We start from the raw sequence: 55,851 nt of genomic DNA, 5'->3' as shown, positions 1-55,851 counted from the left end.
ACGTGCAGAACGTCGCGGCGTTCACCAGCATCCCGAGCCCCAGCGTCACCAGCAGCCGCGCACTGCGCAGTGCCCGCAGCTCACCGCGCGCCCTCGGGGGCGCCGACACCGCTTCGGAGCGCGGTACGGACCACAGGATCGCGAACAGGGCCGGTACGGAGACGAGCGCCACCGCCCAGAACGCCGAACGCCACCCCCAGACCTGCCCCAGCAGCGCCCCGGCCGGAACCCCGGCGACGCACGCGAGCGTGACCCCGCCCAGCAACGCGGACGTGGCCCGCCCCTTGGCCCCGGGCGGCACCATCCCGGTCGCCGCCGCGAGCCCCACGGCCAGGAACCCGGCATTGGCCAGCGCCCCGAGCACCCGGGTGGCCAGCAGGACACCGAAGCTGGTGGTGACGGCACCGACGACATGGACGGCCATAAAGACCGTCAGAAACACCAGCAGCGCCCGCCGCGCGGGCCACCGCATACTGAGGACCGCCATCAGCGGCGCCCCCACGATCATCCCCACCGCGAACGCCGACGTCAGCGCGCCCGCAGCGGGGATGGACACATTCAGATCACTGGCGATGTCCGGCACCAGACCGGACAGCATGAACTCGGATGTCCCTTGGGCGAAGACCGCCAGTCCGAGCACATAGATGGCAAAAGGCATGAAGACTCCACACACCGGCATGAAAGACGGAGAGAACTGCGGAGACCGGTAAGCCCGGTGATGAAGGCGCCACCGAACGACCGGTGGCTAGAGCCTGGATGCCTCGGGACTGGACATGCGGTCACCCTAACAGCCGCGGAGCAGACGTCAGCTGGCCGACGGATAGTCCTCCGCCAGCGCCCGGTCCAGCTGCTCCGTACGGAACCCGCTGCGCACCGCCCACCCGTAGCTGCCCAGCGAGATCAGCACGACGGCCAGCAGGTCGTACGGATCGGAGAGCGGCGGCGCGGACAGCGGGCCGTAGGCGCCGTAGTACGAGATCGCCAGCACGGCCAGGAGCGTGACGAGCAGCCAGACCCCGGCGTCCAGATGCCGCCGACCCTGCGGAGTACTCGCGGTGCGCAGCGCGGCGACAAAAAGAGCAACAGCCGCCGTCATGGCCGCCATGTACCAGGGGAAGGGCCAGCTTCCCGGGCGCTGGGTCTCGGTGACGTTCATGAACCAGCCCCCGCGCACGGTGATGAGGATCCACGCCGCGAAGAAGGCACCGGAAAGGACCCATCCGGTACGGCGCCGGACCCAGCCGTGCAGCACCGAGGTGTAGCCCCCGTACACGGCGAGCCCGGCGAAGGCGATGGTGAGCAGCTGGACCAGCGAGGTGAATCCGGCGGCGTAGACGATGAACAGCCCGGCGGCGTAGCCGGTCGGCGCCCACAGCCCCACGGCGGGCAGCCGCCAGGTGCGGGGGATGGCGGGGGCGGTGCGGCGCAGGACGGGCACGATGGCGCTGCCCATGAGATAGCTGAGCACCAGTCCGGCGGAGACCACCGAGACGAGCTGGTACCAGCTGGGGAAGGGCAGCAGGAAGAGCCCGCTCACGATGAGCGCGGCGATCAGCGACACCCACGGAATGCCGTACTTGTTGACCTTGGACAGCGGCGTCGGCGCGTAGCCGTCGAGCCCGAAGGCGTACGAGGCACGGGCGGCGCTGCCGAGCGTGACCCACCCGTTCCCGGCCGGTGAGATGGCGGCGTCGATGAGCAGCACGGTGGCGAACGAGCCGAACCCGGCGGCGCCGAGCGCCGAGAACAGCGGGGAGGACGCCCAGTCGCTGCTGGTCAGGCCCGACCAGTCGCCGGGGGCCAGTCCGGCGTCCCGCCAGTCGAGGGCGCCGAGGAAGCCGATCTGCAAGCCCAGGTAGATGACCATGGGGATGAGGATCGATCCGATGACGGCGAGGGGGATGTCGCGGCGCGGGTTGCGCGCCTCGCCGCCGTAGTCGAGGACCTGCCGGGAGCCGAGGTAGCCGAAGGCGATGCCGCCGATCGCCAGGGCGTGCACGATGCCGCCGGGACCGGTGGGGACGAAGCCGCCGTGGGCGTGGAAGTTGCTGGACTTGAAAGCGGTGAACAGCAGGACGAAGGTGACGACGGGCACCAGGACCTTCCACAGCGTCACCCAGGTGTTGACCTTGGCCAGCAGCCGTACGCCGAAGAAGTTGAGTACGAAGAACAGCACCAGCAGGGCCATCCCGCCCAGGATCCCGTTCGGCCAGTCGAGGACGGTCGCGCCGCTGTCGACCCGGACCAGGCCGAGGTGGGAGTAGCGGCCCCCGAGGTAGGTCAGGACGGCCTGGGCCTCGACGGCGGGCAGACAGACGGTGCCGATCCAGTAGCCCCAGCCCGTCACCCACCCCGCGAACGCGCCGTGCGAGAGGGCCGGGTAGCGGACGATGCCGCCGGAGCGCGGGAAGAGGGTGCCGAGTTCGATCCAGGTCAGCGAGACGATGATGAAGAGGACGGCGCCGATGATCCAGGACAGGACGGCGGCCGGACCGGCGACGGAAGCGGAGGAGAGGACGGCGAACAGCCAGCCGGAGCCGATCTGGGTGCTGACGCCGAGCAGGGTCAGTTGCCACAGGCCGAGGCTTCGCTTCAGCTCTCTGTCGGGGTTTTTCGTCCCCTCGGAGGGGGCGGCTAGGGTGGTCATGAATCCTCCCAGGGGATTCAGCGGCCCGATCTCGCTGGCGTGAGTTCGCGGGCCGCACGGGCTGATACGCCCATGGGGCGGCCTCCCGGCCAGGAGGCCGTCCCGTTCGGACGAAATTGCGAAATCGTGGGGCTCAGCGGGTGCTGAACACCAGGTCGTGCCAGGGCTTGCGCCGCTCACCCGTGATCTCGGACATCACGTGCTTGACGTTGGTGTATTCCTCGAAGGAGTACGCGGACATGTCCTTGCCGAAGCCGGAAGCCTGATAGCCCCCGTGCGGCATCTCGCTGACGATCGGGATGTGGTCGTTGATCCACACACAGCCCGCCCGGATGTCGCGGGCGGCGCGCTGCGCCCGGAAGACACCGCCGGTCCAGGCCGAGGCGGCCAGCCCGTACGGGGTGTCGTTGGCCAGCCGGATGGCGTCCTCGTCGGTGTCGAACGGCAGGCAGACCAGCACCGGGCCGAAGACCTCCCGCTGGACGATCTCCGAGTCCTGCGCCGCCCCGGTGATCAGTGTCGGCTCGTAGTACGCGCCTTCGGCGGGCATGTCCCCGGGGACGCCTCCGCCGCGTACGACGGTGGCCCCGGCGTCCCTGGCCCGGTCCACCATCGCGGCCACGCGGTCGCGCTGCTGGAGAGAGATCAGCGAGCCCATGTCGGTGCCGGGGTCGTCCACCGGCCCCAGCCGTACCCCGTCCATGAGGTCCGCGACCCGCCGCACGAACGCCTCGTACAGCGGGCGCTGGACGTAGGCGCGGGTGGCGGCGGTGCAGTCCTGGCCGCTGTTGATGAGCGACCCGGCCACGGCGCCGCGCGCGGCGGACTCCAGATCGGCGTCGTCGAAGACCACGAACGGCGCCTTGCCGCCGAGTTCGAGGTGGACGCGTTTGACGTCACCGGCCGCCGTCGCGGCGACCTGGCGGCCCACGGCGGTGGAGCCGGTGAAGGAGACCATGGCGACGCCGGGGTGGCTGACGAGCGCGTGACCGGCGGTGGCGCCGCTGCCGGTGACGATGTTGATGACCCCGTCGGGGATCCCGGCCCGCTGCGCGGCCTCGGCGAACATCACCGAGGTCTGCGGGGTCAGTTCGGACGGTTTCAGTACGACGGTGTTGCCCGCCGCGACGGCCGGGAGCACCTTCCACGCCGCCATCTGGAGCGGGTAGTTCCAGGGCGCGATGGAGCCCACGACGCCGAGGGGTTCGCGCCGGATGGCGGACGTGTGGTCGCCGGAGTACTCACCGGCGGCCTTCCCCTCCAGGTTGCGGGCGGCCCCGGCGAAGAAGCGGACGTTGTCGATGACCCCGGGTATGTCGAAGCCCCGGGCCAGCTTGATCGGCTTCCCGCCGATGCGGGACTCGGTCGCGGCCAGCTCCTCGGCGCGCTCCTGGAGGATGTCCGCCCAGCGCAGCATGGCTTCGGAGCGCTCGCCGGGGGTGGTGCGCGACCAGTCGCCGAAGGCCTGGGCGGCGGCGGTGACGGCTTCGTGGACGTCGTCGGGGGAGGCCATGGTGTCGGTGGCCAGGACCTCGCCGGTGGCGGGGTTGGTGACCGTCAGCTGCTCCCGGGATCCGCCACCGCGCCGCTTGCCCGCGATGAACTGCTGTCCCGCGCTCTCCATCAGTGCTCCAGCCATCAGTGCTCCAGATCTACGAGTTCGGATACGGCATGCTCCGGCGCCTCGCGGCCCCACAGGTCGCCCAGCACATAGCCGTGCGGGAAGGGATCGCTCTCGTCCAGGACGTACTGGCCGAACCCCGTGATCCAGCCGCGCCCGCTGATGGCCGGGAGCACCGCCTCGTACGGGCCGACCCGGGCAGTGCCGCGCAGCGTGCCGGTGAAGGTGGTGCCGAGCATGCTCTCGTGCACGAAGGGGGTGTCCAGCGGCAGATCGCCCCGGGCGTGCAGGGCGGCCATCCGGCCGCACGTCCCGGTGCCGCACGGCGAGCGGTCCAGCGAACCGGTCCAGGTGGCCGGATCGGCGAGGTCCACCTCTCCGTTGGGCAGGACGACCGCGTTGCGGCCCGAGACGCCGGGGGTGGACGAGGGCCCGTGGAGCATCACCAGGGACACCTGGCCGATCTCGGAGTGGACCGGGTGGCGCACCGGGAACTCCCGCTGTGCGGCGGCGCGCAGCACGGCACCGGCCCGGGTGATCGCCCTGGCCTGCCCGGGCTCCAGCGCGATCCCCAGATCGGCGGCCCTGGCCTGGACGAAGAACTGCCCGCCGAAGACGATGTCGACCGGCACCCGGCCGTACTCGGGCATCTCCAGCGGTTGGTCCACGGCCACCGCGAAGGCGGGCACGTTCTCGAACGTGACCCGGGTGACCTTGCCCCGCGCCACCTCGGCCCGGACCGTGACCAGCCCGACGGCGGTGTCCACGACGAGTTCGGTCACCGGTTCGCGCACCGGCAGCGCCCCGGTCTCCAGCAGCGCCGTCACCGCGCAGATGAGGTTGCTGCCCGACATGGGCCGGAAGCCGCCCTGTTCCAGGACGACCAGCCCGAAGTCGGCGGCGGGCTCGGCCGGGGGCAGGACGAGGACGCCGCACAGGCCCGGGTAGCCACGGGGTTCGCGCAGCAGGAGTCGGCGCAGCGGGTCGAGGTGGTCCCGGCAGTACCGGAGCCGTTCCGCCATGGTGGCGCCCTTGACACCCAGATGGCTGGCGATGAGGACGCGCCCCGGTTCGCCCTCGGCGTGGACGTCGATCGTATGGACGCGGCGCGGTCCCATCAGGCCGCCGCCACGCTCTCCTCGGTGACGCTCACGCCCGCCGCGACCAGCAGCGCCCGCAGTTCCTCGCGGTATCGGGGGGCCAGCGGCAGCACCGGCAGCCGGGTCGGGCCCGCGCTCTGCCCGACGAGGTCGAGGCCGGTCTTGATGGCGCAGGCGTAGTTGTGGGACTCCAGGAACTGGCAGATCGGGAAGATCTTCGCCCAGAGTTCGCGCCCGGCCAGCAGGTCACCGCGCACCGCGAGGGCGTCGTACAGATCGGCGCACAGCCGGGGAATCACGCTGGCCGTGCCCCACACCCCGGCCTGGGCGCCTCCGGCGAGGGCGGCGAACGTCAGGGTGTCCCAGCCGTTGAGCGCGGTGATGTCCTGGGCGTGGTGCTGCCGTACGGCGGTGAAGCGGGGGAAGTCCCCGCCGGTGTCCTTGAACGAGGTCACCCCGGTCTCGCGGGCCAGCTGCGCGAACTGCTCGGGGCTGAGGTCGACACCGGTGGCCGCCGGGATGTTGTAGTACATGACGGGGATGTTGATCGCCTCCGACACCGCGCCGTAGTACGCCACCAACTCGTCCCAGGACGGGGTGTCGTAGAACGGCGGCACCACCATGACGGCGGCCGCGCCCGCCTGTTCGGCGTGGGTGCTCAGCTCCACGGTCTCGGCGGTGCTGAGCGCCCCGGTCCCGGCGACGACCGGGACGCGCCCCGCAGCGGCCTCGACGTACAGCTCGGTGACCCGCTTGCGCTCGGCGGTGGTCAGGGTGGTGAACTCGCCGGTGCTGCCGCCGGGGACGAGACCGGCGATGCCACCGGAGATCATGTGCTCGGCCTGGCGCCGGACCCCCTCGGCGTCCACCGCCGAGCCGTCGGACGTCAGCGGTGTGACGACGGCGGCCAGGATGCCGGTGAACTGCGTACTCATAAAACACTCCTTACGTCTGGGTATTACGTCTGGGGCTGTTGCCGGTCCCGCATGATGCGGACGAGTTCTTCCGCACTCGACCGGATGTGCAGGTCTACTTCGGCGCGGATGCGGTCGGTGTCGCCGGATTCGATGACCTCGACCATCCGCCGGTGCAGTTCGAGATCGCGCTGCGGATCGTCCCGGGTGAGCTGGTCGACCGTCATCGCCATGCGGATCTGGGCGCCGACCAGCGGCCAGATCTTGGTCAGCATGGCGTTGCCCGACGCCAGCCACAGCGTGCGGTGGAACTCCAGGTGGGTGAGGTCGGACGCCACCGCGTCCGCCCGCCGCACCGCCGTCTCGTGGTCGTCCAGCGCCCGCCTCAGCGCCGCCACCCCCTCGCCGCCCGGGTCCTCGGCCAGCCGCAGCGCGGCCATGGTCTCCAGCGAGACGCGGACGTCGGCGAGGTCGAGGAGGACCGCCGGGCTGGTCTCGGCGACCCGGATCCCCTTGTACGGCTCCTGCACCATGGCGCCCTCGTGGATGAGGATGTGCAGCGCCTCCCGCAGGGTCGGGCGGCTCACGTTCAGCAGGGCGGCGAGTTCCACTTCCTTGACGCGCTGTCCCGGCACCAGCTCTCCGGCCAGCAGCGCACGGCGGATCGCCTCGACGACTTCCTCCCTGCGGGTGCCGCCGCTGACGGGCCGCAACGCCCGCATCTCGCGCGCCGCTTCGGGAGCCGCTTCGGAAGCCGTGGGACGTGCGTCCGGCTGAGCCATGAATACCCCTACCTCTGCTGTACCTCTGCGCTGATGGCGGACGGTCCGCCTTGGCCCGCCCATCCTCACCCTGGTCGGCCGGGGGCGGGCGGTCACGCCCGGGTGAAACGGCCGGGCGAGACGGTTTCCGCGACGGAGGGAACGCGCTGCCGGGTGATGGCCTCGGTGATGATCTCGGCGGTCGCGGGGGCCAGGGTGAGCCCCAGCATCCCGTGGCCCGAGGCGACATAGACGTTGGGCAACGGATCGAGGCGGCCGATAATCGGCAGCCCGTCCGGGGTCATGGGCCGCAGCCCCGCCCAGGGCGCCGCCTCTCCGGCCGGGTCGCCCCAGCCGGTGAACGCCTCGGCGGCGGCCCGCTTGATGGCGGCGACACGACGTACGTTGATCTTCTCGTCCAGCCCGCCGAACTCCATCGTTCCGGCCAGCCGCAGCATCCCGTTCAGCGGTGTGACCGCGACCCGGGCGTCCTCCAGCGTGAGCGACGTACGCAGCTGAACCGGCGCGGGGGAGTAGTCGACGCTGTAGCCCTTGCCCGGCCGGATGGGTAGCGGAACGCCCAGCTCGCGCGAGATACGGCCACTCCACACCCCCGCCGCCACCAGCAGCGTGTCGCCGGTGATCTCGCCCTGATCGGTCAGCACGCCCGTCACCCGGCCGTTGCTCTGCGAGACGCGCCGCACCGGAGTGTGCGCGTGGATCACCACACCCAGCTCCTGGCAGCGCTTGACCAGCCCACGGGTGAGCGAGTCCGGCTGCACCTGGCGGTCGTCGGGGAAGAACAGACCGTGGCGGATCCGGTGGTTCAGCGCGGGCTCCCGCGCCCGGACGTCGTCCCCGTGCAGCCGCTCCGGAACCATGCCGAAGCGCTCGAACACGTCGAGCGCGCCGAGCTGTTCCTCGTACCGCTTCCGGGTCTCGAAGGCCAGCAGCACACCGGCCCGGTGCATCTCGAAGCCGATGCCGTCCTCGGTCCAGCCGTCCAGCAGGTCCAAGGTGCCCTCGGCCAGCCGGAGATGGGTCTCCAGGCCGTGGCGGAAGTCCCGGTCGGTGCAGTGTGCGGCCATCCGCAGCATGAACTTCACGAAGCCCGGTGCCAGCGAGGGCTTCACATACAGCGGACTGTCCGGCTTCAGCATCCACCGCAGCGACTGGAGGATCACCCCCGGCGCGGGCACCGGGCCGCTCTCCGCCAGGGCGATCTTGGCCGCGTTGCCGTGCGAGGCCGCCGACCCCGCTTCCCGGGCCTCGACGACCACCACCTCGCACCCGTTCTTGGCCAGCCGGTACGCACTGGCCAGACCGACGATGCCCGCTCCGATCACGATGACGCGCATGGAGTCGTGTACCTCCCGACAGGGGCTGCTCCGGATGTAGATTGTCAAACAATCTGCATCGAGCACGCTAGGTCCGGCACTCGGGGCCGTCAATGAGTCGGGAACGAAAAAAGGGGCCCGCCGCTGACGGCGAGCCCCTGACCTGCGTATCTCTGCTACACCACGGAGAAGATCCGCCCCGTGTTGGCGCCTTCGATGGAGCGGACGTACGCCTGCGTCACCTGAGCGAGGTCCACGGCCGGGATCCCCGGGAAGAAGTCCCCGTACTTCGGCAGGGACTCCGTGAACACCGACGGACTGACGGCGTTGATCCGCTGCGGCGCGATCTCGATGGCCGCCGCGCGGACGAACGCCTCGACCGCGCCGTTCGCCATCGCCGCCGCGCTGCTCGTCGGGATGGGATCGTCCCCCAGAATCCCCGTGATCAGCGTGAACGAACCCCGCTCCGCGATCCGCGACACCCCCTGCCGCACCAGCTCGATCTGGCTCAGCACCTTGCCGTGGAAGGCGGACAGATAGTCCGTGGGCGCTATCTCGGCGACCGACTTGAACGGCACGTCCCCAGCGGTCCCGGCCACCGCGTCCACCGCCCCGGCCTGTACGTACATCTCGGCGACCTGGGCGGGCTCCGCGATGTCGTACCGCAGATCGCCGCCGGTCCGCCCCACGGTGACGACCTCGTGGCCACGGGCGGTCAGCGTCTCGTGAACGGCCGTACCGAGCGCGCCGGTGGCCCCAATCAGCAGAATCCTCATGCCGATGACGCTATTCGGGTCCCATACGGCCAGGGAAATACCTTCTGGTCCGCACCTATGCTCCAGGGTTATGAATGTCGAGCTGCGCCATCTGCGGGCCCTGACCGCCATCGGGGACGAGGGTACGATCACCGACGCCGCCGCTTCGTTGCACATCAGCCAGCCCGCGCTGTCCCGCACCCTCAACCAACTGGAGAGCCGCCTCGGCACCACGCTGGTCGAACGCACCACGCGCCACCTCGCCCTCACCGAACCCGGCAGGCGGCTCTACGAACACGCCCACCGCATCCTCAGCCAAGTCGACACCGCCCTCACCGAAGCCCAGGCCGGACCGCGCCCGCTCCGCGTCGGCTTCGCATGGGCCGCCCTCGGCCGCCACACGGTCCCGCTGCTGCGCGGCTGGCGCGACGCCCACCCGGACACCCCGCTGCAGGTCCACCGCCGGGACGACCCGGAGGCCGCGCTGCGGCGAGGCGAGGTCGACGTGGCGTTCCTACGCACCGAACCCCCGGCCGACAGCGGCCTGCGGGCCCTGCCCCTCTACCGCGAACGCCGCCTGGCCGCCGTCCCGGACGGCGACGCCCTCACCCGCCTCCCCGCCGTACGGCTGGGCCACCTCGCCACCCGCCCGGTTGCTTTGTGCGCCACGGCCGCCACCACGACGGATGACCTCTGGCCGCGCGGCCAGCGCCCACGGACCTTCGAGGTGGCGAACGTTGACGAATGGCTGACCGCCATCGCGACCGGTGAAGCGGTGGGCGTCACCGCCGAGGGCACGGAACACAGCCACCCGCACCCGGGCGTTGTGTACCTCCCGGTGGCCGACGCCCCGCCGCTCACCGTCTACTTGGTCCGGCCCGTTGTCGCCACGCACGCCGCCGTCGACGCGCTCTACGACTATGTGCGCGCCGTGTGCGTGACGAACGCGGACCACGCGGTGGGGGAGAAGGCGAGCTGAGGGCCCTGTTTGTCCTTGGAGTCCCGGACGTGGACGGTGTTCTCCGGGCAGGCGGCGACCTCGACGCACTCGTCGCCGTCGCTTCCGCTGTACGTGGACTTGTGCCAGGAGAGGGCGACCTCTACGCAACTGTCGCCGTCTGCAGTGGAGTAGCTGCTCTTGAACCAGGCAAGGTCGGTGCTCATAGCGCTCCTCGGATCTGCCTCAGCAGGCTCACGGAGTCTTCAGGGGTAAGAGCCTGTGAGCGCAGTTTGGCATACCGCATTTGAAAAACGCTGACCTCTTTCGGGTCAGTGATCAACTGACCGGTCCGCTGGCCTTCCACGTAGCCGAACCACTGGTTGTCAGCGGTCTCCAGAAGCTGCAAGGGGCCTTCGAGCGCCGCATGCGCCTCCTGTACGCGCGGGATGATCTGGATCTCGACGTTGCGTAGCTCAGCGCACTCCAGCAAGTGGTCGATGAGCGCTTTGGTGACCTCGGTGCCGCCCGTGTTCCGGTCCAGCAGTGCCTGCTCGATGATGAAGCTGAACGCGGTGTTCGGCCTGTCCCAGAGGAGGCGCTGACGATCCTGGCGTGCGGCGAGCCGCGTCACGATCTCATCGTCCGTCAGTGGTGGAACGGCGCTATGAAACATCGCTTGGGCGTACGGATCGTTCTGCAGTAGACCCGGAATCAACCGGCACTCGTACGTGCACAGGCTGATCGCCTTCTCCTCCAGCGCGGCCCACTGGTCGAACCACGCCGCCAACCCCGGCTTCCGCACCAGGCACTTCGCCGCCGCCCTCAGGACCCCGAACGCGTCGAGCACCTCCTCCGCCCGCTCCACGTACTCCCGTTGCGGGTAGCGCCGCCCCTGCTCGATCGAGGCCAGGGTCTGGACCGAGTACCGGAGCAACGGCGCAAGTTGCTCCTGGGTGTAGCCCGCACGTTCTCGGAAGACCTTGACGACCGCCCCGAATGTCTTGAGGCTGTCCGAGGTCTCCGATGCGTTGCTGTTGCTACCCGTGTTGCCCGCCATCGCGGCCACCTCCGGTGGTGCCATCCGTACTGAACCTGACTATCGGCCCAACTCAGCCATGGTCACGGTCCGTTACTCGTACAGTCCACCACGCGCACTCGTACAGTGACCCAGCGTACGAGAAGCCGATCTGGTCCGGTCATACGCCGAGCCGGAACGGTGACGCCATGTCAATCCCAGCGCACCCACGAACGACTTCCGACCAGTTCACCCACCGCTTCAGTTCGACCCGCCGTGGCGCCCGCCTCGCCCGGCTGCTGGTGCTTCAGCAACTCGACCATTGGGGCTTCCCGTACCGCAGCGAGCCGTCCGATCTCGTCGCCGCGATCGTGGCCGAACTCGCCGCCAACGCCGTCACTCACGGCCGCGTCCCCGGCCGGGACTTCGAGGTAGGGCTCGCCCGCACCGCCACCACGCTCCGCGTCGAGGTCGCGGACACCCGTACCGAGGGACGGCCGCCGGTCGATGACACCCCGGCCGCACCACCGCCCGACTCCGAGACCGGCCGTGGCCTGCTGCTGGTCGCGGGCCTCGCCGCGCGCTGGGGCGTGGCGGAACGTCAGGGTCCGGGCAAGATGGTCTGGGCCGAGATCGACCTCACCGCCGGGCGAACTTGATCGGATAGGACACCGTGGAGCGCGGCACCGGCTTCTTGGTGCCCTTCTTCGCGTCGTCCTTCTGGAAGTGGACGGGATACCGCCCGGTCTGACGCGGCTTGGGTGACTTGTCGTTGCTGTTGTCGACATCGCTGTCGCCCTGGCCGTTGATCCACAGGACCCCCACCACGACCACACCGAGCACGATCATCTGGTTCTTCCTGTCCGCCACCGACTCCCCTTCGGTCCGCAGAACCCCGCCACCCCCAACGATCACTCCGCTGATCTGGGGTTTTTTCGCTGGTTGGCCATGAAGCGCGCCTTCTTCTGACGATTCCCGCAGGTGTTCATGTCACACCACTTGCGGGTGCGGCTTTGGCTGGTGTCGAAGAAGGCGGCTTGACAGGTCGGGGAGGCGCACAAGGCCAGCTTTCCGTCTCGTTCGCCCGCGATGACGCTGATCGCGTCGGCGGCGATCACGCCGAGGGCGTCTTCCACGCGGGAAGCCGCGCTGAGCGCCCATCGCCGCTTGCCCTCGGGCGTCAAGACCGCTGCCGCCCGGCCCTGGGCGCTGCGGTCATTGATGACGTGGACGGCGGACGCGGGGAGAGCGTCGTGGATGGCGGCCGCTGTCGCGGCGGCGTGGATCGACTCCCTCAGCTCCCGGGCGAGGTCGAGCTGGGCATCGGTGCAGGAGTCCACGGCGAGGTCGTACACCGCCAGCCAGTCGGCGAGTCGCTGCGGTGTGGGGATGCGCTCTACGGAGTCGCCATGACGCTCCGAGAGGGTTCCGGTGAAGCTGGTCGCCAGCACGCTGCCGAGGCGGAAGTCAGGGAATCCAGCACGCATGGAACCACCTTAGACGGTTGCGGCGTGGCTCGGGGTGCTGCTAGAACCGTCTTAGCCGGTTCCGTGATGCACCAGGAGGTCTCATGTCCCGTCTGACCAGCGAAGTGCAAGCATTCGAAGCCCACGCGACGGACGCTGACCTTGACGATCTGCGTGCGCGATTGGCCGCGGCGCGGCTGCCGGAGGCCGAGACGGTCTATCGCGCCGCGCCCGACCCTCGCCGATGGGAACAGGGCGTTCCGCTCGCCGACCTCGCCGATGTCGTGGACTACTGGCGCACCGGATACGACTGGCGGTCGTTCGAAGAGCGCCTGAATCAGATCGGCCAGTTCCGCACGACCATCGATGGTCTGGGAATCCACTTCCTGCACCGCCGCTCCGCGCGCGCGGATGCCACGCCGCTGCTCGTGACGCACGGCTGGCCGGGCAGCATCGCCGAGTTCATCGACGTAATAGACGAGCTGGCGGACCCGAAAGACGCGGACGCGCCAGCGTTCCACGTGGTGACCCCGTCACTACCCGGCTTCGGCTACAGCGACAAACCGGCCACCACCGGGTGGGGGACCGAAAAGATCGCGGCCGCGTGGGTGGAGCTGATGGGCAGGCTCGGCTACGGCCAGTTCGTGGCCCAGGGCGGCGACTGGGGCGGGAACATCACCACGGTTCTCGGCGGCCGGTTCCCGGATCACGTTCTCGGCATCCACACCACGTTCGCGGAGGGCCCGCCCGGGTTGACGACGGACGGGCTGACGGCGGTCGAGCGCCAGTGGGCCGAGGGCACCCACGACTTCTGGCACCACCGCGCGGCGTACGCGAAGCAGCAGGCGACCCGGCCGCAGACCATCGGCTACTCGCTCGTCGACTCACCGGTCGGGCTTCTGGCCTGGATCCTCGACAAGTTCGCCGAGTGGTCGGACACCGAAGACAGCCCGTTCGAGACGATCTCCCGAGACCGCGTTCTCGACAACGTCACCCTGTACTGGCTGACCCGGACCGGCGCGTCGGCGGCCCGCATCTACTACGAGAGCCACGCCTCACTGGACCCCGAACTCCGGGTCGACGTCCCGTCGGCGATCACCATGTACCCCCGCGACATCGAGAAGTGCCCGCGCCCCTGGGCGCAGGAGCGGTACCGGCAGATCGTCCGATGGAGGTCGCCCGAGAGCGGCGGACACTTCCCGTCGCTGGAGGTCCCCGAGTACTTCGTCAACGACGTACAAGAGGGCCTGGCGGCGGTGCTGGCCGCCAATCGGTGACGAGGGAGCGGAGGCTCAGGCTCAGCTCTTGCGCTTGAACTCGTTCGTGGGAATGTCGACCGTGCTGCCGTCCGCCAAGCGCAGTGTGACGGTCTCGCCGTAGGCGTAGTCGTCACGGGACGCATAGGTGTCGCCCTTGGGGCGGGTCAGCAGGGTGCACTGGCCGAGGAAGGGGTCGATGATCAGGTAGCTCGGGACGCCGAATCGTGCGTACTGCCGCACCTTGACCTCGCTCGCGGAGACGATCTCGATAGCGGCCAGAACGTCCTCGTACGAGTAGGGCTCGGCGGCGCCCTCTTCCAGGATCGTCACATCCGGCACTCGCGGGGGCTCCCCGGGGAACTGGATCAGCACGTCGGACAGCAGGCGGGACTTGTCGATCCCGGCTGTCATCGCGGCCATCTGGATGTCGAGGATGGTCCAGCTCTGGACGTCGCTGCGTGGCGTCATGACGATGCGGCCGCCCACCACCTCCACCTTGAAGCCCTCGAACCGTGCCGCCGCGCGCTCAGCTGTCCAGCTGAGGATGTCATCGTGAACGCTCACAAACCGCACCGTAGCGCCGCCCGCTGACAGCCGCCGGGGGTCGCGTTGACGAAACATACGGGCCAGTGCATACTTATGCCAGTCAGTGCATGGACCGTAAGGAGAAACCCGTGACCGAGCGCGTCGTACTCGCCTATTCGGGCGGCCTGGACACCTCCGTCGCCATCGGCTGGATCGCCGAGGAGACGGGCGCCGAGGTCATCGCCGTCGCCGTGGATGTCGGCCAGGGCGGTGAGGACCTGGACGTCATCCGTAAGCGCGCGCTCGCCTGTGGGGCGGTCGAGGCGGAGGTCGCGGACGCCAAGGATGAGTTCGCCGATGAGTACTGCCTCCCGGCGATCAAGGCGAACGCGCTGTACATGGACCGCTACCCGCTGGTCTCGGCGCTCTCCCGGCCTACCATCGTGAAGCACCTCGTCGCCGCCGCCCGCAAGCACGGCGCCACGACCGTCGCCCACGGCTGCACCGGCAAGGGCAACGACCAGGTGCGGTTCGAGGCCGGGATCTCCTCCCTCGCGCCCGACCTGAAGTGCATCGCCCCGGTCCGGGACTACGCGATGACGCGGGACAAGGCCATCGCCTTCTGCGAGGCGAAGAGCCTGCCGATCGCGACCACCAAGAAGTCGCCGTACTCGATCGACCAGAACGTCTTCGGGCGGGCCGTCGAGACCGGCTTCCTGGAGGACATCTGGAACGCGCCGATCGAGGACGTGTACGAGTACACCTCGAACCCGGCCACCCAGCGGGACGCCGATGAGGTCATCATCAGCTTCAAGGCGGGCGTCCCGGTGGCCATCGACGGCCAGCCCGTGACCGTCCTGCAGGCCATCCAGCAGCTCAACGAGCGGGCCGGGGCGCAGGGCATCGGGCGGATCGACATGGTCGAGGACCGGCTCGTCGGCATCAAGTCGCGGGAGATCTACGAGGCCCCCGGCGCCATCGCGCTGATCACCGCGCACCAGGAGCTGGAGAGCGTCACCGTCGAGCGCGAGCTGGCCCGCTACAAGCGGCAGGTCGAGCAGCGGTGGAGCGAGCTGGTCTACGACGGTCTGTGGTTCTCGCCGCTCAAGCGCGCCCTGGACGGCTTCATCGCCGAGGCGAACGAGCACGTCACCGGTGAGATCCGGATGACCCTGCACGGCGGTCGGCCGGTCGTCACCGGCCGGAAGTCGGAGCAGTCGCTGTACGACTTCAACCTCGCGACGTACGACACGGGCGACACGTTCGACCAGTCGCTGTCCAAGGGCTTCATCGAGCTGTTCGGGATGTCCAGCAAGATCGCGGCGAAGCGCGACCTGGAGCAGTAACCTCCGCAGTTAGACGTCATACGCCGCCTTCCCGCCATACGGTGGGGAGGCGGTCGTACACCCACAGCCTTCACCCACAGCTTTCACCCGCAGCCTTGAGGAGCAACAGCGTGAGCAACGGCAACAGCGGCGACGTCCGGCTCTGGGGCGGCCGCTTCGCCGACGGGCCCGCCGAGGCACTGGAGAAGCTCAGCGCCTCCGTGCACTTCGACTGGCGCCTGGCGCCGTACGACATCGCCGGTTCCCGTGCCCACGCCCGGGTGCTCCACGCGGCCGATCTGCTGACCGCCGACGAGCTGGAGCGGATGCTCGCCGGGCTCGACCGGCTGGAGGCCGACGTCGCCTCCGGCGACTTCACCGGCACCATCGCCGACGAGGACGTGCACACCGCGCTGGAGCGCGGGCTGCTGGAGCGGCTCGGCCCCGACCTCGGCGGCAAGCTGCGGGCCGGGCGGTCCCGGAACGACCAGATCGCCACCCTCTTCCGGATGTACCTGCGCGACCACGCCCGGATCCTCGGCGGTCTGATCGCCGACCTCCAGGAGGCCCTGGTCGGGCTCGCCGAGGCGCACCCGGACGTCGCGATGCCCGGCCGCACCCACCTCCAGCACGCACAGCCGGTGCTCTTCGCCCACCACGTCCTCGCCCACGTCCAGGCGATGTCGCGGAACGCGGAGCGGCTGCGGCAGTGGGACGAGCGGACGGCCGTCTCGCCGTACGGGTCGGGCGCGCTGGCCGGGTCCTCGCTGGGCCTCGACCCGCAGGCCGTCGCCGCCGACCTGGGCTTCGAGCACGGCTCGGTCGCCAACTCGCTCGATGGGACGGCGGCGCGCGACTTCGCCGCCGAGTTCGGCTTCATCACCGCGATGATCGGCATCGATCTGTCGCGGATCGCGGAGGAGATCATCATCTGGAACACGAAGGAGTTCTCCTTCGTGACCCTCCACGACGCCTTCTCCACCGGCTCGTCGATCATGCCGCAGAAGAAGAACCCGGACATCGCGGAGCTGGCGCGCGGCAAGTCGGGCCGTCTCATCGGCAACCTGACCGGGCTGCTCGCCACGCTCAAGGCCCTGCCGCTCGCGTACAACCGCGACCTGCAGGAGGACAAGGAGCCGGTCTTCGACTCCTGCGACCAGCTGGAGGTCCTGCTTCCGGCCTTCACCGGGATGATGGCGACGCTGACGGTCAACCGGGAGCGGATGGAGGAGCTGGCCCCGGCCGGGTTCTCGCTGGCGACCGACATCGCGGAGTGGCTGGTCCGGCAGGGCGTGCCGTTCCGGGTGGCGCACGAGGTCGCGGGCGCGTGCGTGAAGGAGTGCGAGCTGACGGGGATCGAGCTGGATCAGCTCACCGATGAGCAGTTCGCGAAGATCTCTCCGCATCTGACGCCCGAGGTGCGGGGTGTGCTGAACGTGCCGGGCGCGCTGGCCTCGCGCAGCGGGCGCGGCGGTACGGCGCCCTCTGCTGTGGCCGCTCAGCTGGCCGAGGTCAAGACGGACCTCGCGGCGCAGCGGGCGTGGGCGGACGCGAAGCGCTGATGTCCGCCGCCTCTCTCGCAGACGCTGCCGCCGCCACGCCGGTGTCCCGGATCGGGCTCGGCCTGGCGGCGGTCGGCCGCCCCGGCTACATCAACCTGGGCCGGGACCGGGACCTTCCGGCGGACCGCACGGTCGAGGCCATGCGGCTCCGCTCGCACGAGCTGCTGGACGCCGCGTACGCGGCGGGGGTGCGCTACCTGGACGCGGCGCGTTCGTATGGGCTGGCCGAGGAGTTCCTGGCCGACTGGCTGCGCGCCAGGCCCGATGCGGCACGCGAGGTCGCGATCGGCAGTAAGTGGGGCTACACGTACGTGGCCGATTGGCGTATGGACGCCGACGCGCACGAGGTCAAGGACCACTCTGTCGCCACGTACGACCGCCAGCGGGCGGAAACCCGTGCCCTCCTCGGAGACCACCTGAACCTCTACCAGATCCACTCCGTCACCCCCGAGTCCCCTGCCCTCACCGACCCCGCCCTCCACGCCCGACTGGCGTCGCTGGCGGCGGAGGGCGTGACGGTCGGCATCTCCACCAGCGGTCCAGCGCAGGCTGACGCGATTCGCGCGGCGCTGGAGGTGGAGGCGGATGGCCGTCCGCTGTTCCGTACGGTGCAGAGCACGTACAACGTGCTGGAGCCGTCGGCGGGGGCGGCGCTGGAGGAGGCGCATGCGGCGGGGCGGACGGTGATCGTCAAGGAGGCGATGGCGAATGGCCGCCTGGCGGATAGTGCGGCGCTGAGGCAGGCCGCCTCGCAGACGGGCACGACCCCGGACGCGATCGCCCTAGCAGCGGTCCTACAACACCCCTGGGTGACGGTGGCCCTGTCGGGCGCGGCGACGCTGCCCCAGCTGACGTCGAACCTGTCCGCGACAGGCGTCCCCCTCCCACCCCTCCCAGACCTGGCGGAACCCCCAGAAACCTACTGGCGAACGCGCGCGTCTCTCCCCTGGTCCTGAGCAGTCCCACTCCGCCCCGGGCCCCGGCCTGCGGCCGGGGTGTGCTGCCCCCTGGTGCTTCGTCGCCGAGTGCGGGCCGGTGGTCGGGTTGTGCCCACCCGTTCCTCCCCCAGCTACCGCTGGGAGGTGCCCCCCGGCGGAACGATTGCCCACAACCGTGTGCGCCACCACCCAGCCCCTCCGGCGTTTGAGGGGCGGGGGTGCAGGGGGCGGAGCCCCCGCCGGGGGCCGGGGGCTTGCCCCCGGTTCGGGAAGGGGCGGGGTGGGGATAGGGCCGCCGCAGGCGTTACGCGTTGTCCGCCGCCAGCGAATCCAGGAAGCGCCCCACCGCCCACGCGTACTCCTTCGGCGCGTCATCGTGAATCCAATGCCCACACCCCGCGAACTCCCGCAACGTCGTACGCGGCCGCCGCCGAGCCATCTCCCGCGCATGCCCCTGCGGCAGCAGCGAAGAGTGCTCGCCGTGCATCAGCAGCGCAGGGCACGCCGACCCCAGCCACTCCGCCCAGAAATCGCCCCGCATGGCCTCCTGCGAGGCCATCATGTGCGCGGGTTCGAACAGCAGGCGCCACCCACCCGTCGCCCGATCCCGCTCCGCGCTGTCGAGGAAGTACGACGCGTCGTGGATGCCACGGGACTCGATCTGGGCGCGCAGCCCCTCCCGGTCGGCGGCCCAGGTCGGCCAGCCGGAGACGTCGAGCACCGGGTGGGCGACCACCGGACGGTCCGTCACCGCGCCGATGTCCTCGACGACGAGGGCGCTCACCAGCTCCGGATGCCGCGCGGCGAGCGCGTACGCGGCGACGGCGCCCGTCGAGTGGGCGACGACCGGCACCGGACCCGGGTGGCGCAGCTCGTCCAGCAGGGCGGCGGCGTCGGCGACGTACTCGTCCAGGGTGAAGGGCCCGCCGCCCCCGGTCAGCCCGTGCCCCCGCTGGTCGAGCGCTATCACCCGGTACGCGGGGGCCAGGGCGGCGGCCAGCGGCGCGTACATCCGGCCGCGGCCGAAGTGCCCGTGCAGGGCGAGGACCGGGGTGCCCGGTCCGCCGAAGTCGGTGAGGGCGAACCGACGACCGCGGAGGGACACGAAGTCGGGGGAGGGCACGGTCATTGTCGTCACCCGCGGCACGGTAGTGGCCGTCCCGGGCGCGAGACCAGTGCATCGGGGCGCCCTACCGACGGTGACAGGCCAATGACCGGAACAACGCGAAGAAGGGCAGAAACTGACACTTCGATGTCAGCTTCCGCCCACCTCAAACGCCCCGCCCGCTTCAGGCCGCCGCCTTCGCCTTCGTCGCGTAGATGTCCACGTACTCCTGCCCGGACAGCCGCATGACCTCGCTCATGACCTCGTCGGTCACCGCTCGCAGCACGTACCGGTCGCGGTCCATGCCCTCGTAGCGGGTGAACTCCAGCGGTTCACCGAACCGCACCACCACCCGCCCGGGCCGCGGCAGCCCCTTGCCGCCCGGCTGGAGCCGGTCGGTGCCGATCATCGCGAACGGCACCACCGGCGCGCCGGTCATCAGGGTGAGCCGGGCGATACCGGTGCGGCCACGGTAGAGGCGGCCGTCGGGGGAGCGGGTGCCCTCGGGGTAGATGCCGAAGACCCGGCCCTCCTCCAGCACCCGGCGCCCGGTCATCAGCGCGGCGACGCCGCCGTGCCCGCCGTCCCGGTCGACCGGGATCATGCCGACGCCGGTGAAGAACCAGGCCATCAGACGGCCCTTGAGGCCCTTGCCGGTCACGTACTCGTCCTTGCCGATGAAGAAGACCTGACGGTCACAGACGAGCGGCAGGACGAACGAGTCGATGAATGTGAGGTGGTTCCCGGCGAGGATCACCGGACCGGAGCCGGGAATGCGCTCCACGCCCTCGACCCGTGGACGGAACATCAGGCGCATCAGCGGACCGAGTACTGCCTTCAGGAACACGAAACGGGACAACGGGCCCTCCGGTCGGGGTCAAGGTCGGGGGCGTTCCGCCGTACGGTCCGTCAACCCGGTACCGCACAGAAACGCCGATGAGGACGATACTCGCCGGTCATGTCACCCCGCACACCGGGTTCACCCACCTGATACGCAGTGTTGACACCCGTTTCCCACGCGTTTCGCCGCAGGTCTCCCGTAGGAAAGGCCTACCCACCTACCATCAGCCCGTTCTCTGACAGGAATTGACGGTGCTGGACACCAGAGCGAGGAGTGCTCATGGAGCGCGAACAGCGCGAGCAAAAGCCCGGGCGGCGCGCCCTGCTGGGGGCCGCGGCCCTCGGCGCGGGAGCGGTGGCCCTGGGTGGCGCGGGCACGGCCGCCGCCGCGGAGGCGGGTGCCGGGGGGAAGCCCGGGCCGGTGCGCGGGCTGCCGGTGCCGACGGTGATCGGCCACCGTGGCGCCTCGGGCTACCGCCCCGAGCACACGCTCGGCTCGTACCAGCTCGCGCTGGACATGGGCGCGGACATCGTGGAGCAGGACCTCGTCCCCACCAAGGACGGGCATCTGGTGTGCCGTCACGAGAACGACATCACGGCCACCACCGACGTCTCCGCCCACCCGGAGTTCGCCGACCGCAAGACCACCAAGACGGTCGACGGCACCAAGCTGACCGGCTGGTTCACCGAAGACTTCACGCTCGCCGAGCTGAAGACGCTGCGCGCCAAGGAGCGCATCCCCGGCACCCGCCAGCGCAACACGCTCTACGACGGCCGCTGGGAGGTGCCCACCTTCGAAGAGGTGCTCCAGTGGGCCGAGCGCGAGGGCCGCAAGCGGGGCCGCAAGGTCTGGCTGTACGTCGAGACCAAGCACCCCACGTACTTCCGGGGGCTCGGCCTCGGGCTGGAGGAGCGGGTCGCCAAGCTGCTCCGCAAGTACGGACGCCACAAGAAGGACGCGGCGCTCTTCCTCCAGTCCTTCGAGCCGAGCAGCATCCAGCGGCTGCGCAAGCTGGTCGACACGCCGTCGGTCGTGCTGCTGTCGACCATGACCAGCCGCCCGTGGGACTTCGTCGAGGCGAACGACCCGCGCACGGTCGCGGACCTCGTCAAGCCCGAGGGCCTGAAGTGGATCGCGAGCTACGCCCAGGGCATCGGCCCCGACCTGTCGGTGATCATCCCGCGCACGCCCGACGGCAAGCTCGGCACGCCGACGAATGTGGTCAAGGACGCGCACGCGGCCGGGCTCATCCTGCACCCGTACACCATGCGCAACGAGAACACGTTCCTGCCGGTGGACTTCCGGCGCGGTAGCGACGTGAACGCGTACGGGGACGCCTTCGGCGTCTTCAAGGCGTACTTCGAGACCGGCATCGACGGGATCTTCTCCGACAACCCGGACACCGCGCTGCTCGCGGCGGCGGACTTCCGCAAGTAGGAGTGGAGCGGCGGGCCGGGGAACGTCAATCCACGGCCCGCCGCCTCCCCGGACGGGTGACAGACCCGCGCCCCGGCAACCAGGTGCCGAGCGCGCCACGTCCCGCCCGGCATGGACCTTGTGGAGCAACTGCGTCCGCTGCTCGCCGCCGAGGCGGCGGCCGAGGCGTACGGCGCGGGGGTCGAGCCCGCCGAGCTGGAGCAGGCCGTCTGGCTGCGGCTGCTGGAGCGCACCCGGGACAGCGGCCCGCCGCCCCAGCCCGCACGCTGGCTGCGCCGCGCGGTCCGCGCCGAGGTGCGCGGGGCCCGGCGGCGGGCACGCCGTGAGGTCCCGTACGACCCGGTCGGCGACGGCCCGCCCAGCGGCCCCGAACCCCGCCCCGCCGAGGACGCCGCGCTGACCGCCGTAAAGGGGCGCGCGCTGCGCGATGCGGTGCGCCGGTTACCGGGGCGCTGTCCGAGGGTGCTCGGGGTGATGCTGTCCCGGCCTGACCTGACATATCGCCAGATCGCAGGTGAGTTGGGTATCTCACAGGGCAGTCTGGGCCCGGTACGTTCCCGATGTCTGGGTTGCCTGCGCAGAATGCTCACGGCGGAGGTTGCGGCTCCTGAACCGTGGGGAAAGGAGCGTTAGACAATCGGCGCCCGGGAGGCGGCCACAACCAGGTGGCGCCTCCTCACCAGGCAATGAACCCCGGTCGCACCTACCCTCAGGCGGCCGGCGGACCGAGAAAAAGGGGAGGCATGCGCACATGGGCATGAGCGTGACCATCTCCGCGGCGACCGCGGACGACGCCGAGCAGATCCTCAAGCTGCAGTACCTGTGCTATCAGGGCGAGGCCGAGCTGTACGGCGACTACTCCATCGAGCCGCTGACGCAGACGCTCGACGACCTGCGCGCCGAACTGGGCAAGGGCTGTGTGCTGGTCGCCCGGCTCGGCGAGGAGGTCGTCGGCTCGGTCCGGGCCGCCGCCGTGGACGACACGGGCACGGCGGCCATCGGCAAGCTCATCGTCCACCCGCGGATGCAGCGCCACGGGCTCGGCGGCCGCCTGCTCGCGGCGATCGAGGCCCAGCTGGCCGAGGAGCGGGCCGCCAAGCGCTACCGCCTGGCCACCGGGCACCGCAGTGACGGCAACCTCCGGCTGTACCGCAAGTACGGCTACGCGCAGGTCGGCACGCAGGAGGTCAACCGCCGTCTGAGCCTGGTCACCCTGGAGAAGGACGCCACCGCCACGGCTTTCGCCGCCAGCGCGTAACGCCTGCGGCGAGCGCGGCACATCGGACGGGCTGGGCCCCCAACGGGCCCAGCCCGTCCGCCGTCCGTCGGGCCATCCCCCACCCCGCCCCTTCCCGAAACCGGGGGCGACGCCCCCGGCCCCCCGGCAGCTCCGCTGCACCCTCGCGCCCCGCGGCGGGGGCGGGGCCGCTCTGCTGCGGCTGGGTTTCGCTGCCGGGTGCGCCCCGGTGGCCGGGTTGTGCCCACCCGTTCCTCCCCCAGCTACCGCTGGGAGGTGCCCCCTCCGCGGAACGATTGCCCACAACCATCCCAGCCCTCGGGCCTTCCCCCAGGTCCCCGCGCCGGGGTTGTGCACTCCCGGCTCCTCCGGTGCTTGGGCTCCGGGTTTGGGGCGGTGATGCCCCACCTCTAGCCCCTCCGGCGTTTGAGGAGCACCTCTAGCCCCTCCGGCGATTGAGGAGCGGGGGTGCAGGGGGCGGAGCCCCCGCCATGGGGGCCGGGGGCTTGCCCCCGGTTTCGGGAAGGGGCGGGGTGGGGAAAGCTACGCGGCTCGGCGCGCGCGGCGGAGCCAGATCAGGCCCGTCACCGGGAGGAAGATCGGGATGAACAGGTAGCCCATGCCGTAGTCCGACCACACCGTCTGGTCGGGAAAGGCGGACGGGTCGGCCAGGGTCCAGGTGCCTACCGTGAGCACACCCAGCAGCTCCGCCCCACAGCACACCATCGCCGCCTTCCGCGCCCCCTCCCCACCCCGCACCAGCGAGACCGTGATGAAGGCGTACACCACGGCGGAGACCGCCGAGAGGACGTAGGCCAGCGGCGCCTCGTCGAACTGGGCGATCAGCTGGTAGATCGAGCGCGACGCCGCGGCCACCGTGAACACCCCGTAGAGCATCACCAGCAGGCGGCCGGGCCCCTGCCCGAGCCCGCCGCGTGACGAGGTTTCCGTCGTCTCAGCAGTTTCGGCCGACTCAGCCACCCACGCCTCCCCAGATGTCGTACAGCCGTACCTCCAGCACCGCCAGCACCACCGCCGCCGCCGCGACCGTCGCCGAGCCCCAGCGGGTCCGCTCCGCCAGCGACATGAACGCCGCGACGGGCACGGCGCACGCCGAGCCGACCAGATACGCGATGAAGATCGCCACGCCCTGATCAGGATCCGCGCCCTGTGCGAGCCGCACGATCCCGATGATCAGCTGGACGATCGCCAGCAGGGACACCACGGCCATGCCGATGAAGTGCCAGTCCTTGGTGGGCTGGTCACGGTAGGCGGCGAAGCCGCACCACGCGGCGAGCGCGAGGGCGGTCGCGCCCAGCACGGCGGTCAGCGCGTCGATCAACGGAACCTCCGCCAGCGAAACCGCCGCGCGGTGCGGTCCCGCACACAGGGGGTGACAAGCATGGGACGACTGTAATCGGCCCGAATGACCGCGTTGCGATCGGCCCCGTACGCTGCGCCCCATGAAGATCACCGCTGACGCGCTGCTGTTCGACAACGACGGAACCCTCGTCTCCTCCATGGAGTCCGTGGTCCGCTGCTGGACCCGCTGGGCCGAGGAGTACGGGGTGACGGAGGAGTTCGCCCGGGTCGAGCTGCACGGCCGCCCGGCGGCCGACATCATCGGCGACCTGCTCCCCGCCGACCGCGTCGCGGAGGCCCGCCGCCGCATCGACGAGCTGGAGGTCGAGGACGTCCCGGGCGGGGTGCGGCTGCTGCCCGGCACCCTCGACCTGCTGTCCGGGTTGCCGCAGGACCGCTGGGCCGTGGTGACCTCCGCGGGCCGCGCGCTCGCCGAGGCCCGCCTCGCCGAGGCCGGGATACGCCCGGGGCTGCTGATCACCGCGGACGACATCACCCGTGGCAAGCCGGACCCCGAGCCCTTCCTGCTGGCCGCCGGGAAGCTGGGCGCGGACCCGGCACGCTGCGTGGTCTTCGAGGACGCCCCGGCCGGGCTCGCCGCCGCCCGCGCCGCCGGGATGCGGACGGTGGCGTTGACCACAACGACCAGCCGGGACGAGCTGGACGCCGACGTCGTGGTGCCGGACCTGTCGGCCGTGTCGGCGCGGGCCGTCGACGGGGGAGTGGAGATCGTCGCGGGGGAGTGACGGAAACACCCGTTGTCCACGGGCTGGTCATCTAAGTCCACAATACGGACATGCTTGATCGGCCCGTCAGGGTCTCTGGTTTACTGGCGGCCATGACCACGACGAGCTGCCGCACCCCTGCGACCGAGGCGACGATGACGCCCGGTGCTCGTTGTCGGTGTCGAATGTGTGACCGCTGAGGGCCCCTGCCCGAGCCTCCCGCCCCGAAGGGAGACCGGCTACGCCTTAACGTCCACGCGCCCGCGCGCGGACGTAGGCCTGCCCCGCGTCACCGGATCCCGAGCCCGCGCCCACACCGCGCACGCCCTCGGCCCGCCCACGCCGCTTCCGTAAGGAATGAACCGTGCCCGGCGGCACAACCGCCCTGCACTCAACAGTGACGGAAACCCTGTGATCACCACCACGGACCTGACAAAGGTCTACCGCTCACGAGGCCGCGAGGTTACCGCCCTCGACGGCGTCGATCTGCATGTCCGCGAGGGTGAGGTGTACGGCGTCGTCGGTCAGAGCGGCGCCGGTAAGTCCACCCTCATCCGCTGCGTCAACCTCCTGGAGCGCCCCTCGTCCGGCACGGTCACCGTGGCCGGTCAGGACCTCACGGCGCTCGCCGGACGGGGACAGCGCGCGGGGTCCGCGCTGCGCCAGGCGCGCAGCCGGATCGGCATGGTCTTCCAGCACTTCAACCTGCTCTCCTCACGCACCGTGCGCGACAACGTCGAGCTGCCGCTGGAGATCCTCGGCGTCTCCGGCAAGGAGCGCACCCGCAAGGCCCTGGAGCTGCTGGACCTCGTCGGCCTCGCCGACAAGGCCAAGGCGTACCCCGCGCAGCTCTCCGGCGGCCAGAAGCAGCGCGTCGGCATCGCCCGCGCGCTCGCGGGCGACCCGAAGGTGCTGCTGTCCGACGAGGCGACCTCCGCGCTCGACCCCGAGACCACCCGCTCGATCCTCCAGCTGCTGCGCGACCTCAACCGGCAGCTGGGCCTCACCGTGCTGCTGATCACGCATGAGATGGACGTCGTCAAGACGATCTGCGACTCGGCCGCACTGATGAGCGACGGGCGGATTGTGGAGTCCGGCACGGTCACAGAGCTGCTCGCCACCCCCGGCTCCCAGCTGGCCCAGGAGCTGTTCCCGGTCGGCGGGGTGCCCTCGGCCGAGGACCGCACGGTCGTGGACGTGACGTTCCAGGGCGAGGCCGCGGCCAAGCCGGTGATCTCGCAGCTCTCCCGTACGTACAACATCGACATCTCGATCCTCGGCGCCGCGATGGACACCGTCGGCGGAGCCCAGGTCGGCCGGATGCGCATCGAACTGCCCGGCCCGTTCGACGAGAACGTCGTACCGATCGGCTTCCTGCGGGAGCAGGGCCTCCAGGTCGACGTGGCCGATGTGGACGCGACGCAGACCGCCGTGCTCAAGGAGGGCGCCAAGTGACCTGGTCCGAGATGCAGCCCCTGTTGGAGCAGGCGTGTCTGGAGACGCTCTGGATGGTCGGCTGGTCGGCGGCCATCGCGATCGTCGGCGGCCTGCCGCTCGGCGTGCTGCTGGTGCTCACCGACCGGGGCGGCGTGCTGCCGAACGTGGTCGTGAACAAGGTCGTCGGGCAGGTCGTCAACATCGCCCGCTCGATGCCGTTCATCATCCTCATGGTCGCGCTGATCTCCTTCACCCGGATGATCGTGGGCACCACCATCGGCCCCGCCGCCGCGATCGTGCCGCTCGCGATCGGCGCCATCCCCTTCTACGCCCGGCTCGTGGAGACCTCGGTGCGCGAGGTCGACGGCGGGCTGGTGGAGGCCGTGCAGTCGATGGGCGGCTCCACCTGGACCGTCGTACGCAAGGTCCTGCTGCCCGAGTCGCTGCCGTCGCTGATCTCCAGCGCGACCACGACGATCGTCGCGCTCATCGGCTACTCGGCGATGGCCGGGACGGTCGGCGCGGGCGGCCTCGGCGACCTCGCCGTCCGCTACGGCTACCAGCGGTTCGAGACCCAGCTGATGTGGGTCACCGTGGCCATCCTCGCGGTGGTGATCTCCCTCATCCAGTTCGCCGGTGACGCCGCGGCCCGCGTTCTCTCGCACCGCAACCCCGCCTCGGCCGCGCCCCGGCTGGTGCTGCCGCGCCCCCGTACGGGCAAGAGCGCCGAGGCCCAGCCCGCGGAGACGACCGACGCGACCGGGTCCGCCGAGCCGAACGAGCCCGCCGGGCTCACCAAGACTCCCTGACACTTCCGTCCCCCCGAAAGGCACTTTTCGTGCGTAGCAGCATCAAGACCACCGCCGCCCTGCTCGCCGCCGCCGCGCTCACCGCCGGTGCGGCCGCCTGCTCCCCGCCGAGCAAGGGCGGCACCGACAAGAACGGCCCGCTGATCGTCGGCGCCAACCCCGTCCCGCACGCCGAGATACTCAACTACGTCAAGGACAACCTGGCGAAGAAGGAGGGTCTCAAGCTGGAGGTCAAGGAGTTCACCGACTACAACTCCCTGAACCCCGCCACCCAGGACGGCTCGGTCGACGCCAACTACTTCCAGAACAAGCCGTTCCTCGACGACTACAAGAAGAAGCGCGGCGGCGACATCGTGCCCGTGGTCACCGTGCACCTGGAGCCGCTCGGCCTCTTCTCGCACAAGGCGAAGAAGGCCGACGACCTCAAGAAGGGCGACACCGTCGCCGTCCCCAACGACGCGGTGAACGAGGCCCGGGCGCTCCAGCTGCTGGACACCCACGGCATCATCAAGCTCAAGAAGGGCGCCGGCACCGAGGCCACCCCCAAGGACATCGCGGAGAACCCCAAGGACCTGAAGTTCAAGGAGCTGGAGGCGCCGCAGCTGCCGAGGTCCCTGGACGACGTGGACGCGGCCGTCATCAACGGCAATTACGCCATCCAGGCCAAGCTCAACCCCGCCAAGGAGGCGCTGATCCTGGAGTCCCCGGACAACAGCCCCTACGGCAACTTCCTCGCCGTGAAGAAGGGCAACGAGGACGACCCGCGGATCAAGAAGCTGGCCAAGCTCCTCACCTCCCCGCAGGTGAAGAAGTTCATCAAGGACAAGTACGACGGATCCGTGCTCGCGTCGTTCTAGACTCGCGTTGTTCTAGAAGCGTACGACCGAACACGCAAGGCTCCGCATCCGGGCGACAATCGGATGCGGAGCCTTCCGTTTCCGCACCCCGTGCTGCGTTTAGCAGGAGCGATGCTGCATGCTGGGCTCTTCGCCACGACCTTGAAACGACCCCGGTTACGGAGCGGCGCATGACATCCACTTTCCCGGACATCTCCATCAGCACGGAACGGCTGGTGCTGCGCCCGTTCGAGGAAGCGGACCTGCCCGCGCTCACGGACATGATGAACGACGAACTCGTCATCACCTGGAGCCGGGCCCCTCATCCGTACACCCACCGCGACGCACGCGACCAGGCGTTCCGGCTCGCCCCCGCCGAACGCACCACCGGGCGCGGAATCGTCTTCGCGGTCGCCGAATTCCTCACCCAGCGGCTCGTCGGAATCGTGCATCTGCGCAACACCGACTGGAAGGTCCTGGGCACCGAGATCAGCTATATCACCGCCCCCTGGGCGCGCGGCGAGGGCTATGCGGCGGAGTCGGTGCTGGCCGTCGCCCGCTGGCTGTTCCAGGACCAGAAGTTCGAGCGGCTGGAGCTGCGGACCGCCGCCGGGAACACCGCCGGGCAGCAGGTCGCGCAGAAGGTCGGCTGCATCAGCGAAGGCGTGCTCCGCAACGCGTACATAGCGCGCACCCAGATGGAGGACGGCGGCTGGACCGATCTGCGCACCGACCTCATCGTCTGGAGCCTGCTGCCGGAGGACCTGGAGGGCGCGCCCGAGCAACGGGACGAGTCCGAGGTCATCAGCGTCTTCCCCACGTACTCCGAGTACACCGACTGGCGCTGAACCCCGGCGCGCCGCGCCTCCGGTGCGCCCCCGGCGCACCACCTCCGCCCCTGCCCCCGGTCCGGTGGCCCGGACCCGGCGGGGTAACCTCTCCGGGCTGAGCACCCCCCGGCGCGACTGACCTGCGACACATTTGGGAGACAGACGACGATGGCCGACCGCGTCACGGTGATCGGTTGGGACGGCTCCCCGCTCATGGACGTGGCCCGATCCGCCCTCGGCGCCGCCACCCTCGTGGCCGGTGCCGCCCACCACCTGGCGCTGCCCGAAGTCCCGCCCGGCGCCGAGCGCATCCGGCTCGGCAGCGTGGACCTCGCCGCCCGCCGCATCGCCCAGCACCGTGGCTCGGCCGTGGTGCTGGCCGACGGCGACCCCGGCTTCTTCGGCGTCGTACGCGCCCTGCGCGCCCCCGAGCACGGCCTGGAGGTCGAGGTCGTGCCCGCCGTCTCCTCCGTCGCCGCCGCGTTCGCCCGCGCCGGGATGCCCTGGGACGACGCCCAGGTCGTCGTCGCCCACAGCCGCGACCTGCGGCGCGCCGTCAACGTCTGCCGCGCCCACACCAAGGTCGCCGTCCTCACCTCGCCCGGCGCCGGTCCCGCCGAACTCGCCCTGCTCCTCGGCCCGGTGCACCGCACCTTCGTCATCTGCGAGGCCCTGGGCACTGAACGCGAGCAGGTCACCGTGCTGACCTCCGACAAGGCCGCCGACCACACCTGGCGCGACCCCAACGTCGTCATCGTCATCGGCGGCTCCGGCGCCGCCGGCGTCCGCACCGGCACCCCCACAGGACCCGCCCGTGGCGCCCTGCAGAGCGGCGGCTGGATCGCCGGGCGCGACCCCGGCTACCCCGGCTCCGTACGCGGCTGGGCGCTGCCCGCCCCCGCGTACGCGACCGTCCTCGGCGAGCACGAGTCCCAGCAGCTGCGCGCCTTCCAGCTCGCCCGCATCGGCCCCCGCGTCGGCGACCTGGTCTGGGACATCGGCGCGGGCAGCGGCGCCGCCGCCGTCGAGACCGCCGGGTTCGGCGCCGCCGTCATCGCCGTGGACCGCGACCCGGAGGCCTGCGAGCGCGTCGACACCCTCGCCCGCCGCTTCGGCGTCCAGCTCCAGGTCGTCCAGGGCACCGCCCCCGAGGTCCTCGAAGACCTGCCCGAGCCGGACGTCGTCCGCGTCGGGGGAGGGGGCGCACCCGTCGTCGCCGCGTGCGCCGCGCGCCGACCCGAGCGCATCGTCACCCACGCCGTCACCCGCGACGAGGCGGAGGCCATCGGCGCCGCCCTGGAGGACGGCGGCTACGGGGTCGAGTGCCTCCTGCTGCAATCGGTCGAGTTGGACACCCGGGTGTGGGCCGAGCGCGAACGCGCGGTCGCCTTTCTCCTCTGCGGACACCGCCCGCACCAGTGATTTTGTCCCTGTGACGTTCGCCCCGAGCTTCGCCCCAGTGACCTTCTGGAAGCGTCGCGCGGGGTAGGCTGGCGGATCGTTGTACTGCCTGTGCCGCTGCCCGGTGTTCGGCGCTTTATCGGCCAAAGGCCGGAATGCGCCCCTTTCTTACCGGGCCGCGGTGGGCAAGCCTCGGGCGTGCCACGTGCCGCGCACGGCGCACGCTCGTTCTTGCTCACGGGGCTTGCTCCCGGCGGTAGGCGGTTGGAAGGAGCACTAGCGATGGGCGAGGGGTACGCATGACCGACACCGGCCAGGTCCCGGGCGAGGGACTGCCGGAGAACGCAGGCGGACGACTCGGACACCCGCACCCGGCGGATGTCCACTCCCCGCCTGCCGACGCCGGATACCCCTTCCTCGACGGCCCCGAAACCGGCACCGAGGAGGACGACCTGCTGCTGATGCCGGGTGCGCAGGGCGCCTGGAGCGAGCAGCAGGCGCAGCAGGCCCACTACGAGCAGCAGGCCCAGTACGAGCACCAGCTCCCGTACCCGCAGCAGCAGCAGGGCCAGGACCAGGGCCACGGGCTGTACGAGGGCGGAGTGCTGGACCCCGGCATGGCCGCGTACGCCGACGCGCAGATGCCCGAGCCGCAGCCGGTGGCCGAACCCGACGCCGGTCCGGTCATCCACCCGGCGGCCGAGCAGCCCGTCCAGCAGCCGTCCCAGGCCCCCGCCGCACCCCCCACGCCGCCCCGCCGCCCCCTGCACATGGGCCCGCCCGTGCCCGACCACACCTCCGGCAGCGGCATCGTCCGCTCCCTCGCCGACCGGGGCCCGGCCGCGGCCCGCAACACCGCCCCGCCCGTCCAGCAGCCCCAGCAGACGCCCCCGCCCGAGCCGGTCGACTACGCCAGCGCCCCCGAGTACGCCGCCGGGCCCCAGTACTTCACCACCCAGCCCCAGCCCCAGCCCGAGGACCCCGGCCCGCTCCCGGGCCCGCAGCTCGGCGACGCCCCGCCGCCCGGCGACGCCTGGGGCCCCCCACCCGCAGAAACGGTCGGTCTGGGCGAGCCGACGGCGATGGACCTGGGCTACGCGGACCCGACGTACGCCGACCCCTCTTACGCGGACCCCGCGTACCCGGACCCCGCCTACGCCGACCCGGCGTACCCCGACCCCGCCGCCTACCCGGACCCGGGCTACGCCGACCCGGCCGCGACGATCCCGCCCCAGGGCGGGGCGCCCGTCATGGAACCCGGCCACCCGCCCCTCGACATCCCGGCCCAGATCCAGCCGGGCATCACCACGGACCAGCTCTACGCGGGCCCCCAGGCCGTCATCCCGGCCCAGATCCACCCCTACGCCGACCCTGACCACGCGATAGTCGCCGACCCGCACCCCGCGCCCCCCGAGACGTACTTCCCGGCGGACCCGGCTGCCCCGGGCGAGGCTCCCGTGCCGGAGGCCGTCGCGCAGGGTGCGCATGCCGATGCGCAGGCCTTTGCCGACCAGGCTGCTGCCGACGCGCAGGCCGCGCCTGCCGAGGAGCAGTTCCCGGCGGACCCGGCTGCCGCCGACGTGGCCTCGGCCCCGGATGTCGCCGCGCAGCCCGCACCCCCCGAGGAGCAGTTCCCTGCCGACCCGGCTGCCCCGGGCGAGGCTCCCGTGCCGGAGGCCGTCGCACAGGGTGCGCATGCCGATGCGCAGGCCTTTGCCGACCAGGCTGCCACCGACGCGCAGGTTGCGCCCGACGCGCAGGCCCCGGCCGACTCGGCCGCCGCCGACGTGGCCTCGTCCGCAGGGGCGGCTGCGCAGTTCCCGGTCGACCCGGCTGCTTCGGGCGAGGTTCCGGTATCGGAGGCTGACGCGCAGTCCGTACCTGGCGAGGCGCAGGCCCCGGCCGACCAGGCTGCCGCCGACGCGGCACCGGCCGCGGAGGCCGCCGGGCAGGCCCTGCCCGCCGAGGTGCAGACCCCGGCGGACCCGGGGGAGGCTTCCACGCCGGAAGCCGTCGGGCAGGTTGCGCCTGGCGATGCGCAGGCCTCGGGCGACCCGTCCGCCGTCGACGCGACCTCGGCCCCGGAGGCCGCCGCACAGGCCGTGCCTGACGAGGCCCAGTTCCCGGCGGACCCGGCTGCTCCGGGCGAGGCTCCGATGCCGCAGGCTGACGCGCAGGCCGCCGCCGACGCGGCCACCGAGGCCGGGGCGCAGGTTGCGGCCGATGTGCAGGCCGTGCCCGCCGATGCGGAGACCCTGGCCGACTCGGCCGCTGCCGAGGCGCAGACTCCGGCGGACCCGGCGTCCGCTGACGCGGCTTCGGAGGCTGGGGCGCAGGTTGTGGCCGATGCGGCTGCTTCGGGCGAGGTTCCGGCGTCGGAGGCTGACGCGCAGGCCGTGCCTGCCGACGCGGAGACCCCGACCGACCAGGCTGCCGCCGACGCGGCCCCGGCTTCGGATGTCGACGCGCAGGCCACGCCTGCCGAGGCGCAGACTCCGGCGGACTCGGCTGCTCCGGGTGAGGCTCCGGTGTCGGAGGCCGCGCCTGCCGATGCGGAGACCTCGGCCGACTCGGCCGCCGCCGACGCGGTCTCGGAGGCTGGGGCGCAGGTTGTGCCCGCCGACGCGGAGACCCCGGGCGACCCGGCCGCTGCTGACGCGCAGACCCTGGCTGACCCGGCTGTCGCCGATGCGGTCCCGGCCTCGGAAGCCGAGGCGCAGTCCCCGGCGGACCCGGGTGAGGCTCCGGAGTCGGGAGCTGACGCTCAGGCCATGCCCGCCGATGCGGAGACCTCGGCCGACTCGGCCGCCGCAGACGCGGTCTCGGAGGCTGAGCAGGCTGCCGCCGATGCGGCTTCGGAGGCCGAGGCGCAGGCTGCGGCCGGTCCGGCTGCTCCGGATGGGGCTCAGGTGTCGGGGGCTGACGCTCAGGCCGTGCCCGCTGACGCGGAGACCCCGGCCGACTCGGCCGCTGCTGACGCGCAGACCCTGGCTGACCCGGCTGCCGCCGATGCGGTCCCGGCCTCGGAATCCGAGGCGCAGTCCCCGGCGGACCCGGCTGCCCCGGGTGACGTTCCGGCGTCGGGGGCTGACGCTCAGACTGCGCCCGCCGACGCGGAGACCTCGGCCGACCCGGCCGACCCGGCCGCCGCCGACGCGGCCTTGGAGGCCGAGCAGGCTGCCGCCGATGCGGCTTCGGAGACCGAGGCGCAGGCTGCGGCCGATCCGGCTGCTCCGGGCGGGGTTCCGGCGTCGGGGGCCGACGCGCAGGCCGCGCCCGCCGACGCGGAGACCTCGGCCGACCCGGCCGCTGCTGACGCGGCCGCCGATGAGGCCCCGCTGCCGGAGGCTGACGCGCAGGCCGCGCCCGCCGACGCGGAGACCTCGGCCGACCCGGCCACCGCAGACGCGGTCCCGGAGGCCGACGTACCGGGCGCGGCTGCCGAGGCACAGGCCCCGGACGACGCGCAGGACGCGACGGCCGAGCCGCAGGTACCCGGGGCCGACGCGGCCACCGGGGAGAACCCCGAGGCGGTGGCGGCCGAGACCGACGACGCCGAGGGCTCCGAAGAAGGGGCGACCACAGCCGTGGGGCCGGACGACGACGAGACCGCACCCGACGGCGAAACGGCAGAGGCCGAAACCGACCCGCAGGGCGAACAGGGCGAACAGGACGAGCACGAGGACGACGCGCAGACGTCGTCCGAGCCCGCCGGGGCCGGGTACGACGACGCCGAGCGCGCCGCCGTCCACCGCGTGATGCGCGAACGCCGCGACATCCGCAACGGCTTCCGCCCCGATCCCATCCCGCACGAGGTGCTGCGCCGCGTACTGGAGGCCGCGCACACCGCGCCCAGCGTGGGGCAGTCCCAGCCGTGGGACTTCGTCGTCATCCGCTCCGAGGAGACCCGGCGCACCATGCACGAGCTGGCCGTGCGCCAGCGCGACGCGTACGCCAAGTCCCTCCCCAAGGGCCGGGCCAAGCAGTTCAAGGAACTGAAGATCGAGGCGATCCTCGAGACGCCGATCAACATCGTCGTCACCGCCGACCCCACCCGCGGCGGCCGCCACACCCTCGGGCGGCACACCCAGCCGCAGATGGCGCCGTACTCCTCCGCCCTCGCCGTGGAGAACCTGTGGCTCGCCGCCCGCGCCGAAGGGCTCGGCGTCGGCTGGGTCAGCTTCTTCGACGAGCGCGAGATGGTCCGTACGCTCGGCCTGCCGGACCACCTGGAGGCCGTGGCGTACCTGTGCGTCGGGTACGTGGACGAGTTCCCGGAGGAGCCGGAGCTGCTGCGGGCCGGCTGGTCCAAGCGCCGCCCGCTGTCGTGGGTCGTCCACGAGGAGTCGTACGGGCGGCGCGCGCTGCCCGGCGAGGACCCGCACAGCCTGCTGACGGAAACCCTCCAGGGCATCCGCCCGCTGGACGCCAAGGCGCTCGGCGAGGCGTGGGAGCGACAGAAGCGGATGACCAAGCCGTCCGGCGCGCTCGGCATGCTGGAGATCATCTCCGCGCAGCTCAGCGGCCTGTCCCGGCAGTGCCCGCCGCCGATCCCGGAGCCCGCCGCGGTCGCGATCTTCGCGGGCGACCACGGGGTGCACGCCCAGGGCGTCACCGCGTGGCCGCAGGAGGTCACCGGCCAGATGGTCGCCAACTTCCTCGGCGGCGGCGCGGTCTGCAACGCCTTCGCGAGCCAGGTCGGCGCCGAGGTGTGCGTCGTGGACGTGGGCGTGGCGAGCGAACTCCCCTCCACCCCCGGTCTGCTGCCGCGCAAGGTCCGGCCCGGGACCGGCGACTTCACCACCGGCCCCGCCCTCACCCGCGAAGAGGTGCTGCGCGCCCTCGAAGTGGGCATCGAGACCGCCCGCGACTTGGTCGCCGCCGGGAACAAGGCGCTGCTCACCGGCGAGATGGGCATCGCCAACACCACCACCTCGGCCGCCCTGGTCTCCGTCTACACCGGCGCCGACCCGGCCGAGGTGACCGGCCGTGGCACCGGCATCAACGACGAGATGCACGCCCGCAAGATCGACGTCGTACGGCGCGGTCTGGAGCTGCACCAGCCCGACCCGGCCGACCCCATCGGCGTCCTGACCGCCTTCGGCGGCCTGGAACACGCCGCGATGGCCGGTCTGCTGCTGGGCGGCGCCTCCCTGCGTACGCCCGTCATCCTGGACGGGGTCAGCGCGGGCGCCGCCGCCCTCGTCGCCCGCGCCATCGCCCCCGAGGTGCTGGCCGCGTGCATCGCGGGCCACCGCAGTGCCGAGCCGGGCCACGTCGCGGCCCTCAACAAGCTGGGCCTGCGCCCCCTGGTCGACCTGGACCTGCGCCTCGGCGAGGGTACGGGCGCCCTGCTCGCCCTCCCCGTGGTGCAGAGCGCCGCGCGGGCGATGCACGAGGTGGCCACGTTCGACTCCGCCGGAGTCACGGAGAAGAACTGACGTGCGCCCCCGCCACGTAAGGTGTCGGCGGGGGCCACGCCCCACCACATGATCAGCACCACTTGATCAGCAAAACTTGAGCAGCCGCTCCAGCGCCGCAGCGGCAGGCATTCGCATGAGGAGAGCCGCACCGCCATGTCCGAGAACTTCGCATACCCGGTCGGACTGCGCCTCACGGGGCGGCGCGTCGTCGTCCTCGGGGCGGGCCAGGTCGCCCAGCGGCGGCTGCCCGCACTGATCGCCGCGGGCGCGGACATCCTGCTGATCTCGCCCTCCGCGACCCCCTCCGTCGAGGCCATGGCCGAGGCGGGGGAGGTGCGCTGGGAGCGCCGCCGCTACCAGGACGGCGACTTCGAGGACGCCTGGTACGCGCTGATCACCACCGATGACCCGGACGCCAACGCCGCCGCCTCCGCCGAGGCCGAGGCGCGCCGCGTCTGGTGCGTACGCAGCGACGACGCCGAGGCCGCCTCCGCGTGGACCCCGGCCACCGGGCGCAGCGAGGGCGTCACCGTCGCCGTGCTCACCGGGCAGGACCCGCGCCGCTCCGCCGCCGTGCGCGACGCCGTGGTCGAGGGTCTGCGCGACGGCACCCTCGCCGCCCCCCGCCACCGCACTCGCGGCCCGCACGTCGCGCTGGTGGGCGGCGGCCCCGGCGACCCGGACCTGATCACCGTGCGCGGCCGCCGCCTCCTCGCCGAGGCGGACGTGGTGGTCGCCGACCGGCTCGGCCCGCGCGACCTCCTCGACGAACTGCCGCCGCACGTCGAGGTCATCGACGCCGCGAAGATCCCGTACGGCCGCTTCATGGCCCAGGAAGCCATCAACAACGCGCTGATCGAACACGCCAAGGCGGGCAAGTCCGTCGTCCGGCTCAAGGGCGGCGACCCGTTCGTCTTCGGCCGTGGCATGGAGGAGGCCGAGGCGCTGGCCGAGGCCGGAATCCCCTGCACGGTCGTCCCCGGCATCTCCAGCTCCATCAGCGTCCCCGCCGCCGCCGGGATCCCGGTCACCCACCGCGGGGTCGCCCATGAGTTCACGGTGGTCAGCGGCCATGTCGCCCCCGACGACCCGCGCTCCCTCGTGGACTGGTCCGCGCTGGCCAGCCTGCGCGGCACGCTCGTCCTCCTCATGGCCGTCGAGAAGATCGGCGCCATCGCCGCCGCCCTCGTCCAGCACGGCCGGGGCCCGGACACCCCTGTCGCCGTCATCCAGGAGGGCACCACCGCCGCCCAGCGCCGCGTGGACGCGACCCTGGCCACGGTGGGCGACACGGTCGCCGCCGAGGGCGTACGGCCCCCCGCGGTCATCGTCATCGGCGACGTGGTCGCCGTCGGCTCCCGCTGACGTAACCACCGGTAACTTCCTTACGTCGCCGCATTGGCACGGCATCCAGGACAAGGCAGTATCACTCAAGTGGCTGATCTCATCACCGTCGATGATCCCGACGACCCGCGGCTGCGCGACTACACGGGTCTGACCGATGTGGAGCTACGACGCAAGCGCGAGCCCGCCGAAGGGCTGTTCATCGCCGAGGGCGAGAAGGTGATCCGGCGGGCCCGCCTCGCCGGTTACGAGATGCGCTCGATGCTGCTGTCGTCCAAGTGGGTCGACGTCATGCGCGACGTCATCGAGGACGTCCCCGCCCCCGTCTACGCCGTCAGCCCCGAACTGGCCGAACGCGTCACGGGCTACCACGTCCACCGGGGCGCCCTCGCCTCCATGCAGCGCAAGCCGCTGCCCGAGGCCGACGAACTCCTCGGGCACGCCCGACGCGTCGTGATCATGGAGTCCGTCAACGACCACACCAACATCGGCGCCATCTTCCGCAGCGCCGCCGCCCTCGGCATGGACGCCGTCCTCCTCTCCCCGGACTGCGCCGACCCCCTCTACCGCCGCTCCGTGAAGGTCTCCATGGGCGCCGTCTTCTCCGTCCCGTACGCCCGGCTGGAGACCTGGCCGCGCGGTCTCGAAGCGGTCCGGCACGCGGGCTTCAAGATCCTCGCCCTCACGCCCGACGAGAAGGCGACCTCGCTCGACGACGCGGCCCCTCACCGCCTCGACCGCGTCGCCCTCATGCTGGGCGCCGAGGGCGACGGGCTCTCCACCCAAGCCCTCATGGCCGCCGACGAATGGGTGCGCATCCCGATGGCGCACGGCGTCGACTCCCTCAACGTGGGCGCGGCGGCGGCCGTGGCGTTCTACGCGGTAGCGACGGGCCGCCCCGAGTCGTAGGGGCCGGGCCCACCGGCGGGTAGCCGCTGCGCGGGGCCTCTCCCCTGACCCGCCCCTTCCCGAAACCGGGGGCACCCCGGGCCCCGGCCTGGGCGGGGGCCGCGCGGCCGGGTTGTGCCCACCCGTCCCGCCCTGCGGGACGATTGCCCACAACGTGGGGTGGTGGGGGTTTCGCGGCTGGGTGCGGCCCGGTGGCCGGGTTGTGCCCACCCGTTCCTCCCCCAGCTACCGCTGGGAGGTGCCCCCCCGGCGGAACGATTGCCCACAACGGGACCGGATCGGGCCGGGGTCTGGGCCACCGGCGGGAGGGGGTGAGGTCGGAGGGGTGGGGGCCTGGACGACGACGTGTATTTGTGGCGCCTACTCCCGGCCCACTTCACGTTCTTCGGTGGTGGCGCCAAAAATATACGCGTCCAGGCCCCTGCCCCGGAGGCCCCGCCCCCGCACCCACATCCAGAACCGGTCAGAGCCCGCTCTCGGGGGCTGCCCCCGGCGCCGTAGGCGCCGTCGGTACGCCCAGCCCGCGCGACGGCCCCTGGCAGCCCTGGGCCGCCGCGATGCCCAGCGCCACCAGCAGCGTCACCACCACGAAGACCGTCAGCCGCTGGCGCATCAGCCGGATCCGGTCCGGGCGGCGCCCGTTCGGTGACGTGCGGACCGTACGGGCCGGAGGGCGCTGGCCCTGGCCCTGGCCCTGGCCGCGCCGCGGCGCCGGAGGCCGCGCCGGGGTATTGCGCCCCGCCGTCCGCGCGGGCCCCCCCGACCGCGGCGCCGCCGCGCCCCGAGGCGGCGTCCCCGCCCCCGGCCGACGCTCCGTGTGCTGGTCCGCGTACGCGTCGGCCCGCCGCCCCACAGGACGCCCGTCCGAAGCGTGCCCGGGCGCGGGAGGCGCGCCATGGGCCTCGCGCGCCGCGATCTCCTTGAGCCGCAGCGAGAGCTGCAGCGTCGTCGGCCGGTCCTCCGGGTCCTTCGCGAGGCACGCGTGCAGCAGCGGAGCCAGCGCGTCCGGCACCCCGAGCAGCTGCGGCTCCTCGTGCACGACGCGGTACAGCATCACCTCGGAACTCCCGTGCCCGAACGGCGAATCCGCCGTCGAGGCGTACGCGAGCGTCGCGCCCAGCGCGAAGACGTCGGTCGCCGGGGTGACGGCCGCGCCCCGCACCTGCTCGGGCGCGAGGAAGCCGGGGGAGCCGACGGCCGTGCCGACGTGGGTCAGCGTGCTGGCGCCGGTGGCCCAGGCGATGCCGAAGTCGATGATGCGGGGGCCCTTGGGGGAGAGCAGGATGTTCGACGGCTTGAGGTCACGGTGGACGACCCCCGCCTCGTGCACCGCCAACAGCCCCTCGGCCAGCGCGGACCCGACGGACGCGACGTGCGCGGCCGGCAGCGGGCCCTCCTCGTTGACCTTGTCGTGGAGGGAGGGGCCGGGCACGTACTGGGTGGCGAACCAGGGCCGGTCGGCCTCCAGGTCCGCGGCCACGAGCCGCGCCGTACAGCCGCCGCGGATCCGCCGCGCGGCGGACACCTCGCGGGCGAACCGCGACCGGAACTCCCGGTCCTCCGCCAGATCCGGCCGGATGACCTTGAGCGCCACCCGCTGTCCGCGCCGGTCGGACCCCAGGTAGACGACCCCCATACCGCCCGCACCGAGCCGCCGGTGAAGCCGGAAGGAACCGACGACACGCGGGTCCTCGCGCCGGAGCCGCATCATCGCCATGTCCGTCCCCTACCTCCGGTGGGGAGCCCTTCCCTCACCCCTTGGTGGGGAGCCCCATCCGCTGCCGTCTGCTGCCGGTCCACTGCCGTCCGTCTGACGTGCACAGCTTACGGATTGACGGCCCCGCGCGCTGAGAGGCCGCGCATGCGTCGGCCGATGGATTGTCAGTGGTGCCTGGGATCCTGGAGAAGTGGGCCGGAATCGTGGCAATCCGTGCCCCGATCCGGGCGTGCGTGATCTCAAAAGACCGTCTCAGAAGGGGGATTGAGGCCGTGAAGGGTGATCGTGTGGAGATAGTGGTGGACGCGGGCGACACGACGCGGACGTACGAAGTGGTGGCCGCGAGGGCAGGGCGGCGGGTCGAGACGGCGGTGCGGCGCGGGGTGGTGGAAGTGAGCGAAGTCACCCGAAACGGGTCCGTGGTGCGGACGGCCCGCTTCATGGCGAACCGGGTCCTGGCCCTGGTGGAGCAGCCGGTTCCGCGAGGTGCGGACGGGGACCGTGAGTAGCCCTGGGGGAGCCCCCGAGGGAGCCCCCAGGGGAGCCCTCTCCACCCCCGGAAGGACCCGTTCCGGCGGACCCCTCCGGGAAGACCCCAAGTCCCGGGCGGATTTCTCCACCCAGGGGAGTACGAGGCCCGGTCCGGCGTCATCCTCCGGGAGGCCCGGCAATCGGTACGAGGGCATGACGCCGGGTACCGGGCCGCGCGCCTAATGTTGAGGTCAAGCGGCGGGCGCAGCACTCGTCCCCCGAGGTCAGACGCTCGCCGCTGCAGATGTGACGGAGGAAGGACGATGGCGGACACGGTGGGACGTACGGTCGTCAGGGCACGCAGGCATCGCGCCCTTGACGCGTTCGGCAGCCCGCAGACCGGCACTCGCCATCCGCTGGTCGCGGCGGCCATGGTGCTGCCGTTGGCCATCCTGCTGAGCATCGCGTTCGGCGGCTGGGAAGCCGTCGTCACACAGGCGTCGTCCGTGGCGGGAATGCTGGGGCGCTGAGGCGCCCCAGGCCCGGGAGAGCGGCCCGGGCCGGGGACATCCTGGCCATCAACCCCGTGGGGACGGGGGTGCGGCGGACGGCACGAAGCCCGGACAGCTGGGGAGCTGTCCGGGCTCGCGCCGTTCCAAGCGCTGAACAACCTGAACAAGGGCCTACGACACGGGGCATACGACAGAGGGCCGGAGCATCCGCTCCGGCCCTGCGCCGATCAGTGTGGACGATACTGGGATTGAACCAGTGACCTCTTCCGTGTCAGGGAAGCGCTCTCCCGCTGAGCTAATCGTCCCGGGAACTGCGTGCGCGATACTGGGATTGAACCAGTGACCTCTTCCGTGTCAGGGAAGCGCTCTCCCGCTGAGCTAATCGCGCGGGTATGGGGCCACGAGGACCCCGGGGGTGGGGCCACCAGGGCCCCGAGTGGACGATACTGGGATTGAACCAGTGACCTCTTCCGTGTCAGGGAAGCGCTCTCCCGCTGAGCTAATCGTCCGAGGTGGAGACGGGATTTGAACCCGTGTAGACGGCTTTGCAGGCCGTTGCCTCGCCTCTCGGCCACTCCACCAGGAGCGGGGATCGGGAAACCCCCACTTCGAGCGGACGACGAGGTTCGAACTCGCGACCTCAACCTTGGCAAGGTTGCGCTCTACCAACTGAGCTACGTCCGCAGATGCCGATTCCCGGGGCGCTTGCGCGTCCCGGCGACGTGTTGAACTCTAGCGGATTCCGGAGCCAGCTCAAATTCCGTTTCCGCAGCGTGCTGCCCTGCTCGCCCGCCGCGATCCCTCCCACCACCCCCGTGACCAGGCGCCATAGACTCGCAAGCGTGCACGACCTGCCCCCTCTCGCCCGCTTCGGCGGCCTGCTCGCCACCGATCTTCGCGATGTGACCAGCGATCCTTCGGCTCTGGACACCGAGGGTTTCTGGGCTGTTGTCGCGGACTTCGAGGGCCGTGTGGTCTGTGCCCGCTTCGGCGACGTACGCCGCGACCAGCAGCCCACCCCCGCACGGAGCCGAACGCACGGCGCCTGGCGCGGCCCCCGGCCCGCCGACTGGACGTCCTCGCTCGACCGGGCCGGGTACACCGAGGGCGTCCGCCGCGTCCGCCGCCACATCGCGGCGGGCGAGGTGTACCAGGCCAATCTGTGCCGCGTGCTCTCCGCGCCGCTGCCCGACCCGGCCGAGGCGGACGTGGACGCGCTGACCGCCCTGCTGGCCCACGGCAACCCGGCCCCGTACGCGGGCACCGTGCGGCTGCCGGGGCACGGGGTGGAGGTCGCCACGGCCTCGCCCGAGCTGTTCCTGCGCCGCTCCGGCCGGACCGTCGAGTCCGGGCCGATCAAGGGCACCGGCCGCCGGGCGGAGGACCTGCTGGAGAAGGACCACGCCGAGAACGTGATGATCGTGGACCTGGTCCGCAACGACCTGGGACGGGTCTGCGCCACCGGCTCGGTGACCGTCCCCGCGCTCTGCGCCGTCGAGCCGCATCCGGGTCTGGTGCACCTCGTCTCCACGGTCCGTGGCGAGCTGGCGCCGAACACCGGCTGGGCGGAGCTGTTCGCGGCGGCCTTTCCGCCCGGGTCGGTGACGGGGGCGCCCAAGTCCAGCGCCCTGCGCGTCATCGGCGAACTGGAGACCGCGCCCCGAGGCCCGTACTGCGGCGGCATCGGCTGGGTGGACGCGGACCGTGGCACCGGGGAGCTGGCCGTCGGGATACGCACCTTCTGGATCGACCGGGAGGCCCCCGGCGGCGCCGTACTGCGGTTCGGCACCGGAGCCGGGATCACGTGGGGCTCCGACCCGGACCGGGAATGGGACGAAACCGAACTCAAGGCGGCGCGACTGCTCGCGGTAGCGTCGGAAGTACAGCAGCCGACGGGAAGGACCATGCGGTGACGATCTGGCTCGACGGATCCCTGCGCGAAACCGACAACGCCCAGGTGTCGGTTTTCGACCACGGGCTGACGGTCGGGGACGGCGTCTTCGAGACGGTCAAGGCGCTGGACGGCCGCGCCTTCGCGCTCACCCGCCATCTCCACCGGCTGGCCCGCTCCGCGCACGGCCTGGGCCTGCCCGAACCGGACCTGGACGAGGTGCGGCGGGCCTGCGAGGCGGTCCTCGCCGACAACCCCATGCCGCTCGGGCGGCTGCGGATCACCTACACCGGCGGGGTCTCGCCGCTCGGCTCCGACCGGGGCACGGCGGCCCCCACGCTCGTCGTCGCGCTGGTCGAGACGCACCGCCGGGCGGACACCACGGCCGTGGTCACCGTCCCCTGGACCCGTAACGAGCGGGGCGCGCTGGCCGGGCTCAAGACCACCTCGTACGGCGAGAACGTGATCGCGCTGGCCCGCGCCCGGGAACACGACGCCACCGAGGCCCTGTTCGCGAACACCGTCGGCGGGCTCTGCGAGGGCACCGGGACCAACGTCTTCGTCGTCCTCGACGGTGAACTCCACACCCCGCCGCTCGCCTCCGGCTGCCTCGCGGGCATCACCCGCGCCCTCGTCCTGGAGTGGGTCGGGGCCCGCGAGACCGACCTGCCGTTCGACGTTCTGGACCGGGCCGACGAGGTGTTCCTGACCTCTACGACCCGTGACGTACAGGCCGTACAGCGGGTGGACGACCGGACCGTGCCCGGCACGCCCGGACCGGTCACCGCCAAGGCCATGCGGGTCTTCACCGAGCGGGCGGCCGCCGACCTCGACCCGTGACCCGCGCCCAGGGACGACGGGAACGAACCGCTGTGAAAGACGGGAACGAACCGCGGTAAAAACGGACCGCCGTAAACCTGATGACGCGCGCCCCGGGCCCGGGTAGAACACCATCGTGACCACCACCCTGCGGCCCACCACGCCCGAGCGGCACACCGACGACGGCGGGCGCTCGCGCTCGTACGAGGTGTGCGTCAACAGCCGCCCCGTCGGCAGCGTCCGGCTCACCACCGACGCCCGGCTGGGCCCGTCCGCCGGGCGGATCGAGCACCTCCACATCGACGCCGCGGACCGCCACCGGGGCCGCGCCACGGTCGCCGCGCTCGCCGCCGAGGAGGTGCTGCGCGGCTGGCGCTGCACCCGGCTGCTGGTGAGCGTCCCCGCGCAGGCGGCGACCGCCCTCGGGCTCGCGGCCGCCCTCGGCTACCGCGAGCGCGGCCGCAACATGGTCAAACCGCTGACGGAGCTGCCCGAGCTGCCCGGCGGCAGCGCCATACGGGCCATGGCGGAGGCGGACTACCCGGCCTGGCACGCCCATGAGCGCACCTGCTACCTGGCCAAGGTGCTGGAGAGCGGGCTCACCCGCGAACAGGCCGAGGCGAAGGCGGAGGCCGACTACGCGACGCTGCTGCCGCACGGCCTCGCCACCCCCGGCACCGTGCTGCGGGTCCTCGCCCACGGCGGCACGGACGTCGGCACCCTCTGGGTCGCGCTGCGCGCCGGGGAGCCGGACGCCGAGGAGCGGGGCGAGGCGTACGTCTTCTCCGTCGAGGTCGGCGAGGAGCACCGTGGGAACGGCCACGGCCGCACCCTGATGCTGGCCGCCGAGCGCGACAGCCTGGCCGCCGGGGCGCGCAGCCTCGGGCTGTACGTCGCGGGCGGGAACACCCCGGCGCTGCGGCTGTACGAGTCGCTGGGCTACGAGGCGGTCGAGTACCACCTCATCAAGCAGCTGCTCTAGATCAAGGAACGAGAGGGGTGTCTGCTCTGAGGTACGGAACTAGCCGCGCTCGGCCAGCAGCCGGTCCGCGATCTCCTCGATCCGCTCCCGCAGCCCCTCCTGGCTCTTCCCGCCGTCCAGCCGCTCCCCGCCGATGACGTACGTCGGGGTGCCGGTCACGCCGATCGCCTTGCCCTCGGCCTGGTCCGCGTCGACGATCAAGATGTGACGGCCGTCGATCAGCGCGGTGTCCATCTCCTCGGCGTCCAGGCCCAGTTCCCGCGCCACATCGACGAGCAGCAGCTCACCCCGGGCGCCCAGCTTCTCGGCGCGCTCCAGCACGGCTTCGACGTACGGCCAGCCCTGCCCCTGCGCGACGGCCTCCTCGGCGGCCTGCGCCGCCGCGTGGGCGTGCTTGTGGCGCTCCAGCGGGAAGTGCCGCAGCCGGATGTCCAGGGCGTCGCCGAAGCGCTCGCGCAGGGCGCTCACGTCCGTCAGCGCGGTACGGCAGTCGGGGCACTGGAGTTCGCACCACACGTCGAGTACGGGTCGGGCGGGATCGGTGTCGCTCATGGGGCCAGTCTTCCAGCCCCCACGGGCTCCACCGAACCCGGAGATGACCCTGATCCCGCGCCCTGGCTGTGGCTCCTGCCGCCCTGCGGGGTGCAGGATGGACATACTGCGCAACCCATCGGCGGGAGGAATCGATGCTGACCGACACGATTTGCGTCGCGCTGTCCGCGGCCGGTCTGGGCATCGCGGGTCTGACCGCGTACCGCAAGCGCTTCCGGGCCGCGGCCCGGATCGCGGCCTACGCGCTGCTGCCGGTGGGCCTGGCGATGACCGGGATTCTGGACTGGCTGACCGATCTGGTCTTCAAGCCGAGCATCTGGGCGGGCTTCGGCGTGCTCGGGCTCTCCTGGCTGCTGTTCATGGTGAGCCGGGCGGCCGAGCGCCGGGCCGGTGGCACCCGCAAGGAGCGTCGCGCGGCGGCGGCCACGGAGCGGGCCGAGCGGAACGGAGCGCTCGCCCCGGGGGCCTCGGAACCCGCCCTGGGGGCCGGTCGCGGGGCGGCCGGAGCGAAGGCGGCGGACAAGCCGAAACCCGCCACTCGAAGCAGCTCCGGTACAGAAGATTTCTCAGATATCGAGGCCATTCTCAAAAAGCACGGAATCTGACAAGCTCCCGATCAAAAATCGCTCGTTGGCCGCAGCGGGGGTCCGGGCTGGGCCATGATCTCCGGCGAGATGCTGCAATCACCCGGGGAGCGATCCCCTATCGAAGGACCCCCTGTACCACCGAGCGACGAGCCACGCGGCTGCCTGTTCGCCCTGTCCCAGCCGCCGCTGATGCTTTTCCTCGCCTTCATAGGCATGCTGCTCTTCGGCACCGCGCTCCATGACCTCTACCGATGGTGACGAACCGGCGGCGCGGCACCCCGCCGCGCGCCCCCTCGGCTCAGCTCGCGGCTTCCTTGCGCCGCGCGCGATACGCGGCGACATGCAGCCGGTTCCCGCAGGTGCGGCTGTCGCAGTAGCGCCGGGAGCGGTTGCGCGACAGGTCCACGAACGCGAACCGGCAGTCCGGAGCCTCACAGCGCCGCAGTCGCTCGTGTTCGCCCGCCACCACGAGGAACGCCAGCGCCATGCCGCAGTCGGCCGCGAGATGGTCGGCCAGGGACGCTCCCGGGGCGAAATAGTGCACATGCCAGTCGTAGCCGTCGTGGTCGGTCAGCCGGGGAGTGGTCCCGGCCGCCGCGATCATCGTGTTGAGTAGTTCGGCGGTGTGCCGGGTGCGGCCGCCCGCCGTGGCGAAGACCTCGGCGAAGCGGGCCCGTACGGTCCGTACGGCGGCCAGGTCGCGCTCACCGAGCGTGCCGATGTCGCTGACGGCGTTGCGCTCGACGAACCGGCGCAGCGCGGCGACGTCCGCGAGGCCGTCCTCGGTGCCGTCGCCGGGCGTGGTGTTCACCAGGTCGACGACCGTGTCGAGCGCGCACTGGGTGTCGTGGTTGATCAGCACGGTTGGCTCCCTGGCCCCTGGGGTCGGAGGTACTCCTCGACTGTTCCCCCCGATGGGCTCGACTCTAGCGGCGCCGGGGCCGGGGTGTGACACGGCGTGTCATGCGACGGTGCCGCCGCCGCGGACGGTTCCGCGGCGGCGGCACCGCCGCCTGCCTCACCAATGTGTCGGGATGTCACTGCCGGGATGTTCACTACCGGAATCTCGCGTACCGGCTCGCGCCGTCTCCCCGAGTCGGACGGCCGCGCTCTCAGCTCTCGTCGGGTCTCAGCTCTCCGCCAGGATGTGGGAGAGCTCTGTGTCGAGGTCGAAGTGGCGGTGTTCGGTGCCGGGTGGCACAGCGGCGTCGGTCCGCTTCAGGAACGACTCCAGGGCCCGCGCCGGGGCCTCGAGCAGAGCCTCCCCCTCCGGGGAGCTCAGGGCGATGCAGACGACACCCTGGCCGTGGCTACGGGATGGCCACACTCTGACGTCGCCGGTGCCGGTGGGCCGGTGCAGGCCCTCGGCGAGAAGGTCGCGGGCGAATACCCATTCGACCGTCTCTTCGGCTCCAGTGTGGAAGGTGGCGTGCACGGCGTAAGGGTCGGCCGTGTCATACCGCAGTCCCGCGGGTACAGGCAGTGAGGACTCGCTCGACACAACGAGGCGCAGGTGCAGCTCGCAGCTGACCGTGGTGTTCATAAGCGCCATGGCCTTTCGCTCAGTGTGCGCTCGGGGATTCGCACGTCGGCGAAATCGACATGCCACCTACGGTGCCGTTGTAAACCCCTCTGACCGTTTTGCGGGTCTTCCGATAGCTCAAGCGGCCGAGCCGCCGACCCGCCGGTGCCGCCATTACGGTGACTTCAGCGGATCAGGTAGGTTGGGTCACATGAATGCGGAGAGTGACGAGCGACAGACGGGTGCCGTGCCACCGGCGCCCGAGGTCGCGACGGGGGACGGTGTGTCAGAGGAGCCGGTGTTCGGCTCCCGGGCGCCGCAGTTCATCAAGCGGTCGCGGACGCTGCACCTGAGCTGGCAGGTCGGGGTCTTCGTCGTGGGGCTCGCGGTCGTGGTGGCGGGCATCATCATGCTGCCGCTGCCCGGCCCGGGATGGCTGGTGATCTTCGGCGGTATGGCGATCTGGGCGACCGAGTTCGTCTGGGCACAGCTGGTGCTGCGCTGGACCAAGCGCAAGGTGACCGAGGCCGCCCATCGCGCCCTCGATCCGAAGGTGCGCAAGCGGAACATCATCCTGACCACGATCGGGGTGGTGATCTGTGCGGTGGCCGTGACGGTGTACGTGTGGAAGTTCGGCCTCGTCATGCCCTGGAAGATCAAGGAGTGATGACCGGATGGTCATGAGCACGGTCCGGCATGCGCTAATGTTGGCCGTGCGCCCGGGCGATTAGCTCAGTGGGAGAGCGCTTCGTTCACACCGAAGAGGTCACTGGTTCGAACCCAGTATCGCCCACCCCGGACCGAGGGCCCGGAGGCTTCAAGCCTCCGGGCCCTCGGTGTTTCCGCATGTCCCGGGTCGTGTCCCGAGTGCCCTGGGCGCCGCCGCCGTTGAAGCGCTTCCGCATCGATCCTGTCCGAACCGTTGACGTACCCGGCCCTGATCTCTAGCTTAGCCCGGCAAGCGCTTACCTAAAACGTTTCAAGCTTGGTTCTGGGGCAGTCGGACAGACCTGCCCGGGAGGGGCGTGTCATGAGTGCTCGGGGATGGACGGCAAGGGCGAGAGGGCTCCGGGGGGCCGCGGCCGGTCTGGTCGCGCTGGGGCTGCTGGCCACCGGCTGTGGCGGCGACGGCGGCAGCTCGTCCGGCGGGAAGGTGACCATCCGTTACGCCTGGTGGGGTGCCAAGGACCGGTCCGTCATGATCCAGAAGACGGTGAAGCTCTTCGAGGAGAAGCACCCGAACATCACCGTGAAGACGGACTACGCCGAATACGCCGACTTCTGGAGCAAGTTCAATACCCAGGCCGCGGGCGGAAACGCGCCGGATGTCTTCCAGAACTCGTACGCCTTTCTGCGCAAGTACGGTGAAAAGAATCTGCTCCTCGATCTCAACAAGCAGGTCAAGGACGGCAATCTCAGTCTGAAGGGTTTCCGGAACGGTCTGGAGAAATCCGGGGACATCGACGGAAAGCTCTATGGCGTGCCGGTCGGCGCCAATACCTTCGGCTTCTTCTACAACCCGGCCGCCTTCAAGAAGGCGGGGGTCTCCGTCAAGGACGGATGGACCTGGGACGACTTCTTCAACGCCGCCAAGAAGGTGCGGAAGTCCGACGGCACGCTCTACGGCGCCAGCGACAACGCCGGTGTGATGTACCTGTACGACCTGTATCTGCGCCAGCACGGCAAGGCGTTCTTCACCGAGGACAAGAAGCTCGGCTTCACCAAGGACGACCTCAAGCAGTGGTGGAACACCTGGCAGCAGCACTCCAAGGCCGGTGAGCTGGTGCCGGGCAAGAAGGGCGAACAGGCCAAGCCCAAGGCGACGATCAGCGCCGACCTGTCGGCCGCCGAGTTCACCTGGGACAACTTCCTGGTCCGCTTCGCGGCCGAGACCAAGACGCCCCTCGAACTCGGGCCGCTGCCCACCACGGACGGCAAGCGGACCGCCCAGTACCTCTCCTCGCTGATGCTCAGCGGCTCCGCCCGCACCCAGCACCCCAAGGAAGTCGCCCAGCTCATCGACTTCATGACGCACGACCCCGAGGTCGGCAAGATCATGGGCTACAACCGCGGCATCCCGGCCACCACCGCCCAGTACGAGGCGTACAAGCCGACCGGCGTCAACGCCAAGATCGCCGCGTATGAGAAGAGCGTGGCCGAGAAGCTGGAGCCGATCACTCCGCATCCGGCCGGCACCGATGTCGCCGAGGCCGCCTTCCTGCGCGTCTACACCGCCGTCACGGTGGGCCAGGGTTCGGTGGACAAGGCCGTGGACCAGTTCTTCGACGAGGCGGAATCCGCGCTCGGCTCGTGAGGAGAGCTTCCGTGACACGAACCACGACGCGCGCGGCGGCCAAGGGGGCGGCGGCCAGGAGAGCGGCGGACCGCTCGGCCGCCGCGCCCCGGCCCGGGGCCCGTAAGGGCGCCGCGCCGGACGCCCCGTACGCTCCCGACCCGGCGGCAGTGCGGCGGAACGGCCGCCGGGAGACCCTGGCGGGCTATCTCTTCCTGACGCCCTGGTGCGTCGGGACCCTGCTGCTCACGCTCGGCCCGATGCTGGTCTCGCTCTATCTGGCGTTCACCGACTACAACCTCTTCGACTCGCCCCGCTGGGTCGGGTTCAAGAACTTCCAGGAGATGTTCGAGGACGACCGGTGGTGGACCTCGGTCGAGGTGACGCTGAAGTACGTCCTGATCGGCACCCCGCTGAAGCTGCTGGTCGCGCTCGGTGTGGCGCTGCTGCTGGTCAAGCCCCGCAAGGGGCAGGGCTTCTACCGCTCGGCGTTCTACGCGCCCTCGCTCATCGGCGCGAGCGTGAGCATCGGCATCGTCTGGCGGGCGATCTTCAACGACGACGCGATCGTCGACAAGTCGCTGAGTCTGTTCGGCTGGGATGTCGGCGGCTGGATCGGGGACCCGGACTGGGCCCTGCCCACGCTGATCACCCTGACCGTCTGGCAGTTCGGCGCCCCGATGGTGATCTTCCTGGCCGGGCTCAAGCAGGTGCCGCGCGAGCTGTACGAGGCGGCCGAGATGGACGGCGCGGGGGCGTGGCGGCGGTTCCGCTCCATCACCCTGCCGATGATCTCCCCGGTGCTCTTCTTCAACCTGCTGCTGGAACTCATCCACTCCTTCCAGGTCTTCACCTCGGCCGTCGTGCTCGCGGGCTCCGGCACCAACACCGGCGGCCCGGGGGACTCGCTGCTGGTCTACGGCTGGTACCTGTACGAACAGGGCTTCCGGAACCTGCGCATGGGCTACGCCGCCGCCATGGCCTGGATGCTGATGCTCGGCATCGGCCTGGTGACCGCGGTGCTGTTCAAGACCCAGCGCGGCTGGGTGCACTACGAGGAGGACGCCCGGTGACCACTCCCTCGACCTCCCTGAAGGGCACGGACTCCCTGACCGGCGCCGGGCGCGGCCGGTTCCGCTCGGTCGGCTGGCACGTGGGCGCCCTCGCCGTGCTGGCCGTGATCCTCTATCCCGTGGTGTGGGTGATCGGCGGGTCGCTCAAGCCCGGCGACCAGATCATCGGCAGCCTTCAGCTGCTGCCCACCGATCCGATCACCGAGAACTACCGCAGGCTCGCCGACGGCATCGCGGACGTGCCCATCTCGACCTTCTTCACCAACTCGCTGTTCCTGGCGGTCGGTTCGGTGATCGGGGTGCTGTTCTCCTGCTCGCTGGCGGCGTACGCGTTCGCCAGGATCCGGTTCGCTGGGCGGAACGTGCTGTTCACGCTCATGATCTCGACGCTGCTGCTGCCCTTCCAGATCTTGATCATCCCGCAGTACATCCTGTTCCAGAAGATGGAGCTGATCAACACCTACGTTCCGCTGCTGCTCGGCAAGTACCTGGCGGCGGACGCCTTCTTCGTCTTCCTGATGGTGCAGTTCATGCGGGGCCTGCCGCGCGAGCTGGACGAGGCGGCGCGGCTGGACGGCTGCGGCCATCTGCGCATCTACTGGAACATCGTGCTGCCGCTGTGCCGCCCGGCCCTGATCACCAGCGCGATCTTCACCTTCATCTGGTCCTGGAACGACTTCGTCGGCCCGCTGCTCTACCTCAACGAGCCCGACAAGTACACGGTCTCGATGGGGCTCAAGCTCTTCATCGACCAGGACAGCGTCGCCGACTACGGCGGCATGGTCGCCATGTCGCTGGTGGCCCTGCTGCCGGTGCTGCTGTTCTTCCTCGCCTTCCAGCGCTATCTGGTCGAGGGCGCCTCGACCTCCGGGCTGAAGGGCTGAGGGGGCCGCCATGGAGCGAGCGGTACGGAGGTCCGAGCGGCGCTCGCGGCGACCAGGCCCTGCCCGGCGGATCTTCGCGGGGCCGCGACGCCTGGCACCGCACCTCGCTGCGTTGTCGGAGTCGTCCGAGTACGCCCAGTACGAGGACGATCCTCCGCCTTGCGATGCTCCCCCAGCTACCGCTGGGAGGTGCCCCCTGCACCAGACGCCGCGGCCTGATCCACGAAGATCCACCGGACAGGGCCTAGTGCGCTTCTCGCTGTTCGCCGAGTGCCTGCTGACCGGGGTCTGGGTGGTGCTCGCCGCGCTGCCGCTGCTCACCCTGCTCCCGTCGTTCGCCGCCGGATGCGCGCATCTGCGCCGCCATCTGGACGGGGAGCGCTCCACGCTGCGGGACTTCGGCGCCGGGGTGCGGGAGGCGACCCGGAGCGGCTGGCGGTTCTCCCTGCTGTGGTGGGCGGCGCTGGTGCTGCTCGCCTTCGACCTGCGCGTGGCCCGCACCGGCGCCCTGCCGGGCGGGCCCGCCCTGATCGCCGTGAGCGTGGCGGGCGCGCTCGCGGTGATCGTCCTGGGGCTGCGGACGGCCGCCGCGTGGCGGCCGGGCGCCGACTGGGCCGCGGTGGCCCGTACCGCCGTACGCCGTGGCCTGGCCGCCGACCCCGGCGGATCGCTGCTGCTGGCCGGGGGGCTCGCGGTGGTCACCGTCGCCGCCTGGCAGATGCTGCCGCTGACCGCCCCGGCGGTGGGCGCCCTCGCGGCCTGTGCGGTCGCGGTCGAGCGCCGCGCCCGCGTCTGACGTCTGACCCGGCGGCGCTCGTTCCCGCGCCACCACCCCCGTAGGCCCAGGCCCATGTCATGCACCTGACCCCCGTAGCCCTCGTAGCCGTCATACGAAAGGTGAGAGCGACATGCCCCCGATTCCCCGGCGCAACCTGCTCAAGGCCGCCGCCGTCACCGGCGCCGCCGTCCCGTTCTCCTGGACGCTCGCGCAGAACGCCCCGCAGGCGGCCGCCGCCGAGCGGGACAAGGCCACCGGCGAACCCACGAAGATCAGCTGGCTGGAGGACGGCGGCCTCGGTGCCGCCGCGGGCAGCACCTTCGGCGTCCCCTGGCCCAAGGGCGCCCACCCCGCCGACCAGGCGTTCGCGCTCACCACGGCCGACGGCAAGGACGTCCCCCTGCAGACCTGGGCCACCGCCTACTGGCCCGACGGCTCGCTCAAGTGGACCGCGCACGCGGCGGGGGAGGGGCTGGGCGGCGGCACCGCGTACCAGCTCACCACCGGCGAGCCCGCCGCACCCGCCAAGAAGGTCACCGTCACCGAGAAGGGCGGCAGGATCACCGTCGACACCGGCGTGATCAAGGTCGTGATCAGCAAGGACGGCGAGAAGCTCGTACGCTCCGTCACCCGGGGCAGCACCGAGATCGCCCGTGACGGCCGCCTCGTCCTGCTCCGCCAGGGCGACATCGACGACGGCGACCACGGCAGCGCCAAGTGGGACCGGTTCGACGGCGAGATCAGCGCCGCCAAGGTCGAGCAGAAGGGCCCCGTCCGCGCCGTCGTCCGCATCGACGGCAAGCACCGCAAGGGCGGCCGCAGCTGGCTCCCCTTCAGCGTCCGGCTCTACTTCTACGCGGGCGCCGAGTCGTTCCGGATGGTGCACACGATCACCTTCGACGGCGATCAGAAGAAGGATTTCATCCGGGGGCTCGGCGTCCGCTTCTCGGTCCCCATGCGGGACGAGGCGTACGACCGCCACATCCGCATCGCGGGCGAGGACAAGGGATTCCTCACCGAGGCCGTCAAGGGCATCACCGGACTGCGCCGCGACCCCGGCGCCAGCGTCCGCAAGGCCCAGGTCAAGGGCGAGAAGCTGGCCGACCCCGCCACCTGGGACCAGCGGGTCACCAGCCGGCTGCACCTCATCCCCACCTGGGGCGACTACACCCTCTCCCAGCTCTCCGCCGACGGCTTCGCCCTGCGCAAGCGCACCAAGCCGGGCCACGGCTGGATCCCCGCGGGCGGCGGACGCCGGGCGTCCGGATTCGGCTACGTCGGCGGGGTCAGCGGCGGGCTCTCCTTCGGACTGCGCGACTTCTGGGAGAAGTTCCCCGCCCAGCTCGACATCCGCGGCGCGGCGGGCGACGAGGCCGAGGTCACCCTGTGGCTCTGGTCGCCCGAGGCCCAGCCCATGGACCTGCGCTTCTACCACGACGGCCTCGGCCAGGACACGTACGCCGAACAGCTGGAGGGCCTCAACATCACGTACGAGGACTACGAGCCGGAGTTCGGCACCCCGTACGGCATCGCCCGCACCAGCGAGCTGACCTTCTGGGCCAACGCCGCCACCCCCGGCGCCGACACCCTCGTCCAGCAGGCCGCCGCCCTGCGCACCCCGCCGCAACTCGTCGCCGGACCCGCCGACCTGGTCCGCGCCAAGGTCTTCGGCGGCCTCTTCTCGCCCGTCGACCGCTCCACCGCCGCCAAGGCGAAGATCGAGGACCGGCTCGACTTCCTCTTCGAGTACCACAAGGGCCAGGTCGAACAGCGCCGCTGGTACGGCTTCTGGGATTACGGCGACATCATGCACACGTACGACGAGAACCGGCACCAGTGGCGATACGACATCGGCGGCTACGCCTGGGACAACTCCGAACTCTCGCCCGACCTCTGGCTCTGGCTCGCGTATCTGCGCTCCGGGCGCGCCGACATCTACCGCTTCGCCGAGGCCATGACCCGGCACACCGGCGAGGTCGACGCCTACCACCTCGGCAAGTGGACCGGGCTCGGCACCCGCCACGGCGTCCAGCACTTCGCCGACAGCGCCAAGCAGCAGCGCATCTCCACCGCCCTCTACCGCCGCTACCTGTACTACCTCACCGCTGACGAGCGGATCGGCGACATCATGCACGCCCTCGTCGACTCCGACGAGTCCTTCCTCGTCCTCGACCCGCAGCGCAAGGTCCGCCCCGACCCCGACTACAAGCCCGACCGCCACGCCCTGTCCATCGGCTTCGGCACCGACTGGAGCGGACTGGCGGGCGCCTGGCTCACCGAATGGGAGCGGCGCGGTCCGCAGGCGGAGAAGGCCGAGGCCCGGCTGCGCAGCACGATGGAGACCATCGCCGCCCAGACCAACGGCTTCGTGCAGGGCGCCGCGCTGTACGACCTCGACACCGGCAAGTACGCCATCGACGACAAGCCCAAGGTCAGCGTCTCCCACCTGTCCGCCGTCTTCGGCCTGGTCGAGGTGTGCGCCGAGGTCATCGACCTGATCGACATCCCCGCGTTCAAGGAAGCCTGGCTGGACTACTGCCGCTACTTCAACGCCACCAAGGCCGAGCAGAAGGCCCGCTACGGCACCGACTTCGGCTCGCTGATCCTGGTCCAGGGCCACTCCCGGCTCGACGCCTACGCCGCCGTCCAGCTGAAGGACGACAAGCTGGCGGACCGCGCCTGGCAGAAGTTCACCGAATTCCACGAGGGCGACGGCTACCCGGACGCCGCCGTCAGCTGGAAGACGGTCAAGGTCGACGGCCCGGACGTGCTGGTGCCCGGTGTCGAGGCGACCTGGGTGAGCACCAACGCCACCGCGCAGTACGGACTCGCCGCCATCCAGAACCTCGCGCTGGTGGGGGACAAGCTGCCCGGCTGATGGCTTTCGGCGCACACTGAGGACATGGACTGGTGCCACTACCGCTTCCACAGCCGATGGGATCTCGACGCGACCCCCGCCGCCGTCTTCGCGGCGCTGGCGGACGGCGACGGCTACCCGCGGTGGTGGCCCCAGGTCCGTGAGGTGCGCCGGATCGACGACCGCACCGGCACCGCCCGCTTCCGCTCCCTCGTCCCGTACGACCTGAACCTCACCGTCACCGAGGCGCACCGGGACCCCGCCCTCGGCACCCTGCGGGTCACCTTCTCCGGCGACCTGGAGGGCTGGGCCCGCTGGACGGTCACGGAGCGCGGCACGGGCACCCGCGCCCTGTTCGTACAGGACGTGGTGGCGCGCAAGCCGCTGCTCCGCCGCTTCGCGGTGCTCGGGCGGCCGCTGTTCCGCGCCAACCACGCCCTGATGATGCGCGCCGGGTGCCGCGGCCTGCGGGCCCGGCTGGAATCCGGTTTGAACCACACCTCGCCCGACCTGTATTGTTCAGGTCGTTCCACCGGGGAAACACCCGGCGAACACCCGGGCGATTAGCTCAGCGGGAGAGCGCTTCGTTCACACCGAAGAGGTCACTGGTTCGAACCCAGTATCGCCCACCCTTCCGGGGCCGGGCCGCCAGCAGGCGGTCCGGCCCCGGTGTTTTCCGGGCTTGCCGCCACCGGACATGGGTACCCGCCCGCTCACCGCGGATGAATCGGAGGGGAAGCCCATGGCCGCCGTCGCCACCACAGCCGTCCTGTCCCTGGACTGCGCCGAGCCGGAAGAGCTGGCCGAGTTCTACGCCACCCTGCTCGGCGCCGAGATCACGCCTGTGACCAGCCTCGACCGGATCGACATCGTCGCCCCCGGCGGGACGCGCATGTCCTTCCTCCGCGACCACGGCTACGCCCCGCCGAGCTGGCCCCGGCCGGACGACTCCCAGCAGGCCCACCTGGAACTCCTGGTGGACGACATGGACGCCGCGGAACGCCAGATCATCGACCTGGGAGCTCGGCCGCTGGACACCAAGGACAACGGCG

The 55,851-nt window shown here is 71.3% G+C and carries 53 protein-coding genes and 7 tRNA genes (2 of these 60 running past the window's edge); 34 read left to right on the top strand and 26 right to left on the bottom strand.

Annotated features, from left to right (window positions below):
- The 8 genes from ACWC5C_RS23025 to ACWC5C_RS22990 form a co-directional block, all read right to left on the bottom strand.
- Positions 1–658, bottom strand: partial view of a Cmx/CmrA family chloramphenicol efflux MFS transporter gene (locus tag ACWC5C_RS23025; RefSeq protein WP_450878030.1) — the 5' portion only. The gene continues 521 nt to the left of window position 1, outside the view; only the first 658 of its 1,179 coding nucleotides appear in the window; its start codon is at positions 656–658; its stop codon lies beyond the left edge, outside the window.
- Between the two features lie 147 nt (positions 659–805).
- Positions 806–2,647: an APC family permease gene (locus tag ACWC5C_RS23020; protein ID WP_450878028.1), complete on the bottom strand. Its 1,842-nt coding sequence runs from the start codon at positions 2,645–2,647 to the stop codon at positions 806–808.
- A gap of 133 nt (positions 2,648–2,780) precedes the next feature.
- Positions 2,781–4,286, bottom strand: a complete 1,506-nt coding sequence (locus ACWC5C_RS23015) for a gamma-aminobutyraldehyde dehydrogenase (RefSeq protein WP_450878026.1) — start codon at positions 4,284–4,286, stop codon at positions 2,781–2,783.
- A complete protein-coding gene (locus ACWC5C_RS23010) occupies positions 4,286–5,386 on the bottom strand; it encodes a proline racemase family protein (RefSeq protein WP_450878024.1) in 1,101 nt (366 codons plus the stop codon). The genes ACWC5C_RS23015 and ACWC5C_RS23010 overlap by 1 nt, the downstream gene beginning before the upstream one ends.
- Positions 5,386–6,303 (bottom strand): dihydrodipicolinate synthase family protein, encoded by a 918-nt coding sequence (locus ACWC5C_RS23005; RefSeq protein WP_450878022.1) that lies wholly within the window; start codon positions 6,301–6,303, stop codon positions 5,386–5,388. Before ACWC5C_RS23005 ends, ACWC5C_RS23010 begins: the two co-directional genes overlap by 1 nt.
- Before the next feature lie 23 nt (positions 6,304–6,326).
- Positions 6,327–7,064 (bottom strand): GntR family transcriptional regulator, encoded by a 738-nt coding sequence (locus ACWC5C_RS23000; RefSeq protein WP_450878020.1) that lies wholly within the window; start codon positions 7,062–7,064, stop codon positions 6,327–6,329.
- 92 nt (positions 7,065–7,156) lie between these two features.
- Positions 7,157–8,401, bottom strand: coding sequence for an NAD(P)/FAD-dependent oxidoreductase (locus tag ACWC5C_RS22995; protein WP_450878018.1), 1,245 nt, complete (start codon positions 8,399–8,401; stop codon positions 7,157–7,159).
- A gap of 155 nt (positions 8,402–8,556) precedes the next feature.
- A complete protein-coding gene (locus tag ACWC5C_RS22990; protein ID WP_450878016.1) occupies positions 8,557–9,156 on the bottom strand; it encodes a short chain dehydrogenase in 600 nt (199 codons plus the stop codon).
- A 70-nt stretch (positions 9,157–9,226) separates the two neighbouring features.
- On the opposite strand from ACWC5C_RS22990, the gene ACWC5C_RS22985 reads away from it, so the two are divergent.
- Entirely contained in the window at positions 9,227–10,114 is an 888-nt protein-coding gene (locus tag ACWC5C_RS22985; protein ID WP_450878014.1) for a LysR family transcriptional regulator, read from the top strand.
- Here ACWC5C_RS22985 and ACWC5C_RS22980 read toward each other — a convergent pair.
- Together ACWC5C_RS22980 and ACWC5C_RS22975 are read right to left on the bottom strand one after the other, a co-directional pair.
- Positions 10,054–10,299, bottom strand: a complete 246-nt coding sequence (locus tag ACWC5C_RS22980; RefSeq protein WP_450878012.1) for a DUF397 domain-containing protein — start codon at positions 10,297–10,299, stop codon at positions 10,054–10,056. The genes ACWC5C_RS22985 and ACWC5C_RS22980 overlap by 61 nt on opposite strands.
- Positions 10,296–11,132 (bottom strand): helix-turn-helix domain-containing protein, encoded by an 837-nt coding sequence (locus ACWC5C_RS22975; RefSeq protein ID WP_450878010.1) that lies wholly within the window; start codon positions 11,130–11,132, stop codon positions 10,296–10,298. The genes ACWC5C_RS22980 and ACWC5C_RS22975 overlap by 4 nt, the downstream gene beginning before the upstream one ends.
- A 167-nt stretch (positions 11,133–11,299) precedes the next feature.
- On the opposite strand from ACWC5C_RS22975, the gene ACWC5C_RS22970 reads away from it, so the two are divergent.
- Positions 11,300–11,749, top strand: a complete 450-nt coding sequence (locus ACWC5C_RS22970) for an ATP-binding protein (RefSeq protein WP_450878008.1) — start codon at positions 11,300–11,302, stop codon at positions 11,747–11,749.
- Here ACWC5C_RS22970 and ACWC5C_RS22965 read toward each other — a convergent pair.
- On the bottom strand, positions 11,730–11,960 hold the full coding sequence (locus ACWC5C_RS22965; RefSeq protein WP_450878007.1) for a hypothetical protein: 231 nt from the start codon (positions 11,958–11,960) through the stop codon (positions 11,730–11,732). The genes ACWC5C_RS22970 and ACWC5C_RS22965 overlap by 20 nt on opposite strands.
- A gap of 41 nt (positions 11,961–12,001) precedes the next feature.
- On the bottom strand, positions 12,002–12,577 hold the full coding sequence (locus ACWC5C_RS22960) for a CGNR zinc finger domain-containing protein (RefSeq protein ID WP_450878005.1): 576 nt from the start codon (positions 12,575–12,577) through the stop codon (positions 12,002–12,004).
- An 83-nt stretch (positions 12,578–12,660) separates the two neighbouring features.
- Between ACWC5C_RS22960 and ACWC5C_RS22955 the strand changes: the two genes are divergently transcribed.
- Positions 12,661–13,833, top strand: a complete 1,173-nt coding sequence (locus tag ACWC5C_RS22955; RefSeq protein ID WP_450878003.1) for an epoxide hydrolase family protein — start codon at positions 12,661–12,663, stop codon at positions 13,831–13,833.
- A gap of 21 nt (positions 13,834–13,854) precedes the next feature.
- Here ACWC5C_RS22955 and ACWC5C_RS22950 read toward each other — a convergent pair whose 3' ends face one another.
- Entirely contained in the window at positions 13,855–14,379 is a 525-nt protein-coding gene (locus ACWC5C_RS22950; RefSeq protein WP_450878001.1) for a Uma2 family endonuclease, read from the bottom strand.
- Between the two features lie 110 nt (positions 14,380–14,489).
- Here ACWC5C_RS22950 and ACWC5C_RS22945 point away from each other — a divergent pair, with 110 nt between their 5' ends.
- The 3 genes from ACWC5C_RS22945 (at position 14,490) to ACWC5C_RS22935 (ending at position 18,183) form a co-directional block, all read left to right on the top strand.
- Positions 14,490–15,686, top strand: a complete 1,197-nt coding sequence (locus tag ACWC5C_RS22945) for an argininosuccinate synthase (protein WP_385448762.1) — start codon at positions 14,490–14,492, stop codon at positions 15,684–15,686.
- A gap of 110 nt (positions 15,687–15,796) precedes the next feature.
- Positions 15,797–17,227 carry an argininosuccinate lyase gene (gene argH / locus ACWC5C_RS22940; RefSeq protein WP_450877999.1) on the top strand — a complete coding sequence of 477 codons (1,431 nt, stop codon included), beginning with the start codon at positions 15,797–15,799 and terminating at the stop codon, positions 17,225–17,227.
- A complete protein-coding gene (locus ACWC5C_RS22935) occupies positions 17,227–18,183 on the top strand; it encodes an aldo/keto reductase (protein ID WP_450877997.1) in 957 nt (318 codons plus the stop codon). Before argH ends, ACWC5C_RS22935 begins: the two co-directional genes overlap by 1 nt.
- A 286-nt stretch (positions 18,184–18,469) precedes the next feature.
- Here the strand turns inward: ACWC5C_RS22935 and ACWC5C_RS22930 are convergent, their stop codons facing one another.
- A complete protein-coding gene (locus tag ACWC5C_RS22930; protein WP_450878275.1) occupies positions 18,470–19,294 on the bottom strand; it encodes an alpha/beta fold hydrolase in 825 nt (274 codons plus the stop codon).
- 160 nt (positions 19,295–19,454) lie between these two features.
- A complete protein-coding gene (locus tag ACWC5C_RS22925; protein WP_450877995.1) occupies positions 19,455–20,129 on the bottom strand; it encodes a lysophospholipid acyltransferase family protein in 675 nt (224 codons plus the stop codon).
- 261 nt (positions 20,130–20,390) lie between these two features.
- On the opposite strand from ACWC5C_RS22925, the gene ACWC5C_RS22920 reads away from it, so the two are divergent.
- The 3 genes from ACWC5C_RS22920 (at position 20,391) to ACWC5C_RS22910 (ending at position 22,806) form a co-directional block, all read left to right on the top strand.
- Positions 20,391–21,548, top strand: coding sequence for a glycerophosphodiester phosphodiesterase (locus ACWC5C_RS22920; protein WP_450877993.1), 1,158 nt, complete (start codon positions 20,391–20,393; stop codon positions 21,546–21,548).
- A gap of 111 nt (positions 21,549–21,659) precedes the next feature.
- A complete protein-coding gene (locus ACWC5C_RS22915; RefSeq protein ID WP_385447124.1) occupies positions 21,660–22,181 on the top strand; it encodes a sigma-70 RNA polymerase sigma factor region 4 domain-containing protein in 522 nt (173 codons plus the stop codon).
- 118 nt (positions 22,182–22,299) lie between these two features.
- Complete coding sequence (locus ACWC5C_RS22910; RefSeq protein ID WP_385447126.1) at positions 22,300–22,806, top strand: GNAT family N-acetyltransferase; 507 nt, start codon at positions 22,300–22,302, stop codon at positions 22,804–22,806.
- 522 nt (positions 22,807–23,328) lie between these two features.
- Here the strand turns inward: ACWC5C_RS22910 and ACWC5C_RS22905 are convergent.
- Together ACWC5C_RS22905 and ACWC5C_RS22900 are read right to left on the bottom strand one after the other, a co-directional pair.
- A complete protein-coding gene (locus ACWC5C_RS22905) occupies positions 23,329–23,766 on the bottom strand; it encodes a hypothetical protein (RefSeq protein WP_450877990.1) in 438 nt (145 codons plus the stop codon).
- Positions 23,759–24,127: a hypothetical protein gene (locus tag ACWC5C_RS22900; RefSeq protein ID WP_385447129.1), complete on the bottom strand. Its 369-nt coding sequence runs from the start codon at positions 24,125–24,127 to the stop codon at positions 23,759–23,761. Before ACWC5C_RS22900 ends, ACWC5C_RS22905 begins: the two co-directional genes overlap by 8 nt.
- 121 nt (positions 24,128–24,248) lie before the next feature.
- Here ACWC5C_RS22900 and ACWC5C_RS22895 point away from each other — a divergent pair, with 121 nt between their 5' ends.
- The 9 genes from ACWC5C_RS22895 to ACWC5C_RS22855 all read left to right on the top strand — a co-directional run bounded on the left by ACWC5C_RS22895 (position 24,249) and on the right by ACWC5C_RS22855 (position 37,861).
- Positions 24,249–24,893 carry an HAD-IA family hydrolase gene (locus ACWC5C_RS22895; RefSeq protein WP_450877988.1) on the top strand — a complete coding sequence of 215 codons (645 nt, stop codon included), beginning with the start codon at positions 24,249–24,251 and terminating at the stop codon, positions 24,891–24,893.
- Positions 24,894–25,283: 390 nt separating this feature from the next.
- A complete protein-coding gene (locus ACWC5C_RS22890) occupies positions 25,284–26,327 on the top strand; it encodes a methionine ABC transporter ATP-binding protein (RefSeq protein WP_450877986.1) in 1,044 nt (347 codons plus the stop codon).
- Complete coding sequence (locus tag ACWC5C_RS22885) at positions 26,324–27,118, top strand: methionine ABC transporter permease (protein ID WP_450877984.1); 795 nt, start codon at positions 26,324–26,326, stop codon at positions 27,116–27,118. The genes ACWC5C_RS22890 and ACWC5C_RS22885 overlap by 4 nt, the downstream gene beginning before the upstream one ends.
- A 29-nt stretch (positions 27,119–27,147) precedes the next feature.
- A complete protein-coding gene (locus ACWC5C_RS22880; protein ID WP_450877982.1) occupies positions 27,148–27,975 on the top strand; it encodes a MetQ/NlpA family ABC transporter substrate-binding protein in 828 nt (275 codons plus the stop codon).
- A 170-nt stretch (positions 27,976–28,145) separates the two neighbouring features.
- Positions 28,146–28,802 carry a GNAT family N-acetyltransferase gene (locus tag ACWC5C_RS22875; RefSeq protein WP_450877980.1) on the top strand — a complete coding sequence of 219 codons (657 nt, stop codon included), beginning with the start codon at positions 28,146–28,148 and terminating at the stop codon, positions 28,800–28,802.
- A 150-nt stretch (positions 28,803–28,952) separates the two neighbouring features.
- On the top strand, positions 28,953–30,206 hold the full coding sequence (gene cbiE, locus ACWC5C_RS22870; protein WP_450877978.1) for a precorrin-6y C5,15-methyltransferase (decarboxylating) subunit CbiE: 1,254 nt from the start codon (positions 28,953–28,955) through the stop codon (positions 30,204–30,206).
- A 278-nt stretch (positions 30,207–30,484) separates the two neighbouring features.
- The gene (gene cobT, locus ACWC5C_RS22865; protein WP_450877976.1) at positions 30,485–35,626 is read left to right on the top strand and encodes a nicotinate-nucleotide--dimethylbenzimidazole phosphoribosyltransferase; all 5,142 of its coding nucleotides are present in this window, start codon (positions 30,485–30,487) and stop codon (positions 35,624–35,626) included.
- A 135-nt stretch (positions 35,627–35,761) separates the two neighbouring features.
- Positions 35,762–36,973 (top strand): uroporphyrinogen-III C-methyltransferase, encoded by a 1,212-nt coding sequence (cobA, locus tag ACWC5C_RS22860; protein ID WP_450877974.1) that lies wholly within the window; start codon positions 35,762–35,764, stop codon positions 36,971–36,973.
- Between the two features lie 69 nt (positions 36,974–37,042).
- A complete protein-coding gene (locus ACWC5C_RS22855; RefSeq protein WP_450877972.1) occupies positions 37,043–37,861 on the top strand; it encodes a TrmH family RNA methyltransferase in 819 nt (272 codons plus the stop codon).
- Positions 37,862–38,324: 463 nt separating this feature from the next.
- Here the strand turns inward: ACWC5C_RS22855 and ACWC5C_RS22850 are convergent, their stop codons facing one another.
- Positions 38,325–39,578 (bottom strand): serine/threonine-protein kinase, encoded by a 1,254-nt coding sequence (locus ACWC5C_RS22850; protein ID WP_450877970.1) that lies wholly within the window; start codon positions 39,576–39,578, stop codon positions 38,325–38,327.
- Between the two features lie 272 nt (positions 39,579–39,850).
- On the opposite strand from ACWC5C_RS22850, the gene ACWC5C_RS22845 reads away from it, so the two are divergent.
- On the top strand, positions 39,851–40,087 hold the full coding sequence (locus ACWC5C_RS22845; protein WP_450877968.1) for a hypothetical protein: 237 nt from the start codon (positions 39,851–39,853) through the stop codon (positions 40,085–40,087).
- Positions 40,088–40,372: 285 nt separating this feature from the next.
- On the top strand, positions 40,373–40,579 hold the full coding sequence (locus ACWC5C_RS22840) for a hypothetical protein (RefSeq protein ID WP_450877966.1): 207 nt from the start codon (positions 40,373–40,375) through the stop codon (positions 40,577–40,579).
- 215 nt (positions 40,580–40,794) lie between these two features.
- Here ACWC5C_RS22840 and ACWC5C_RS22835 read toward each other — a convergent pair.
- The 5 genes from ACWC5C_RS22835 to ACWC5C_RS22815 all read right to left on the bottom strand — a co-directional run bounded on the left by ACWC5C_RS22835 (position 40,795) and on the right by ACWC5C_RS22815 (position 41,245).
- Positions 40,795–40,866 (bottom strand) — tRNA-Val (locus ACWC5C_RS22835).
- A gap of 11 nt (positions 40,867–40,877) precedes the next feature.
- A tRNA-Val gene (locus ACWC5C_RS22830) sits at positions 40,878–40,949 on the bottom strand.
- A gap of 49 nt (positions 40,950–40,998) precedes the next feature.
- Positions 40,999–41,070, bottom strand: a tRNA-Val gene (locus ACWC5C_RS22825).
- Between the two features lies 1 nt (position 41,071).
- Positions 41,072–41,142: transfer RNA gene (locus ACWC5C_RS22820), tRNA-Cys, on the bottom strand.
- Between the two features lie 30 nt (positions 41,143–41,172).
- A tRNA-Gly gene (locus ACWC5C_RS22815) sits at positions 41,173–41,245 on the bottom strand.
- A 158-nt stretch (positions 41,246–41,403) separates the two neighbouring features.
- Between ACWC5C_RS22815 and ACWC5C_RS22810 the strand changes: the two genes are divergently transcribed.
- The 3 genes from ACWC5C_RS22810 (at position 41,404) to ACWC5C_RS22800 (ending at position 44,253) form a co-directional block, all read left to right on the top strand.
- Complete coding sequence (locus ACWC5C_RS22810) at positions 41,404–42,474, top strand: chorismate-binding protein (RefSeq protein ID WP_385444480.1); 1,071 nt, start codon at positions 41,404–41,406, stop codon at positions 42,472–42,474.
- On the top strand, positions 42,471–43,292 hold the full coding sequence (locus ACWC5C_RS22805; RefSeq protein WP_450877964.1) for an aminotransferase class IV: 822 nt from the start codon (positions 42,471–42,473) through the stop codon (positions 43,290–43,292). Before ACWC5C_RS22810 ends, ACWC5C_RS22805 begins: the two co-directional genes overlap by 4 nt.
- 115 nt (positions 43,293–43,407) lie before the next feature.
- Positions 43,408–44,253: a GNAT family N-acetyltransferase gene (locus ACWC5C_RS22800; protein WP_450877962.1), complete on the top strand. Its 846-nt coding sequence runs from the start codon at positions 43,408–43,410 to the stop codon at positions 44,251–44,253.
- Positions 44,254–44,292: 39 nt separating this feature from the next.
- Here ACWC5C_RS22800 and ACWC5C_RS22795 read toward each other — a convergent pair whose 3' ends face one another.
- A complete protein-coding gene (locus tag ACWC5C_RS22795) occupies positions 44,293–44,805 on the bottom strand; it encodes a DsbA family protein (RefSeq protein WP_385444486.1) in 513 nt (170 codons plus the stop codon).
- A 134-nt stretch (positions 44,806–44,939) separates the two neighbouring features.
- Between ACWC5C_RS22795 and ACWC5C_RS22790 the strand changes: the two genes are divergently transcribed.
- Positions 44,940–45,410, top strand: coding sequence for a hypothetical protein (locus ACWC5C_RS22790; RefSeq protein ID WP_450877960.1), 471 nt, complete (start codon positions 44,940–44,942; stop codon positions 45,408–45,410).
- A gap of 280 nt (positions 45,411–45,690) precedes the next feature.
- Here ACWC5C_RS22790 and ACWC5C_RS22785 read toward each other — a convergent pair whose 3' ends face one another.
- On the bottom strand, positions 45,691–46,254 hold the full coding sequence (locus tag ACWC5C_RS22785) for a CGNR zinc finger domain-containing protein (protein WP_450877958.1): 564 nt from the start codon (positions 46,252–46,254) through the stop codon (positions 45,691–45,693).
- A gap of 267 nt (positions 46,255–46,521) precedes the next feature.
- Positions 46,522–46,935: an SsgA family sporulation/cell division regulator gene (locus ACWC5C_RS22780; protein ID WP_003959770.1), complete on the bottom strand. Its 414-nt coding sequence runs from the start codon at positions 46,933–46,935 to the stop codon at positions 46,522–46,524.
- 190 nt (positions 46,936–47,125) lie between these two features.
- Here ACWC5C_RS22780 and ACWC5C_RS22775 point away from each other — a divergent pair, with 190 nt between their 5' ends.
- The 10 genes from ACWC5C_RS22775 to ACWC5C_RS22730 form a co-directional block, all read left to right on the top strand.
- The gene (locus ACWC5C_RS22775) at positions 47,126–47,581 is read left to right on the top strand and encodes a TIGR02611 family protein (RefSeq protein WP_385444490.1); all 456 of its coding nucleotides are present in this window, start codon (positions 47,126–47,128) and stop codon (positions 47,579–47,581) included.
- Between the two features lie 54 nt (positions 47,582–47,635).
- A tRNA-Val gene (locus ACWC5C_RS22770) sits at positions 47,636–47,707 on the top strand.
- Positions 47,708–47,944: 237 nt separating this feature from the next.
- Positions 47,945–49,228, top strand: a complete 1,284-nt coding sequence (locus ACWC5C_RS22765; RefSeq protein WP_450877956.1) for an ABC transporter substrate-binding protein — start codon at positions 47,945–47,947, stop codon at positions 49,226–49,228.
- Between the two features lie 11 nt (positions 49,229–49,239).
- Complete coding sequence (locus ACWC5C_RS22760) at positions 49,240–50,280, top strand: carbohydrate ABC transporter permease (RefSeq protein WP_450877954.1); 1,041 nt, start codon at positions 49,240–49,242, stop codon at positions 50,278–50,280.
- On the top strand, positions 50,277–51,164 hold the full coding sequence (locus ACWC5C_RS22755; RefSeq protein ID WP_450877952.1) for a carbohydrate ABC transporter permease: 888 nt from the start codon (positions 50,277–50,279) through the stop codon (positions 51,162–51,164). Before ACWC5C_RS22760 ends, ACWC5C_RS22755 begins: the two co-directional genes overlap by 4 nt.
- 247 nt (positions 51,165–51,411) lie before the next feature.
- Positions 51,412–51,960: a DUF624 domain-containing protein gene (locus ACWC5C_RS22750; RefSeq protein WP_450877950.1), complete on the top strand. Its 549-nt coding sequence runs from the start codon at positions 51,412–51,414 to the stop codon at positions 51,958–51,960.
- 112 nt (positions 51,961–52,072) lie between these two features.
- The gene (locus ACWC5C_RS22745; protein WP_450877948.1) at positions 52,073–54,820 is read left to right on the top strand and encodes an exo-rhamnogalacturonan lyase family protein; all 2,748 of its coding nucleotides are present in this window, start codon (positions 52,073–52,075) and stop codon (positions 54,818–54,820) included.
- Positions 54,821–54,844: 24 nt separating this feature from the next.
- Positions 54,845–55,366, top strand: a complete 522-nt coding sequence (locus tag ACWC5C_RS22740; protein ID WP_450877946.1) for an SRPBCC family protein — start codon at positions 54,845–54,847, stop codon at positions 55,364–55,366.
- Positions 55,357–55,428 (top strand) — tRNA-Val (locus ACWC5C_RS22735). The genes ACWC5C_RS22740 and ACWC5C_RS22735 overlap by 10 nt, the downstream gene beginning before the upstream one ends.
- 113 nt (positions 55,429–55,541) lie before the next feature.
- Positions 55,542–55,851 carry the 5' portion of a VOC family protein gene (locus ACWC5C_RS22730; protein WP_450877944.1) on the top strand. The gene runs 65 nt beyond the window's last position, so only the first 310 of its 375 coding nucleotides appear in the window; it begins with the start codon at positions 55,542–55,544; the stop codon falls past the right edge of the window.

Source organism: Streptomyces sp. NPDC001700 (genome assembly GCF_053596435.1).
The sequence above is the reverse complement of the archived record's forward strand: the minus strand, read 5'-3'. Positions and strand labels throughout refer to the sequence as shown.

Coding starts and splice junctions, on each gene's coding strand:
- ACWC5C_RS22875 (WP_450877980.1), top strand. CDS start 28,146: ATGACATCCACTTTCCCGGACATCTCCATCAGCACGGAACGGCTGGTG.
- ACWC5C_RS22745 (WP_450877948.1), top strand. CDS start 52,073: ATGCCCCCGATTCCCCGGCGCAACCTGCTCAAGGCCGCCGCCGTCACC.
- ACWC5C_RS22795 (WP_385444486.1), bottom strand. CDS start 44,805: ATGAGCGACACCGATCCCGCCCGACCCGTACTCGACGTGTGGTGCGAA.
- ACWC5C_RS22915 (WP_385447124.1), top strand. CDS start 21,660: ATGGACCTTGTGGAGCAACTGCGTCCGCTGCTCGCCGCCGAGGCGGCG.
- ACWC5C_RS22975 (WP_450878010.1), bottom strand. CDS start 11,132: ATGGCGGGCAACACGGGTAGCAACAGCAACGCATCGGAGACCTCGGAC.
- ACWC5C_RS22790 (WP_450877960.1), top strand. CDS start 44,940: ATGCTGACCGACACGATTTGCGTCGCGCTGTCCGCGGCCGGTCTGGGC.
- cobT (WP_450877976.1), top strand. CDS start 30,485: ATGACCGACACCGGCCAGGTCCCGGGCGAGGGACTGCCGGAGAACGCA.
- ACWC5C_RS22780 (WP_003959770.1), bottom strand. CDS start 46,935: ATGAACACCACGGTCAGCTGCGAGCTGCACCTGCGCCTCGTTGTGTCG.
- ACWC5C_RS22980 (WP_450878012.1), bottom strand. CDS start 10,299: ATGAGCACCGACCTTGCCTGGTTCAAGAGCAGCTACTCCACTGCAGAC.
- ACWC5C_RS23010 (WP_450878024.1), bottom strand. CDS start 5,386: ATGGGACCGCGCCGCGTCCATACGATCGACGTCCACGCCGAGGGCGAA.
- ACWC5C_RS22985 (WP_450878014.1), top strand. CDS start 9,227: ATGAATGTCGAGCTGCGCCATCTGCGGGCCCTGACCGCCATCGGGGAC.
- cobA (WP_450877974.1), top strand. CDS start 35,762: ATGTCCGAGAACTTCGCATACCCGGTCGGACTGCGCCTCACGGGGCGG.
- ACWC5C_RS23000 (WP_450878020.1), bottom strand. CDS start 7,064: ATGGCTCAGCCGGACGCACGTCCCACGGCTTCCGAAGCGGCTCCCGAA.
- ACWC5C_RS22970 (WP_450878008.1), top strand. CDS start 11,300: ATGTCAATCCCAGCGCACCCACGAACGACTTCCGACCAGTTCACCCAC.
- ACWC5C_RS22990 (WP_450878016.1), bottom strand. CDS start 9,156: ATGAGGATTCTGCTGATTGGGGCCACCGGCGCGCTCGGTACGGCCGTT.
- ACWC5C_RS22765 (WP_450877956.1), top strand. CDS start 47,945: ATGAGTGCTCGGGGATGGACGGCAAGGGCGAGAGGGCTCCGGGGGGCC.
- ACWC5C_RS22960 (WP_450878005.1), bottom strand. CDS start 12,577: ATGCGTGCTGGATTCCCTGACTTCCGCCTCGGCAGCGTGCTGGCGACC.
- ACWC5C_RS22910 (WP_385447126.1), top strand. CDS start 22,300: ATGGGCATGAGCGTGACCATCTCCGCGGCGACCGCGGACGACGCCGAG.
- cbiE (WP_450877978.1), top strand. CDS start 28,953: ATGGCCGACCGCGTCACGGTGATCGGTTGGGACGGCTCCCCGCTCATG.
- ACWC5C_RS22850 (WP_450877970.1), bottom strand. CDS start 39,578: ATGGCGATGATGCGGCTCCGGCGCGAGGACCCGCGTGTCGTCGGTTCC.
- ACWC5C_RS22930 (WP_450878275.1), bottom strand. CDS start 19,294: ATGACCGTGCCCTCCCCCGACTTCGTGTCCCTCCGCGGTCGTCGGTTC.
- ACWC5C_RS23020 (WP_450878028.1), bottom strand. CDS start 2,647: ATGACCACCCTAGCCGCCCCCTCCGAGGGGACGAAAAACCCCGACAGA.
- ACWC5C_RS22895 (WP_450877988.1), top strand. CDS start 24,249: ATGAAGATCACCGCTGACGCGCTGCTGTTCGACAACGACGGAACCCTC.
- ACWC5C_RS22920 (WP_450877993.1), top strand. CDS start 20,391: ATGGAGCGCGAACAGCGCGAGCAAAAGCCCGGGCGGCGCGCCCTGCTG.
- ACWC5C_RS23015 (WP_450878026.1), bottom strand. CDS start 4,286: ATGGCTGGAGCACTGATGGAGAGCGCGGGACAGCAGTTCATCGCGGGC.
- ACWC5C_RS22775 (WP_385444490.1), top strand. CDS start 47,126: ATGAATGCGGAGAGTGACGAGCGACAGACGGGTGCCGTGCCACCGGCG.
- ACWC5C_RS22935 (WP_450877997.1), top strand. CDS start 17,227: ATGTCCGCCGCCTCTCTCGCAGACGCTGCCGCCGCCACGCCGGTGTCC.
- ACWC5C_RS23005 (WP_450878022.1), bottom strand. CDS start 6,303: ATGAGTACGCAGTTCACCGGCATCCTGGCCGCCGTCGTCACACCGCTG.
- ACWC5C_RS22995 (WP_450878018.1), bottom strand. CDS start 8,401: ATGCGCGTCATCGTGATCGGAGCGGGCATCGTCGGTCTGGCCAGTGCG.
- ACWC5C_RS22840 (WP_450877966.1), top strand. CDS start 40,373: ATGGCGGACACGGTGGGACGTACGGTCGTCAGGGCACGCAGGCATCGC.
- ACWC5C_RS22740 (WP_450877946.1), top strand. CDS start 54,845: ATGGACTGGTGCCACTACCGCTTCCACAGCCGATGGGATCTCGACGCG.
- ACWC5C_RS22955 (WP_450878003.1), top strand. CDS start 12,661: ATGTCCCGTCTGACCAGCGAAGTGCAAGCATTCGAAGCCCACGCGACG.